Origin of the sequence: Oceanisphaera litoralis, from assembly GCF_016907015.1 — a bacterium.
Classification (GTDB): Bacteria; Pseudomonadota; Gammaproteobacteria; order Enterobacterales; family Aeromonadaceae; genus Oceanimonas; species Oceanimonas litoralis.
In genome coordinates this window covers 1-48,184 of record NZ_JAFBBE010000025.1, presented here as the reverse complement: position 1 = coordinate 48,184, position 48,184 = coordinate 1, and the positions used below count along the sequence as shown (strand labels likewise).

Below are 48,184 nucleotides of genomic sequence, written 5' to 3'. Positions count from 1 at the left end.
AACCCTTGTGACCGTTGGCGTGTTGCCCCGTGTCAGTGGATGCGCATTATAGGGAGCCGCCGATTTTGCGCAAGGGCTTTTTTGATAAAAACAGGTCACAAACGAACAACCGTTCAAAACCCAACCAATGCGCTGTTTATTTAACCTAACCGCACCCTTAATCAGCCTAATTTAATCCTGATCCCGTTATTTTTATCGCAACAACTATAATGTGCATATTAAATACTTATAAAGGTAACCATCATGCAAATACTCGATGCCGAAAAAGAGAGCAGAATCTGGCCCTTGTTCCGGCTTGGTTTCCGGGTCTTCTTTCTGGGTGGCGCGCTTTTTACCTGCCTGGCCATGCTGTTGTGGTTGCTCAGCCTGTCGGGCATGGCGGTATTACCGGGAGTTCGCAACCCCATCTGGTGGCATGCCCATGAAATGTTGTTCGGCTTTGCCCTGGCCATCGTCGCCGGCTTCGTGCTCACCGCCATGCAGAACTGGACCGGTATTGCCGGGGTGCGCGGCTGGCCACTGGCATTGGTCGCGGGGCTCTGGCTACTCCCCCGCCTCTTGATGCCATTGCGAGGAGAGCTTAATCCACTGGTGATCACACTTGACTTGCTGTGGCTGCCCCTGGTGGCGGCCATGCTGGCTCGGCCCGTGCTGCAAGTGAAGCAATGGCGTAATCTGTTCTTCGTGCCTTTATTGGTCTTGTTCACCCTGCTCAACGCGCTCAGCTACTACGCCGCCTTCAGTGGTAACTGGTTGTTGTCCGAGCGCGTCTTTATGACGACTGTGCTGGCACTAACCGGTTTGATTGCCGTGATGGGGGGCCGGGTGATTCCCTTCTTTACCGCCAGCGCTACCGGCACCGATAAGCCAGTGCCGCTCCCCTGGCTGGAAAAACTGAGCCTGGGTTCACTCTGGCTGGGGGTACCTGGCTGGCTGCTGTTGCCGCGCACCGACGGCGTTAATAGCGCACTGGCTTTGCTCCTGCTGGTCGCCGCGCTTGCCAATCTGGTTCGCCTGGCTCGCTGGAACAACAAACTGGCACTGAATATCCCCCTGCTGTGGGTGCTGCATCTGGGCTATCTCTTTATCCCACTGGGGTTACTGGCCCTGGCGGCGGCGCTGCTGAACTGGGGGATCGGCGTCTCTCTGGCCAGTCACTGGCTGACCACCGGGGTCCTGGGCACCGTTATATTGGGCATGGTTGCCCGGGTCTCGCTCGGCCACTCCGGCCGGCCACTGAAAATTGGCCGTTCCGTCGTTATCGCCTTTGCCTTGTTGATTCTGGCGGCACTGTTGCGCAGCCTGTTGCCCATGCTGGCCCCCGGCATGACTCTTACGGCTTACCACATCAGCGCCCTGGCCTGGATGTCGGCCTTTGGCCTCTTCAGCTGGGTGTACTGGCCGATATTGACCCGACCGAGAATCGACGGCCGCCCTGGTTAACCGGTGAGGAGGGAGGCGAAAAGGGTGAGGTGTAAAACCCTCACCCTTCACTCCTTACACCTCACTCCTTACCGCTGGAATTACTGATTCAGTATCAGCCCGTCGGTGTCGGCATCCAGCTCCAGCGGTTTACCGGGAAGCACCCGCCCGGAGAGCATGGCCTGCGCCAGCGGATTTTCCACTTTCTGCTGTATCGCCCGCTTCAGCGGACGGGCGCCAAACAGCGGATCGAAGCCCGCATGGGCCAGCTTTTCCAGCAACCGCTCGGTAATGGTCACCTCGAAACCCTTGCCCTCGAGCCGCTCTACCAGGCTCTGCAGCTGAATACGGGCAATGGACTTGATCTGCTCTGCTGCCAGCGGGTGGAACACCACTATATCGTCGATACGGTTGATGAACTCGGGCCTGAACTGATGGCTCAGCACGCCCAGCAGCATTTCCTTCATTTCATCATAATCCTTGTCGGTACTGTGCTCCTGGATCAGATCCGAACCGATATTCGAGGTCATGATCACCACCGTATTGCGGAAATCCACGGTGCGCCCCTGACCGTCGGTCAGGCGACCGTCATCCAGCACCTGCAGCAGTATGTTGAATACGTCCGGGTGCGCCTTTTCCACTTCATCCAGCAGGATCACCGAATAGGGTTTGCGTCGTACCGCCTCGGTCAGGTAACCGCCCTCTTCATAGCCTACATAACCCGGGGGTGCGCCCACCAGGCGGGAGACCGAGTGTTTCTCCATAAACTCCGACATATCGATGCGCACCATGGCATCACGACTGTCGAACAGAAAATCGGCCAGCGCCTTGCACAGCTCGGTTTTACCCACACCGGTCGGACCCATGAACAGGAAAGAGCCCACCGGCCGGTTGGGATCGGACAGACCGGCTCGGCTGCGGCGAATAGCGTTGGACACCGCCTCGACCGCCTCGTTCTGGCCTATCACCTGCTCGTGCAGGCTGTCTTCCATGCGCAGCAGCTTGTCTTTTTCCCCTTCCAGCATCTTGGCGACGGGAATACCGGTCCAGCGCGACAGCACATCGGCAATCTCTTCATCGGTCACCCGGTTTTTCAGCAGATGCTGTTCCTGCATGTCGGCCTGTGCCGCCAGATCCAGCTGTTTTTCCAGCTCGGGAATGCGACCGTACTGCAGCTCGGACATACGCCCCAGATCGCCGGCCCGTCGCGCCACGTCCAGATCCCGGCGCACCTGCTCCAGCTCGGCCTTGATATGCTGGGTTCCGGCCATGGCGGCTTTTTCCGAGATCCAGACTTCTTCCAGCTCGGCGTACTCAGCCTCTTTCTCGGTCAGTTCATCACGAATCAGCTGCAGCCGCTTGCGGCTGCCCTCGTCGTCTTCTTTCAACAGTGCCTGCTCTTCCAGCTTGAGCTGAATGATACGCCGCTCCAGTTTGTCCAACGGCTCCGGCTTGGAGTCGATCTGCAACCGAATGCTGGACGCCGCCTCATCGATCAGATCGATGGCCTTGTCCGGCAACTGGCGGTCGGCAATATAACGATGCGACAACACCGCCGCCGCCACTATGGCCGGATCGGTGATCTGCACATGGTGATGCAGCTCGTAGCGTTCTTTGAGGCCACGCAGAATGGCGATGGTGTCCTCCACCGTCGGCTCGTTGATCAATACCTTCTGAAAACGACGTTCGAGGGCGGCATCTTTTTCCACGTACTGACGATATTCATCGAGGGTGGTGGCGCCCACGCAGTGCAGCTCGCCCCGCGCCAGCGCGGGCTTGAGCATGTTGCCCGCATCCATGGCGCCGTCGGCCTTGCCGGCACCGACCATGGTGTGCAGCTCGTCGATAAAGAGGATCACCTGCCCCTCTTCCTTGGCCAGCTCGTTAAGCAACGCCTTGAGTCGTTCTTCGAATTCGCCGCGATACTTGGCACCGGCAATAAGCGCCCCCATGTCGAGTGACAACACCCGCTTGCTCTTGAGCCCTTCCGGTACCTCGCCGTTGATGATCCGCTGCGCCAGGCCTTCGGCGATGGCGGTTTTACCGACACCGGGTTCGCCAATCAGCACCGGATTGTTCTTGGTGCGCCGTTGCAGCACCTGAATGGTACGGCGAATTTCATCGTCCCGGCCGATCACCGGATCCAGCTTGCCCTGCTCGGCCCGCTCGGTCAGATCTATGGTGTATTTTTCCAGCGCCTGACGGTTTTCCTCGGCGTTGGGGTCGTCCACCTTCTGGCCGCCGCGTACCTGCTCTATGGCCCTGGTCATCTTGTCTTTGGTCAGGCCCAGCCGTTTGAGCGCCTCGCCCAGCTCGCCCTTGTCGTCCAGCGCCGCCAGCAAAAACAGCTCGGAGGAGATATAGGCATCCTTGCGCTGCTGCGCCAGCTTGTCGCACTGGTTGAGCAAGCGCGCCAGCACCGGCGACACCTGCACATCCATGTCGCCCCCGCTGACCTTGGGCAGCCGATCCAGTGATTTATCCAGCTCCAGCCGCAGCGCATTGCTGTCGACACCGGCGATGGTCAGCAAGGGACGCAGGGTGCCACCTTCCTGATTGAGCATGGCCACCAGCAGGTGAGCCGGTTCTATATAGGCATGATCACGCCCCAACGCCATCGACTGGGCATCTTGCAGGGCGAGCTGAAATTTACTGGTAAGACGATCTGAACGCATCAGGACTCTCCTCGAATACCCCCGCCACCGGGCGGGAACACAAGATTGATTACTGATACTAAAGATGGGGTTTTATGGTTGGATTTCAACCAGGCAGCGCATGTTTTGGCTAATCCAGCCAGATCAGAGTCGCCATGCGGCCGGTTTCCTTATCGCGTCGATAAGAGAAAAACTGCTGTGCGTCGGTATAGGTGCAGTGTTCACCGCCATAGATGTGCGTAACCCCCGCCGCCGCCAGCCGCAACCGGGCCAGGTGATAGAGGTTGGCCAGCCACTTGTCGTCATTCTTGTCGCCATGAGCCACGAAGGCATCCGCCGCCAGGGGAGAATGACCGACAAAGGCGTCTCTCACCTCACTGCCCACCTCGAAGGCCGTCGGGCCGATAGCCGGCCCCATCCAGGCCAGTACCTCGGTCGGATCCACCGCCATGGCCTGCAGGGTCGCTTCCAGCACGCCGGACGCCAGTCCGCGCCAGCCCGCGTGCGCCGCCGCCACCACGGTACCGGCCTGGTCGCAGAACAGCACCGGCAGGCAGTCGGCGGTCATCACGGTACACACCTGACCCGGAGTACGGCTTACCACCGCATCGGCGGTGAGCTTGTTGGTGTTATCGGGCAGGGTCAGTACCCGGGTGCCGTGCACCTGTTCCAGCCACACCGGCTCGTTCGGCAGGTTGAGACAGGCAGCCAGCCGCTCCCGGTTGGCCTGCACCCATCGGGGCTGGTCACCCACATGGGCGCCCAGGTTCAGGCTGTTGAACGGGGCCGGGCTAACCCCACCCGTTCGAGTGCTTTGAGCGGCACACACCCTGGCCGGCGCCGGCCAGTCGGGCAGGATCAGATCCATACCAGATCGTCCGGATGATCCTTGGTGTCGGCGCGCAACACCTCGATCAAGGCCACAAAGTCATCGGGAATGGGCGCATGCCATTCCATCATTTCACCGCTGATCGGGTGCTCCAGCCGCAGCATGACCGCATGCAGGGCCTGCCGCTTGAAGTTGCGCAAAAACGCCAGCAACTCGGGATTGGCGCTGCGCGGTGGCTTGAGGCGACCGCCGTAGACGGGATCCCCCACCAGCGGGTGCTTGAGGTGCGCCATGTGTACCCGGATCTGGTGGGTCCGGCCACTCTCCAGCCGCAGGCGCAGCCGGGTATGGGCACGAAATTTTTCCATCACTCTGTAGTGGGTGACCGCCGGCTTGCCGGACGGCACTACCGCCATCTGAATGCGCTGGGTGGGGTGACGACCGATATTGGCCTCCACTGTGCCGCCGGCCGTCATGTGACCGATGGCAACCGCCTCATATTCACGGGTGATTTCCCGTCCCTGCAGCGCGGTGACCAGATGCGTTTGCGCCGGTATCGTCTTGGCGACCACCATGAGGCCGGTCGTGTCTTTGTCGAGCCGATGCACTATGCCGGCACGAGGTACTTCGGCGATGCTCGGGCAATAGTGCAGCAGGGCATTGAGCAGGGTGCCGCCCGGTGTGCCCGCGCCCGGATGGACCACCAGGCCGGCCGGCTTGTTGATCACCATGATGTCATCATCTTCGTAGACGATGTTCAGCTCTATGTCTTCGGGCTCGAAGCGCACATCGTCTTCCAGCTCGGCGTGAATCACCACCTGTTGTCCCGACAGGACTTTTTCCCGTGGCTTGTTGGCTACCTGACCATCCAGCCGCACCTGATCCTGCTGAATCCAGGTTTTGATGCGGGTACGGGAATAATCGGGGAACATGTCTGCCAACGTCTGATCCAAACGCTGACCGTATTGATGATCGGCAACAACGCCGTTTAGTTCGATTTGCTGGCTCATAGAGACCACTGGTTACCAAATGATGTTTAATTGGGTATTCTAGCGGTTCTTGACGCTGAGCTTAATCAGTTTCCGCTTACTTGGTTCCCGAATCGCAAAAATGGACTCTTTACATGGCTAAACAACGAAGCGTATGGCTCACTTTGACTCTCGCCCTGGCGCTGACCGCCACCGGCTGTGCCAGCACCCAGAAAGACCTGGTGCCGGACGAGCCACCCGAAGTGCTCTATCAGGATGCACAGGAACGCTTGCAGGCCGGCAACTTTATCCGTGCCGCCGAGTTGCTGGAAGCCATGGATTCCCGTTATCCGTTTGGTGCCTACTCCAATCAGGTACAGCTTGACCTTATCTATGCCTACTACAAGCAGGATGACACCGCCCGGGCCCTGGCCAACATAGATCGCTTCATTCGCCTGAACCCCAACCACCCCAGCGTCGATTACGCCCAGTACATGCGGGGCCTGACCAACATGGCCACCGACCACAACTTTTTTCAGGAGCTGCTCAACATCGACCGGGCCGACCGGGATCCGGCCTATGCCCGCCAGGCCTTTGCCGATTTCCGTCAGCTGCTGCGCCAGTACCCGAACAGCGTGTACGCCGCCGATGCCCGGGCCCGTATGATTGCCCTGAAAAACCGGCTGGCCAAGTACGACCTGTCCGTGGCCCGGTTCTACATGAAGCGGGGCGCCTGGCTGGCCGCCGCCAACCGCGCCAAGTTCGTGGTGCAGTCCTATCCGGACACCGACACCCTGCAACCGGCACTGCAGATCATGACCCAGGCCTACAGCACTCTGGGGCTGACCGACATGGCCAACAACGCCAAGGCCGTATTGAAAGCCAACTTCCCCGCCGGTTAACCACCAGCCAGCCGCACAAAAAAGCCCGCGTATGCGGGCTTTTTTGTGTCTCGGTTTCGTTATTTTAGTGCCTTTCTCTCCGGTGGCATTTTCACGCTGCGTCAACTCTCGCCAGTTCAGGATACAAAATGCATTGCACTCCTATCAAAATGATTGCACCCACTCGAGCCTTGAGACTAAAATGGCTCCGCCTGAGCCACAGCGCTATCGCCATCAACAGGCAAACGAAGAACATCGATAAGCATCGAATAAAAATCAATAACAGGGATATAATTCAATGACGTTTAAAAAATCACAACTGGCCATGGCCGTCGCCGTGGCTATCAGCTTTTCAGCACAGGCGCAAATAAACAACAGTGGCTCCATCTACATTGATGGCAGTGTAAGTGTTGGCAGTGCCAATGCTGCCACTGAAGCCCGGAACTTTGTTGAGGAAGAATCCCCCATCAGTAAAGTCTTTGAAAAAGCCCCTTCCGGCACTTCTTCCGTTTATTTGGGTGATGGTGAGTCCCTGCTAGAAATCCGTGATGGCGAGCTGAATGCACTGGACATGGATCTGCAGAATATTGATCCCAACAAGGAAGAGTTTCTCAGCACCGGCAGTGAGAGCACCTTTGTTATTGATAACGTTACTTCTGCACAAACCTTGATCGAAACCAATGGTGCTCATATTGAGCATAACGGCAGCGCTGCTGCCATTGCCATCAGCAACAGCAACCTGACCGGCATAGATTTTGATATTGCTGAAGGTGATGAACCCATTCCGGAAAATCTGGTGAGTCATAAAGAGCTGATCACCAACAACGGTGGTGAAATTGTTGCCATGGGTCTTGGCAATGCGATCGATATCAGCAACAACAGCACTATCAATGGCCTCATTATCAACGAAGACTGGGGCAACGAAGCAGAAAACACCATGAAAGGTGGTTTCATTGTCGCTACCAAAGGCGCTGGTATCAGCCTGACCGACAGCATCCTGAACGGTGGTATTCAAAACGTGTCACGCCAGGATGCGGCCAAAATTGTCGGTGGCCGGGCCGCCATAGAACTGAACAACAGCACCCTTGATGGCTACATCGTCAACGAACATTCGGGGGAAAATCAGCCAATAGGCTCACAACCCATCATTCTTGGCAAGGATGTCGCTATTGCCTTCAACAACAGTCGGGTCAACGGTGGCATCAAGAACGAAGGTATCATCGTTGCCGAAGGCATAGTCTGGTATGACGAAACCACCGGTAACAACACCGATGAGCAGTTTGACACACTACTCGACAGCAAACTAAACGGCGTCACCCCATTCGATGCCCAAGGCAACGCCGCCATTCAGCTGAAAGACGGTACCGTATTTAATGGCAATATTGACAACAGCGGTATTATTGCTGGTGGTCATTACGGTATCAATATCGCAGACGATGTGACCGGCAATATCACCATCAACCAGCTGGCCGGTGAACTGAACGGCACCACTGCCCTGCGCATGAACAAAATTACTCGTACCAACTACACTGGCGGTAAAATCAACGGCAATGTAGAAAACCATGGCGGTACCTTCTATGTGGAAGGAAACCAGTCCATCGCCGGCGATTATATGCAGACTGAAGGTTCCACCCTGGCCATGGGCCTGCATAAAGAAACCAGCCTGTCCGCCAACAATATCGACCTGGCCGAAGGCAGCAAGGTGCTGATCGATCTGAGCAAGGGCGATCTCTATGTGCAGAATGGTGACAGAGTTGAACTTTTGAAAGGCAAAGTCAGCGATACAGGTGTCAACTATTCAGTTAAATCAGGCTTAGTTACTGTCGCCAGTACTGAACGTAATGACGCCGGCAACCTAGTGCTGGTTTTCGACCGTACTTCTTATGAAGACGCTATTGAAGATAGTATTAGTGGAAACACAGGTAGCAATACCGAGGGCGATACCGAGGCCAATACCGGTGGCAATACCGAGGCCAATAACGGTGGCAATACCGAGGCCAATAACGGTGGCAATACCGAGGCCAATAACGGTGGCAATACCGAGGCCAATACCGAGGTCAATACCGAGGTCAATACCGGTAGCTCTATAGTCGTAAGTGACTTAAGCAATGAGCAAATAAAGAATATTAGAATTATAGGTAAAGCTTTTGATGAGCTTCGTAAACTACCAAATAGCTCACCAGCAGTAGAAAAAATACTAAAGCTGGTCGATGAAATGGAAAGTCGTGAAGGTATTCTCGCAGCCGCAGCTCAGCTGCTGCCTGACGTTTCCGGTGCCAGCGTGGCCGGTGCCATGAACGCCAGCAGCCAGTCCGGCGCTCAGATATCGGTGCGGGCTCGTGGTTTGGCCTCAGGCGATGCCTTCGCCAACAGCGGCCTCTGGATTCAGGCGTTGGCTTCAGACGGCGAGCAGGACAACCGTCACGGTGACGGCTACAAGACAGACAGCCATGGCTTCGTGCTGGGTGCCGACACCGAGCTGAACAGCGGCCTGGTACTGGGTGCCGCCTACAGCTTCATCAACTCCGAGAGTGATACCGCCAACAGCAGCATCGACTCCGACTACCATATGGCCACCGCCTACGCGGCTCAGTCTCTGGGACAGGTACTGATCGATGGTCAGGCTTACTACGCCTGGGGTGACAACGATAGCCAGCGTAATATCGGTGCTCGCGCCAATTACGACAGCAATCTCGTTGGTGCCCGCGTAGGTGCCGGCTATCAGTTCGAACTGGGCCAGGCCACCCGCTTCGTACCCAGCCTGTCGCTGGAAGCGTCCCGCCTGTCGGTAGACGGCTATACCGAAACCGGTTCACCTGCCGCGCTCAGCATCGGCAAGCAGGACTTCAACCGTCTGGAACTGGGTCTGAGCACAGAGCTGAGCAAGGACTATCAGATTAACAGCATGATGGTTACTCCCAGTCTGACGCTGGGCGCCTTCCACGACTTTGAAGCCGAGGCTCAGGCCAGCACAGTCGCCTTCGCGGCTGCACCGGCCGAGACCTTTACCGTTACCGGCCGCGACCCCGAGAAAAACCGTTATGTGGCAGGCGTGGGTCTGGACATCATGAGCGGTGAAAACTTGACCGTCAGCGCCGAATACAACTACAACTGGAACGGTGACGGCTTCGATGCCAACGCCGGTGCCCTGAAGTTCCGCTGGGACTTCTAAGCGCCAGCATAACCGGTAATATCCGGAGCAAACAAAAGGCGAACCCTCGGGTTCGCCTTTTTTATGTGTCGCCGTTTTATGTGCCGCAGCGCCGCTGCAGCTCGGCAAAAACCGACCAGTCTAGGCGCCAGGGGCCATGATGCCGGGCAGACTTTACTTCCTCTATCCGCACGCACTCACTTTGCCCGGCAACCTCCTTTAGCTGCCGCCGAGTCAGCTCGGGCGGCACCACCACATCTTGACTGCCGGTGTAATGCAGCTGAGGCAGGCCGGACAGTTTCTGTAAAATAGCGCTGTTGTGGCCGTAGGCTTCATCCGCCAGCCGATGAAAACGGGTGAAGCTATCCGTATCCAGATTACCGGCCACCGTCACCAATCCCTTCACATCCGGCAGCCGTTCGGCCAGTTGCACGGCAATATTGGCGCCGCCGGAAAAGCCGATGAGGATGATATCGCGCCCCTCCCCTACCAGCTGGTGCAGCGCTACTGCCATATCATCTATTTCGGCAAAACGGCGTGTGGTCCAGACGCTGAAGTGACAACCTCTTGCCGCCGCGTTCACATACTGACAGGGCCGGCCCAGATACAACACGGAAGCATGCGGATCTGTTGCCGCCAGCCTGAGCGCTACCGGATCCTGAGGCGTCGGGTCGGATGAAGGTCTCCCACTGCTACGCCAGGCATGACCATCCCCTTCCAGATACAGATGCACCGGCTGGCCTGGCGACAACCGCCCCCATGCCGCAATCGGCAAACGAGCATCCACACTCATGGCGGTCAGGCCGCCTTGCCTGGCAAGCTGCTCGGCGTGTAAACGCCGTTCACTTCCCGATTGAGCAGTGCAAGCCGTCAGCAGGGCTACAACCAAGCAGGCTCCGACTTTGACGGTGGCTTTCATATCGATTCCAGATAGCGCAGCGAGCGGATGCCGAACCAGCACAAGGGCTCGCCGTCGATCAAGACCGCATCCGGCACTGCCACTCTGTCGGCCGGATGCACACAATATCGGGTGCGTCCCACTACATTAACACCGCACTCGATCAGGGTTTCGGTCCATGACGGCACCATGAACACCACTCTCATCAACCCGCTTCCTTGTTGTTAAAAATAATAAAGGGGAGACGTAAAGAACACGCCTCCCCCCTCATTGATCTCAGGACGGCTTACTGGCCGAAGTAGTTCTGCAGAAATTCGTCGAAGCCGATGGTGTCGGATCTTTCTATCTTGCGCTGACGCATCTCGGAGCGGGCACCTTCTTCATCGAAGTAGCTGTCTTCCCAGTAGCGCGGGCGGCTTTGCTGCAGTTGCTGATGGTGGCGCTTCGACAGCCCTAAGCCGAAGGGCAATATGTCCTGACCGCTGGCTTGCAGTTCGTCGAGTACCCGGGCCGACAGGGTCAGGCTCGGATCCTGAATCGCCGCCAGCTGTTGTGCATGGGCCTGGCCGTAGCAGCCTCGGCCACAGCAGGCATCCAGCAACGCCGCTACCTCTTTCAGCTCGCCGAAATAACGTTCGCCCAGGGCCTTGAGCGTCAGGGCCTCGCCGCCGAACACTTCCAGTTCCAGGCCGGGCTTGCGCCCTTCCAGCACCACCTTGTTGAAGTTGCGTCGGTTCAGCGCTATCTCGTCTTCCGCCAGCGGGGCCGACGGGGTCAGCAGACACCAGAGCAGGAAGGTATCGAGGAAGCGAATTTGCCCCTCATCTATGCCTACCGCCGTGAAGGGGTTCACATCGACCGAGCGCACTTCGATATATTCGATGCCGCGGGTGGCCAGGGCTTCCGACGGCTTTTCGCCGCTTTCGGCGGTGCGCTTGGGCCGGATCGGCGCATACAACTCGTTTTCGATCTGCAGCACATTGTCGTTGAGCTGGCGGTACTCTCCATCCACCTTGACGCCGATTTTCGCAAACTCGGCCGCATGGGTGCCGATGGCCCGACGCAGCGAGGACACGTATTCGTCCAGGCTGTTGAGGGAAATATTCAGATCGGCCTGGGCGTTGTTGGTATAGCCCAGATCCGACAAGCGCAACGAAGTGGCATAGGGCAGATAGAGGGTCCCCTTGCCGAGCCGCTCGAACGGCAGCTGATGATCGCGCCCGTCGAGGAAAGATCCGCACAGCGCCGGAGAGGCACCGAACAGATAGGGGATCAGCCAGCCGAAACGATAAAAATTGCGGATCAGCCCCAGGTACTTGTCGGAGACAAAGTCCTGCAGAAACTCGTTGTTGCCTTCCAACTTGTGCCATTCACTCCAGAAGCTGTCGGGCATGGAAAAATTGAAATGCACCCCGGAGATCACCTGCATCCGACTGCCGTAACGATGATGCAGCCCCTGCCGATAGAGGGTTTTCATCCGCCCGACGTTGGAGCTGCCGTACCGGGCCAGCGGAATATGATCGTCGCCCTTGAGCAGACAGGGCATGCTCAGCGGCCACAACTGCTCTTCACCCAGATGGCGCATGGTATAGCCGTGAATATCGCCCAGCTGCGCCAGCAGTATCTCTACCGAGTCCGACACCGGGGTGATGAACTCCATCAGAGACTCGGAAAAGTCGGTGGTGATGTTGGCGTGGGTCAGGGCCGAGCCCAGTACCTTGGGGTGGCCGGTCTGGGCCAGCAGCCCGTCCGGTGTGATACGCAGGCTTTCGCGCTCTATGCCACGACGAATGCCCTTGATGGCGGGCAGGCGGGTCGGAGCTTGCCAGGCCTGGAGTCGTTCGGCCAGTGTAGATGTTGTCTTGGTCATTATCGGTTACTCTGTGGCGCGGGATAACCGCTCGCCAGGGGCGAGCGGTTATCCCGCGAGAGGTCTGGCCTCGTTACTCAATGGTAAAGTCGTGTACCGGAAGATGGAGCTGCGCCAGCGATTTTTCAAGCTTTTGTTTGTCGCCGACCACCACCACCACCATGTCGTTGGGGTCCAGCCACTGCTCGGCAAGCTCGGTCAGCACCTTGCTGTCGATATCGGCCACTATCTGCTGCTGCTCGTCGAGGTAATCCGGCGACAGCTGCATCATCGCCAGCTGCAGCAGAAAGCCCGCCTTGTTGCCCAGCGTCTCGTAAGACAGGGCATCCTGCTGGGAATAGCTGCTGCGCAGATAGCTCAGCTCCTCCTGGCTCGGCCCCTGCTCCCGAAAACGGCTGAACTCCGCCAGAATGTTCTCGATGGCCGGCACGGTCGCATCACCACGGACATCGGTGGCCACCACGAACACCCCCGCATCCCGGTTGCCGGTAAAGTAGGAATTGGCCCCGTAGGTAAAGCCCTTGTCTTCACGCAGGTTCTGGTTGATACGGCTGTTGAAGTTGCCGCCCAGGTTGAAGTTCATCAGGTTGGCATGAAAGAAGGGGCCGGTGGCATCCAGCGGCAGGGCACGCCGACCGATGCGCAGCACCGACTGCACGGCGCCGGGTACATCCACTACATAAATGCCCGCCGCCGCCGGTTGCGGCAGCACACTCACCTCGGGCAGGGTCGGCGCCTCTCCCTGCCAGCGAGTCAAAAAGCCAAACGCTGCCCTGGCCTGAGCGGGATCCAGATCGCCGGCCACCAGCACGTGACCATTGGCCGGGTTGTAGTAACGTCGATAGTAATCGCGCACCTGCTGCAGCGTAATGGCGCTGATTTGCTCGGCCCGGCCCTCGTCCGGCAACCCCATGCGGGTATTGCCGTACATCAGCTGGCGAAACGCATGCTGGGCCAGCCAGGCGGGCCGGTGCCGGTTCTGGGCCATGGATTCCAGCAGCCGGGATTTGACCTGCTCGAAGTCCTGCTCACGCAGACCCGGATGAAACAGCAACTCTTCCACCAGGGCCAGGGTTTGCGGCAGCGTCTCGGTCATGCTGGTGATTTCAATCAGGTTGGTATAGAAACCGCTGCGCACGCTGATGCTGGCACCGAGCCGCTCCAGTGCTTCGCTGAAGGCCCCGGCCTTCAGCCGCTCCGAGCCCTGATTCATCATGGCCGCCGTCAGGGTCGCCAGCCCGGTGTCATCCGGGCTTTCGGCCCGCTGGCCGCCGGGTAGCGCCAGTATCACGGATACCGCCGGTATCTCGTCGTTGACCGTGCCCAGCAGCTGAATGTTGTCACCCAGGGTGTCTTGCCACAGCGGCGGCACCTTGATTTGCACCGGCTCCGCCGCCGGCGGCATCACACTTCGGTCGAAATTGTCTACGACCTTGCGATCCGGCAAGGACGCCGGTTCTGTATCGGCGGCCGGCAAGGTCCGCTCGGCCACCTCATGGTTGGGCTCGGCGGCCTGCCAGTCGTTTTTACCGGTCGGCACCACGCTCAGCGCCGCCACCGGTTTGTTCTGCAGATAACGGCGGTATACCGCCGTCACCTGCTCCGGCGTGGTCTCGGCCAGCTGACGCCAGGCGTTAATGGTGTAGAGGGGGTCATCTTTCAGCACCTGGCCCAGCGACAATTGCCGGGCCTTGCCCTTGGTGCTGTCGAGCCCGAGGATCAGCTCGGCACGCAGTTCGGTCACCGCTTTTTCAACGTCACCGCCGGCAATGCCGCGCTCGGCGACCTCGGCCACGATGCGGTCTATCTCCTGCTTGAGTGGCACCAGGGAGCCGTCTTTCGACGGGTTGCTGTAGGCCCAGACGCTCAGGGTACAGGCCAGCTCGGCGCAGTAATGGCTGGCCCCGGCGCTGACGGCCTGGCCGGTTTCCACCAGTTGCTGATACAGCAGCGAGCTTTTGCCCCCGCCCAGCACATTGGCCAGCACATCCAGCGCCGCCTCGTCCTGGTGGCCCAGGTAAACGGTGGGATAGGCCAAATACAGCATCGGCATGCGAATACGCGTGTCTACCAGGGTCTGGTAGCGACTCTGTTCCAGCTTGGCCGGCTGGGGCCTGGCCGAAGTGACCTCGGGGCCGGCGGGAATGGGGCCGAAGTACTTCTCCACCCAGGCCAGGGTCTGCTCGGTATCGAAGTCACCGGAAATCACCAGGGTGGCGTTATTGGGGCCGTACCAGCGTGTGAAAAACGCCTTGAGATGGCTGACGTCGACACGGTCCAGATCTTCCACATAGCCAATGGGCTGCCAGCTGTAGGGATGATCCCGCGGATAGAGCAGTTCACCCATGCGTTCCCCCACCAACCCATAGGGCTGATTGTCGATACGCTGGGCCCGTTCGTTCTTGACGGTATCACGTTGAATTTCGAATTTGTGCTGGCTCACCGCTTCCAGCAGAAACCCCATGCGATCCGCTTCCAGCCACAGCATCTTTTCCAGATGATTGGCGGGCACCGTCTCGAAGTAATTGGTTCTGTCCTGGTTGGTGGTACCGTTCATGGTGCCGCCGGCCTCGTTGACCAGGCGAAAGTGCTCCTGATCACCCACATGCTTGGAGCCCTGAAACATCATGTGCTCGAAGAAGTGGGCAAAGCCGGTCTGACCCGGCTCTTCCCGGGCCGAACCAACGTGGTAGGTCATTTCCACATGCACCAGCGGATCCGACTTGTCGGCATTCAGCAGCACCGTCAGGCCATTATCCAGCCGGTACATACGGTAGGGGATCACCAGGCCATCGTCGGCCTGCTCCACTTCCTGTACCAACACGGGGGCAGCCGGTGCCAGCAAGGGGCACAACAGCAACAACAGGGACCAATACTTCATGGGGTTTCCTTATAAATAATGCTGCATAACGGATGTGGTTCTGTCGTCATTCCTGCACGTCTTCTCTTGTCATTCCCGTACGTCTTCTCTGGTCATTCCCGTACGTCTTCTCTTGTCATTCCCGCGAAGGCGGGAATCCAGGATGGGTGGCGCAGAGCAGTCAGACTGCGGGTCGCCTGCAAAGGCAATGGACCCCCGCCTTCGCGAGGGTGACGATAAAGGCAAACTAGCCCCAAAATTCACATCAGTTATGGGATATTGCTTATCAATTCACTAGGCCGGTTATCCCTGCAGCAGTATCTTGCCGCGGGTATGACCGGTTTCAATCTGACGATGGGCCGCCGCGCCCTCGGCCAGCGGATACACCTGGCTCACTTCCACCCGCAGCCGTTGTTTGGCCAGTGCCTGAATCAACCACTCCAGATGCTGGGGGTCGTTGCGCTTGAGCATGCCGGTCACGGTCAGCCCCAGCGGCTCGGCGGCGGCCTTCACCTCATCGGCGGTAATGGTGGGCACTGTGACCACGCGGCCACCGGATTTAACATGAGACAGAAGTGCGCATCCGGAAGTTCCGCCCACCAGATCGAAGAACAGGTCTACCGGTGCCATGGCCGTCAAGGCGGCGTCATCGCGATAGTCGATCACCTCGTCGGCGCCCAGATCGTGCAAAAAGTCGTGATTGGCGGGCGAGCCCAGTGCCACCACGATCGCCCCCAGATCCTTGGCCAGCTGCACCGCCAGATGCCCCACCCCGCCGGCAGCGGCGGAAATCAGCACCCGTTCACCGGCCTTGAGGCCGCCATGCTCGGTCAACCCCTGCCAGGCGGTCAGCCCGGCCAGCGCCAGGCCGGCGGCCATGTCATCGCTGACCTCATCGGGCACCGGCAGCAGGCTGCTTGCCGGCACCACCAGCTTCTGGCTGTAGCCACCACCGCTCACCAGGCCAAACACCCGATCGCCGGCTTGATGAATGCTGACCTCTGAACCGACTTCCAGCACGGTACCCATGACTTCAAAACCCGGCGACCAGGGCAGTTTGTCCTTGATCGCCTGAGCGCCCCAGCCGAGACCGGCCCGGGTTTTGGCATCGATCGGATTCACTCCTGCATAGTGCATCTGCACCCGAATTTGATCGGCGGCCAGCGGTGGGCTGCTCGCCTCGACCAGTACCAGTTGACTCGCATCACCGAAGGCCTTGATCACCAATTGCTTCATGTCTCACTCCTTGTCCATTATTGATAAGCGATGACTCAGCCTGCAACATAGCACGGCTTCAGCTGACCCTGAATGATAATTGGCTCAATGGGGTTCTCATTGATACAGTTCACTGATGGCTGAATACCATATCACCCTGATTTCATTCACCGTAAGGCCTTTGCCATGACCCGATTGTTTTTGCTGCCACTGCTTCCGGCCCTGCTCTGGTACTTTTTCCTGCTCTACAACCAGATCCCCGTTAAACAGGGTGCCCGGGTGTTTTACTGGATTATCGGCCTGGGCTGGGGACTGGCCGCCTTTCTCAGCCTGATGATGATATTAACCCGTTAACCCCGTGAGGGGTGAGGCGTAAGGCGTGAGGGGCTATTACACATAAGCCCCAACCCTTTACCCCTCACCCCTTTCCCCCTCGCTCCTCACTCCTCACGGGTTTTACCAATAGTTTTCCATCAGGATCTGGCCGGGCTTGCGCCGCAGGTGTTTCTGCAGCCCCTTGTGTTTGAGTTCGGTCACGGTATCTCGCACCATTTGCGGATTACCGCACAGCAGTACCCGGCTGTGTTCCGGGGTTAGCCTCAGGCCCACCCTGTGCTCCAGGCTGCCATCGGCAATGGCGTGGGTAATGCGGCCCGGCTCGGTACCGGCTACCGTCTCCCGCGATACAAAGGGCACATAGTGAAAGCCGGGCCGGTCTTGCGTCAGCCCGGCGATTTGCTCCCGATAGCCCAGCTCTTCGCCCAGACGCACCCCGTGCACCAGCACGATATGGTCGAACTGCTGCCAGCAGCTGCCTTCCGCCAGCATGGATACAAACGGACCCACGCCGGTACCGGTGGCCATCAGCCACAAATCCCGGCCCGGCGGTACTTCATCCAGGGTCAGAAAGCCGGCCGCCGTACGCTGTACCAGCAGCTCATCCCCGACCTCGAGTCCGGCCAGATAAGGGGTGAGCTTGCCTTCGGGAATGGTCACCAGATAGAACTCGGCGTCCTGCCCCGGCGCATTGACGTAGGAATAGGCCCGGGCCACTTTTTTATCTTCGTCATGCCGGGCCAGCTTGGTGAACTGACCGGCCTTGAACGGCGCTACCTCGGCGTCCACCACCAGAGAAAACAGCGTATCCGACCATTGTTTGCGGGCCTTGACCCTGCCTGTGATCCAGTCTGCCATCCCGTGCTCTCCGTTAGGCTTTCTCCCACTGTAGCTTTATTGCAGGCAATAAAAAACCCGCGACAAGCGCGGGTTTTTTAACGAGCGGCCTGATTTAGGCAGCAACAACCTGGATTTTAACGGTTGCTTTAACGTCGGCGTGCAGCTGCACACCCACTTCAAACTCGCCTACATTACGCAGAACGCCGTCGTACAGGCGAACTTCGCTCTTGGCAACAGCAACACCGGCAGCGGTGATGGCGTCGGCCACGTCGCGGGCACCGATGGAGCCGAACAGCTTACCTTCGTCACCGGACTTGGATGCGATAACCACGTTTTCCAGACCAGACAGCTGATCGGCACGGGCTTGCGCAGCAGCCAGTTGCTCGGCCAGTTTGGCTTCCAGTTCGGCGCGGCGAGCTTCAAAAGTCGCTACGTTGTCTTTGGAGGCCAGAACGGCTTTGCCCTGGGGCAGCAGGTAGTTACGAGCATAACCGGATTTAACGGTTACCTGGTCGCCCAGGCCGCCCAGTTTGGCGATTTTATCAAGCAGAATAACTTGCATTACCTTTCCTCTATCTATATTGGCGAGTTAGGCCGCTGCTTACTTGTGCAGATCGGTGTAAGGCAGCAGGGCCAGGTAACGAGCGCGTTTGATCGCACGAGCCAGCTGGCGCTGAAACTTAGCGCTGGTGCCGGTGATGCGGCTCGGTACAATTTTACCGGACTCGGTAACATAGTTTTTCAGGGTTACGATGTCTTTGTAATCGATCTCGGTTACACCATCAGCGGTGAAACGGCAGAACTTACGACGACGGAAAAAACGTGCCATGATTCTATTCCTCAGCTAAAACGTGGATTACTCTGCAGCTTCTGCACGAGCGTCGTCACGACGGGGTTGACGCTCTTCTCTGACCTTGGCCATTTCAGAAGGCTCAGTGACCGCATGCTTGGTGCGCATAATCATGTTACGCAGCACGGCATCGTTGAAGCGGAAGTTAGTTTCCAGCTCATCGATAACAGTCTGGTCGGCTTCTACGTTCATCAGAACATAGTGGGCTTTGTGCAGCTTGTTGATCGGGTAAGCCAGCTGGCGACGGCCCCAGTCTTCCATGCGGTGAACTTGACCGCCAGAAGTGGTGATGGCGCCGGTGTAGCGCTCGATCATACCGGGAACCTGTTCACTCTGGTCAGGGTGAACCATAAATACGATTTCGTAATGACGCATGGATTGCTCCTTACGGGTTATAGCCTCTGCGTGGGCTCAGTCACACCATCGGAGGCAAGGAACTTGTAGCTAAAAACGACTGATTTTAAGGTCGCGTAGTGTAAGGGATAACCAATCGGGCGGCAAGAGAATATCTTTCGTGAGGAGTGACTTTACCCCTCACCCCTTACCCTTCACTCCTCACTGCGTTTACCGCAATCGCCGTTGCAGGCCGATGGCGACGATCACCACGGCGGCACCGAGGTAAACGTTGAGGTCCGGAAATTCCGCAAACAGCACCATGCCCATCAAGGTGACAAAGACAAGCCCAGAATATTCGCTGGCGGCAATCTTGCTGGCATCGGCCATGGCATAGGCCAGGATGCAGATACCCTGATAGATGATGCCGACCAGGCTGGCGCCAATCAGCAACAGCCACACCTCCGCCGCCACCGGCTGCCAGCCGGGCAAGGCCAGGGCAAAACTCACCGGTATGGCCAGCACCTGGGTCAGAAACAGCGTTGCCAGCACGGAGCGCCCCTGAGGCAGCCGACGCACCAGTACATTGCTGGCCGCCATGGAAAAGGCGGTCAGCAACGCCAGCCAGCCGGCCCAGTGCCACTCGGCCGGGTTCAACACGATCAGGATGCCGCCGAAGCCGAGCAGGCTGACCCCATAGGTGGCCAGCCGCACCTGCTCCTTGCTGATCAGCGCCGCCAGCGGCAGCGTCATCAGCGGCGAGGCATAAAACACCGCATTGGCGGTGGCCAGCGGCAGGTACATCAGGCTGATGAAGACACAGGCCGAGCCCATCAGCAGCAGATGGCCGCGCAGCAGATGGATCTTCCACTGACCCCAGCCCTTTTTCTCTCGCGGCAGTCGCCACCAGAACGGCAGCAGCAGCATGGCGGTCATCAGAAAGCGCAGCGCCACATACTGATAGGGGGTCGCCTCGGTCTGGCCCAGCAATTTGACCAGCACATCGCCGAAGGAGATCAGCAGGTTGCCCAGCACCAGCAGCAGTATTGCCAGCATCTGCCGGTCGGCCGTCAGACGGCCCACCATACTCTGCATATTCACGCCCTGCCCTTCATGCTCAACACCTCATCTCACCCGACCCCTGTTGGGATTCGCTTCGCTCATCGCCAACCTACGTCATCTGACACCTCACGCTTACTGCCCGCGCTGGCGCACCATTTCGAACAGGCAGACACCGGTGGCAACCGACACGTTCAGGCTGGATACGGATCCGGCCATGGGAATGCTGACCAGCTCGTCACAATGTTCACGGGTCAGGCGACGCATGCCCTTGCCTTCCGCGCCCATCACCAGCGCCAGGGCGCCGCTGAGCCTGGCCTGATAGAGGCTGTGATCCGCCTCACCGGCGGTGCCGACCACCCAGACGCCCTTGTCCTGCAACTGACGCAGGGTGCGCGACAGATTGGTCACCTGAAACAGCGGCACCACTTCGGCGGCGCCACAGGCTACCTTGCGCACCACGGGGCCCAGGCTGGCAGACTTGTCCTTGGGCACTATGACACCATGCACGCCGGCGGCATCGGCGGTACGCAGACAGGCCCCCAGATTGTGCGGGTCGGTCACCCCGTCCAGCACCAGCAGCAAGGGGCTGTCTTGGGTCGCGAGCAACTGGTCCAGATCCGTCTCGTTCAGCACCGGCTGGGCCTTGACCTTGGCCACTACACCCTGGTGCTGCCCGCCCTTGGCCTTGTTGTCCAGCGCCGCACGGCTGGCGGGCTGGGCCTTGACACCCACGGCCAGCAGGCGGGCCTGCAAGGCATTCAGGCGCTCGTCTTCACGGCCCTTGAGCAGCCACACTTCCAGCACCTGTTCCGGGTGGGTTTCCAGCAGGGCATCGAGGGCGTGAATGCCAAAAATCAGTTCATTGCTCATGGGTTATTCTCGAAAAATGGTGGTGATAAAATAGGGTAATAAAAACAGGAAGGGTCGGCATAAAGCCAACCCTCCTCGTTAACAAACCGACATCAGGCGTTAACGACGCTTTCTGCTGCCTTTGGGCTTGTTACCGCCCTGGCCTTCCGCCGGCTTGGCGTCGGGCTTGGCGCCGCTCTTCGGCTTGGCACGCTGGCGCGACTTCAGGTTCTTGGCGCCCTTGCCGGTTTTGGCACCGGCCGGCAGCGGTTCTTCCACGGTTTCGAAGTCGATCTTGCGATCGTCCAGATTTACCGCCATCACCTTGACCTTGATCTTGTCACCCAGACGATAACGGCGGCGGAAGTTCTCGCCGATCAGGGTCTGGCGCGCCGGATCAAACTGGTAGTAATCGTTCTGCAGGCTGGAAATGTGCACCAGACCGTCGATATGGATCTCGTCCAGCCGCACGAAGAAGCCGAAGCCGGTCACATTGGCGATGGTGCCACCAAATTCGCTGCCCACATGATCGAGCATGTATTCGCACTTGAGCCAGTCGGCCACGTCGCGGGTGGCGTCATCGGCACGACGCTCCGTGGTGGAGCAGTGATCGCCCATGGGGGCGACTTCATCATACTGGTAAGGCACGCCACCGGTTTTATGGCCGCCGTCGCCCTGCAGCTTGCTCAACTGGGCCTTGATGGCCCTGTGCAGCACCAGATCCGGATAACGACGAATCGGCGAGGTGAAGTGGGCATAAGACTTCAGCGCCAGACCGAAGTGGCCCATGTTGTCGGCCTGATAAATCGCCTGCTTCATGGAACGCAGCAGCATGGTCTGGATCAGCTCCGCATCGGGTCTGTCCTTGATCTGCTCGGCCAGCAGGGCGTAATCCGCCGGCTCCGGCTCCAGGCCGCCTTTCAGCTCCAGACCCAGCTCGGCGAGGAAACTGCGGAAACCGGTCAGCTTCTCTTCGCCCGGCTTGTCGTGCACCCGGAACAGGGCGTGAGCGTCCTGCTTTTCGATAAAGCGGGCGGCGGCCACGTTGGCCATGATCATGCATTCTTCGATGATCTTGTGGGCGTCGTTGCGCACCACCGGCACTATGCGCTCGATCTTGCGCTGGGGGTTGAACACGAAGCGGGTTTCCTCGCTTTCGAATTCTACCGCGCCACGCTGATGGCGCGCTTCCTTCATGGCCTGATACAGCTGGTTCAGGTTTTCCAGGTGCGGCACCAGCGGCGCATAACGCTCGCGCAGGGTTTCGTCTCCTTCGAGCATGGCCGCCACCTTGTTGTAGGTAAGACGGGCATGAGAGTTCATCACCGCTTCATAGAACTTGAAGCCGGACAGCTTGCCGGAGGCAGAAATGGTCATTTCCGCCACCATGCACAGCCGATCCACCTGCGGGTTGAGCGAGCAGAGGCCGTTGGACAGCACCTCGGGCAGCATGGGGATCACCTGCTCGGGGAAGTAGACCGAGTTACCGCGCAGATAGCCTTCGTTGTCCAGTGCCGTACCCGGGCGCACATAATAGGACACATCGGCGATGGCGACCCACAGCCGCCAGCCGCCGGAGCTCTTGGGCTGACAATAGACGGCGTCATCGAAGTCGCGGGCGTCTTCGCCGTCGATGGTCACCAGCGGTAAATCTCGCAGATCCTTGCGGCCCAGCTTGGCTTCTTCCGGCACCTGCTCGGTGAGCTTGGCAATCTCGTGCTTCACTTCTTCCGGCCACACATGGGGAATGCCGTGGGTGCGCAGGGCAATGTCGATTTCCATGCCCGGATCCATGGTTTCACCCAGCACCTCGATCACTTTACCCACACCGGTCATGCGCTTGGTGGGGCGCTGGCTGATGGCAATCACCACCACCTGGCCCATGCGAGCCCCCATGGTCTCGCCCTGGGGGATCAGAATGTCCTGGGCGATACGGCTGTCGTCCGGCACCACGTAGCTGACGCCGTTTTCCACGAAATAGCGGCCCACCACTTCCAGATCCCGGGATTCCAGCAAACGCACCACCCGCGCCTCGCGCCGGCCACGCGAGTCGAATCGCAGCGGCTGCACCAGGGCATGGTCGCCGTGCATCAGGGCGTCCATCTCCCGCTGAGAGAGGAAAAGGTCGTCGCCGCCATCTTCCGGGCGCAAGAAGCCGAAGCCTTCCCGGTGACCGATAACCCGGCCCTTGATCAGGTTCAGCTTGTCGGGCAGGGCGTAACACTTGTTACGGGTAAACACCAGCTGGCCGTCCCGCTCCATGGCGCGCAGACGGCGACGCAGGGCTTCGGCCTGCTCTTCGCCTTCCAGTGCCAGTTCGGCAAAGACGTCATCCCGGGAGACAGGACCCTGCTTGGTTTTAATGAGTTCGAGAATGAATTCCCGGCTGGGAATGGGGTTTTCGTATTTTTCGGCTTCCCGCTTCAGGAAGGGATCTTGTTGTTCTGACATAAAGTGGTCCATTTGAGCACTGTAATAAGGAAAGTATATCTACAGGATAAGAATAACGAGTGACAAAGCGCCCGGTTAAGCCAGTGCTGCTTGAACCGGGCGCCGTTGTCACGAGGGGAAGCCGTTGGTCATTACAGAGATTTCAGCATCTCTTCCGGCAACGCCAGCGTCTGGTTGCTGTTCACACCGATACCGCGCTCTATGATGTTGCGCGCTATGGCCTTGGCCTCGTCCAGCGAGTGCATCACATAGGTGCCGCACTGGTATTCGTTCAGCTCGGGGATCTGCGACTGGTCTTCGACCTTGAGCACATCTTCCATCGCCGCCTGCCAGGCCGCCGCCACGCGCTGCTCGTCCGGCGCGCCCACCAGGCTCATGTAGAAACCGGTACGACAGCCCATGGGTGACAGATCGATGATTTCAACGCCGTCACCATTGAGATGATTACGCATAAAGCCGGCGAACAGGTGCTCCAGGGTATGGATGCCCTTCTCGGACAGAATTTCCTGGTTCGGCAGGCAGAAACGCAGATCGAACACGGTAATGGTGTCGTTATGGGGCGTGGCCATGGTTTTGGCTACCCGCACCGCCGGTGCTTCCATACGGGTATGGTCGACGGTAAAACTGTCCAGCAGTGGCATATGTTATTCCTTGATTCTAGGTTAATTGGCAATTGTGACAAAAAAGCCGGTCTGTTGAAACTAGGGATTAGTGATTGGGGAATAGGGATTGGGGAAGATCACACCACTCCCTGTTCCCTGCTCCCTAATCCCTGCTCCCCGCTTTTACACCGCTTCTTCGTTCTGTTCGCCGGTGCGAATGCGGATCACCTGGCCCACATCGAACACGAAGATCTTGCCGTCGCCGATCTTGCCGGTGCGGGCGGTGTTTTCGATGGCTTCGATACAGGATTCCACCAGATCGTCCTGCACCACCAGCTCCAGCTTGACCTTGGGCAAAAAATCCACCATATACTCGGCACCGCGATACAGCTCGGTGTGGCCTTTCTGACGACCAAATCCCTTTACTTCCGATACCGTCATGCCGGTAATGCCGCGCTCGGCCAGGGCTTCACGCACGTCATCCAGCTTGAAGGGTTTGATGATGGCTTCGATTTTTTTCATCGGTGGCTCCTTACCAATTTATTTTGCCAAAACCCGAGGTAATGGGGTAACGCCGGTCCTTGCCGAAGTTACGCGGGGTGATCCGCGGCCCCACCGCACTCTGACGGCGCTTGTATTCGTTGATATCCACAAGCCGGATCACCCGGCGTACATCGGCTTCATCGAAACCGGCCGCCAGCAAATCATCCAGCGACTGGTCCTGCTCCACATAGGCTTCGAGCATGGCATCCAGCACATCATACGGGGGCAGGCTGTCCTGGTCGAGCTGATCCGGTGCCAACTCGGCCGAGGGCGGCCGGTCGATGACCCGCTGGGGAATGACATAACCCAGGGTGTTGCGATAACGGGACAGCTCGAACACCAGGGTCTTGGGCACATCCTTGATGGGGGCAAAGCCGCCGACCATGTCGCCGTACAGGGTGCAGTAGCCCACCGCCACTTCGCTCTTGTTGCCGGTGGTCAGCACCAATCGGCGGCGCTTGTTGGACAGCGCCATCAGCAGCACGCCCCGGGAGCGGGCCTGCAGGTTTTCTTCGGTGGTGTCTTTTTCGGTGCCCTCGAACATGGGCGCCAGCTGGCCCATGAAGGCGTCGAACATGGGCTCGATGGACACGATATCGAACTCGATATCCAGCAGCTCCGCCTCCTCTTTGGCGTCTTCCACGCTGATGGAGGCGGTATAGCGAAACGGCATCATCACCGCCTGCACCCTGTCCTTGCCCAGGGCATCGACGGCGATGGCCAGGGTCAGCGCCGAGTCGATACCGCCGGAGAGCCCCAGCACGGCGCCGTTGAAGCCGTTCTTGTTGACATAATCGCGGGTGGCCAGCACCAGCGCCTGATACACCTCGGCCAGCGGCTGGAGCGGCGGCTGAACGTCGCCCGGCACGGGCGCACCCTGCTCGAAGCGCACCAGCGCCAGCTCGCTGTCGAACGCTTTCAGGCTCTGGGTGAGCGTGCCTTCGGCATTGAACACCTTGGAGCGACCGTCGAACACCAGCTCGTCCTGGCCGCCCACCTGGTTCAGATACACCAGCGGCAAGGCATTGTCGCGGCTGCGCTGGGCCAGCAGATCCTTGCGGATCCAGGCCTTGCCCCTGTGATAGGGCGAGGCGTTGAGGCTGAGCAGCAGTTCGGCTCCCGCCGCCCTGGCCGCCGCCGCCGGGCCGGCTTCCCACACGTCTTCGCAGATCAGCAGGCCCAGCTGGTGGCCCTTGAACTCGACCACGCAGCTCTCGTCACCGGCGCCGAAATAGCGTTTTTCGTCGAACACGCCGTAATTGGGCAGCAACTGCTTGAAATAACGACCCTGCAACTTGCCCTCATAAAAGAAGGAGGCGGCATTATAAAGCTGGCCGCCTTGCCGCCAGGGGTGGCCGACCACCAGGGCAATATTGGCGCTGGCCGCGGCCAGCTGTTCGAGGGCCGCATCGACCCGCAGGTAGAGATCGTCACGAAACAATAAGTCTTCCGGCGGGTAGCCGGTAATGGCCAGCTCGGGAAACAGCACCAGCTCGGCGCCCTCTTGCTCGGCGTCGGCAGCGGCGGCCAGCATCAGTTGGGTATTGGCTTCGATGGCGCCGACGGTCAGATTCAACTGCGCCAGCGCCAGGGTAAGGTGTGAGGACATGGGGTAGTCTGTCGTTAAAATGCAATAACAGCATAGTAATGAAAGACAGGGGCCTTGTCAGGCCCCTGTTGCGCTGCCTTAGTTGCAGGTGCCGGGAAGGGTAACACCTTCTGGCTTGTCAACCACCACCAGCAGGCAGCCACCTGGAATACTTTCCTTGATCGATCCCTTAGGGAGGGGAACCTGCCAATCATTGTCGCCATCTGGCGATACCGCTTCGTAGCCCGTGTCGGGTAGATCCGCCATCAAGATAGGATCGCCACTCTTGCTTACAGAACAGCTATAGCTGATCCCCTGGTTATTCTTTGCTCCTTTACCGGTTGATTTTGAGGTCTGACTGCATATTTCTCCTTTATACAAGACCTTAATATTCATTTTCTGCGCTTCATCACATACTATCTCGACTTTCTTATTATCATAAGTAATACACTTAATCGCTCCCGTCACACTGATAGAGCCAGGGTCCGCAGCTACTACCTTGACATTCAGTGTGGAACTTCGAGTATCGGTATCATTCGGAGACAATGCCTGAAAAGCGGTTATGCCGCTATTACTGCGCCTGATAGTGGCAGTAATATCCGCATTACCTTCCACTAGCCCATTTACCACTCCCCGGCTATAGACGCCATAATATTTCTCGCTGGTATCTACTATGGTTTGAACCTCTTCATTGCTCACCGGTGCAACCTCTTCCTTACTGCTACTCCATTCGGCAAACAAGGTAAGGTTCACTTCATAAAATGGCACATATCTTAGCAAGTTGTCGGGCGTTGCATCTGCGTTACCCCCCATAACGCCATCCAGCAGCTGCTGACGATATTCAGGAGACACAATATCCACATAAATCCCCCTTGCCACCAACTGCCTTAAGCCAGGCTGAATTTTATCTACATTCGTTGACTTAGGTTCAATATTGTTATCGGCAAGGTATTGAGAAAACTGGCGGGGGGAGTAATTGCTTTCAGCAGCCACATCCATATTACTTCCGGCCTTTACCTGAATGCGAATATACTCGGTGACCACTTCCTCGACATAGTCCTGGTAGGCCTGTTGCAGCGTTGAACCCGATAAAAAGCTGGCATCGAAGATATTCATAACGACCAAATTCCAGTCACTGGCTACAGTGTACTTGCCCTTAACACGAACCATGCGACAGGCTTCCACATAACTGCTACCGGTAACAATCACAGGAAGTCCAAGGGAGGAATAATGTCCATGAGGCCGTTTAAAAGCATCATACCAATGGCTGAATTCATTCTCGGGACCATCAAAGTGATTGGCGCAACAACTGTCGCAGAGCGGATCCTGATTACTTGCCGCCTCGCCTTTTTTCTTGCTTACTTTTTCTCCCCTATCCCAGTATGACAGCCCTTTCAGAATCATCCGTTTGGCCGGTAGGGATGCATCGCCATTCGCCACCAGATTGCAGTAACAGGAAATCGTGGCCAGATCCTGCCGTTGCATAGCGCGTTTACCAGTGCCGTCATAAGTATCCGTATCGAAACTGACCCGAACCGTCTTATCGCTGTTACCTTGACCTGTGACGGTGGGCAGTGCCCGGTTGCTTTCCTGAGTCAGACCATCTCCCAGCTCAATGGGTATGACTATCGGTGCACTACCCTCTATGTGTGTGACTTCGGGGGTGTCCAGAACCTGGCCCCCCCCCTCATCAGAACCAAATGGACCACTACTGACGGAGAAATAGGGAGACAGTACCGAGCTGATAGCAATGCCGGGGGTGTTACCGGCATCGTCCCAGTCCACACTCACCACGACTTCCTTTTTATCCGAAGACATACCGGTCGACAGCGGTGTCACCCAGGCCGAACCATCCCAGCCGTAATCATTAACTGTCCAGCTAACGGTATAATCGGTGCCGTTAACCTTAGTGGTACTGCTGGCATCGCTAATACTGCTGTACTCGGCCCGATTCTGAACTCCTCGGAACTCATCCAGCTTGGACTCCGCCAGCCGTAATGCGATCTCTCGATTACGACCGTCCCTGCTATATTCCAGATAGGTTTTATTCAGCTGCAGCAACGAGCCCGCGGTAACCGCCACCACAATAAAGGCAATCATTACTTCTATTAATCCAAATCCTGACTGTGCTTTCATCTAGCCTCCTGCTACCAGTCTTTCCAGCTACCGGGAATATACCCCAAAGACTTCATCCCCCCGTTATTGCTGCCGCTACCATCTTTGCAACCGAACATAGTGCAGGTAACGCCTGGGTCATAAATAATATCGAAGGTGCCAGTGAAGTTTTTGACACCATCATGATTAATCAGGATTGCACCATTCAAGCTTGCTCCACCTGCTAGCGTCACATCATAATCTGGAGCATTTTCAGGATCAGAATCATAAGAAAAGATAAAACCATACACCTTGGTTCCACCATTAATGGTCAGATCACCATTTTTAATAATAATAAACAAGGGAGCCGCAGCACTACCAACGGCCGCGACACCAGAACCCAATTTACAACTTGCCTGATTTTCAACAATATATAAACCAGCACCGCCATTTATTAACTCAGGATCATTGCAATCACTCACAATAGCAGTCGCCTTTTTCTCGACATTGGCCCAACCTTCTTCGGTGTCCGGTTGCCCGAAAATATACTCAACCAGATCATCAGGAAAGTCTGCATCTCCGGTGATAATATCCGTACCTTCATCCTTGCTGTCACTGACTACATCTTTATCACAACCTCCACTGGCGCCTTCCTGACCACAGGTTTTCGCACTCCCCTCTAATGAGGAATCACCCTTAGCCCAAACCGACACCGCCAGGCCAGGGCCGGCGCCATCGGGATTGGAAACGACATTAAAGTTACCTTTCATCACTAGCTCACCGGCCACCAGTATGGGAGCCGCTGGCCCCGAACTCTTGGGATTGAAAATACCGCTTTCGGCCACCTGCACGCTGATGGTGGTGGCGGCGCCGTTATCCAGGGTGGCGGTGGAGACAATTTCCCTGACCCCCTGAACCGCAGTGGAGTTAATGCTGGCCTGGTAGCTGGCAGTGGCAGCCGAGGCATTAACGCTGCCGGACACCGCCGTGGCCAATGGCTTGACCTTGAGCTCGGCAATGGCCTCGGCCACGCCTTTTTCGGCGGCGGCAAAGGCCACCCGGTACTCGATTTCATTGAGCGCGATACGCTTTTCCGACACCAGCACCTTGCCGATAAATACCGACACCGATATCAGAATCGACACCAGCAGCAGGGTGATGGTGAGAGTGGTAAATCCGTTTACCCTGTTCATGGTCTAGTACCCGTCGTTGCGTAGTTTCACCTGGCGCTGCAGGCTCATGGACAGCGCCGGCCTGGTGGCATGAGAAGCGGAAATCGCCAGATCGATGGCACGCATGCCGGTCGCACCGCTGCCGGACACCAGCGCAAAGCTCAGGCTGTCTATCTGTACTTCCGTTTCCGAGACCAGTTTGCTGCCGCCACTGCAGTCACCACTGCCAAGCGCGCCGCTGCCCGGCTCCGTGTAGCTGGTACTGACCTTAAGTAGCTTGTTGGCCGTATCATAGCCGTATACCCGCACCACAGACCCCGCCCCGGAGGCCGGGTCCGGATCCCAGTATTTGATACGGATACAGCCGGGCGCCGTGGCGCCCGAAGCGGTATAGAGATCCGCCGTCGTTGAAAATTGATACTTGGTCGACTTGGCCGAAGAAGAAGGCGTACCCGATGCCATGTCTTGGGCCGCACTGGGGTGATAACCCGCCCGCTGAATATCCCGCGCCAGCATATCGGTAATCACCTGCACATCCTGATTGAGGCGAGACAGCATCAGGGTGGTATTGCCCGACACGATCACAGAGGTAAACAGGGAGATGGCTCCAGCCACCACCACCAGGCCCGCCACCATGGAGACCATCAGCTCCACTATCGAAAAACCGCGGCATTTCTTCAACTGCATGTGGGCACCCCCATCAGTTGATCATCGGAGCAGGTGCGAATAATGCTGTTATTCCAGGTTTTGATCTTCATCTCCTGACTGCCGTTGGAAAGCGTCACATTACCGGAGGTCAGGGTGTTTCTTCTGGGTTTGAAGGTCAGCTGAGTATAAGGAGACGAGGTAAGGGTGATGGAGGGGTAGTCGGCTGACTTGCTTTCTTCAATCAACGCTCCACTACAGCCTGCAGAGTTTCTAATCTGATAACTCCAGTTGCTGGTGCCCGAGCCAGTGAAACAGACGGTAATATCCTTGTTGCGCTTGATCGCCTCGCTGCGCGCCAGTTGCAAATCCGCATAAATGGCCATGCCGGCGCTGCGCACCGTATATTGCTGGCGCAGGGTCTGAAAGCTGGGCACGGCAATGGACAGCAATACCGCCAGCACCACCAGGCCGATTAACAGTTCGATAAGAGTCAGCCCCGCCTGACGCTTGTTCATTGGCTTCCTCCCTGAAGACAAAATCCCGCGACAAAGCTGCCGACAGTGGTTAATCTTGGCCGATATCCAACGTTTAGACAAGGAATATCTGGATGCAAAAGAGTACCGGTTTTACCCTGATAGAATTGATGATAGTGGTGGCCATAGTGGCGATTCTGGCCACGGTGGCCTATCCCTCCTTTACCGGCTACCTGTTGAAAAGCAAGCGGATAGAAGCCATACAAAGCCTGTACAGCATGCAATTGAAGCAGGAAGACTGGCGTATCTCTCATCCCGCCTACACCAGTTCGGCGGCGGACTTGATCAGCCCGACCAGCAACGCCCATTACAGCTACAGTGCCACCGTGTCCGGCAGCAGCTATACGGTGACCGCCACCGCCAAAGGCAGTCAGTTGAACGACAAGGAAGGCGCCACCAGCTGCAGTCCCCTGACCCTGGGCAGAGATAACAGCAAGACCCCGGCCGCCTGCTGGCAGTAAGGGTCTCATACCAATCTGATTCATCATCTGTTCAGATTGACCCAGCCTCGTTGTCACTACAATTCGAAGATCGGCTTCAGGCTGCCCCTCCCCCTTGGCAGCGGACTAACAGATGCAACTCCAAGTTCTCGCCAGGGGGAGGCTGGGAGAGGGTGTCATCAGCAACAGCCGTAAGTAACCCCTCCCCAGCCCTCCCCTTGCCTTACACCCCGCTGTCATTCCGAGGCACAGAGGTAAAGGGGGAGGGAGCAGATCGGCTTCAGGCTGCCCCTCCCCCTTGGCAGCGGACTAACAGATGCAACTCCGGGTTCTCGCCAGGGGGAGGCTGGGAGGGGGTGTCACCAGGAACGCCGTACAGTAACCCCTCCCCAGCCCTCCCCTTGCCTTGCACCCCGCTGTCATTCCGGCGCACCGAGGTAAAGGGGAGGGAGCAGAGCGGCGCCAGTACTTCCCGCAGACAAGAAGGCCTCCGCTAGCGGAGGCCTGGTCAGTCAATCAAGTGCTCTGGTCAGGGCTGGGTCAGCTCGGGTACCGTGTCAGGTTACCTGTTTGACCTTCAGCTCGGCGGGCACTTCAAACACGATGTTTTCTTCCCGCCCCGGGTGCTCGGTCACGGTGTGGCCGCCCAGCGACTGCAAATGGCTGATCACTTCCTGCACCAGCACTTCGGGTGCCGAGGCGCCGGCGGTCACGCCGATGCTCGTCGCCCCTTCCAGCCAGGCCGGCACTATCATCTCGACACAGTCGATAAGATAAGCTTTGGTGCCGATTTTCTCGGCCAGCTCGCGCAGCCGGTTGGAGTTGGAGGAATTCCTGGAGCCCACCACCAGCATCACGTCCACCTTGGCCGCCAGCTCGCGCACCGCATCCTGCCGGTTCTGGGTGGCGTAACAGATGTCGTCCTTGCGCGGCCCCTCTATGGTGGGGAAACGGGCGCGCAGGGCATCAATCACATCCGAGGTTTCATCCACGCTGAGGGTGGTCTGGGTGACGAAGGTCAGGTTGTCGGGGTTGTTTACCTGCAGCCTGGCCACGTCTTGCGGGTTTTCCACCAGATACATGCCGCCCTCGGCGCTTTCGTACTGGCCCATGGTGCCTTCCACTTCCGGATGACCCGCATGACCGATAAGAATGGTCTCTATGCCCTTCTTGCTGGCCCTGTGCACTTCCATATGCACCTTGGTCACCAGCGGACAGGTGGCGTCAAACACCTTGAGCCCGCGGCGCTTGGCTTCTTCCCGTACTGCCTTGGACACACCGTGGGCGGAGAAGATGACGATGTTGTCGTCCGGCACCTGATCCAGCTCTTCCACAAACACGGCGCCCGCGTTCTTGAGCCTGTTGACCACATAGCGATTGTGCACCACTTCGTGACGCACATAGATGGGCGCCTCGAATTTTTCCAGCGCGCTCTGCACTATGCTGATGGCCCGGTCGACCCCGGCACAAAAGCCGCGCGGGTTGGCGAGTAAGATGTTCATATCAGGCTCCTTATTTATCAACGGCCTGTTGCTCAACGGCAAGGATCTCTACTTCAAAGGTCACACTGTGGCCAGCCAGCGGATGATTGAAATCCACGGTCACCGAGTCGCCGGCCACGCCGCGCACTATGCCGGGGATCTCGGCGCCGTTGGGTTGGGTAAAGGACAGGATGGCGCCCTCATCCAGCTCCATGTCGGCGGCGAAGCGGCTGCGCTCCATATGATGGATATTGTCCGGATTGACCGGCCCGAAGGCATCATCCGGCCCCAGTTCAAAGCGGTGACTGGAGCCCTCGCTCAGGCCCAGCAGACAGGCCTCGAAACTCGGGGTCAGGCTGCCGTCGCCCATCTTCAGCTTGGCGGGTTTGCCGTGCAGCTGGGTGCTGTCGGCCACCGAGCCGTCTTCCAGCTTGATGGTGAAGTGAAACAGTACTTCGCTCTGCGGGCCTATCTGTTTGCTCATTGAGGGCTGTCCTTCTTGAAACTGTCGATAATGATCATGGCGGCACCGACAAAGATAAAGCTGTCGGCCAGGTTGAACGCCGGCCAGTGCCAGTTGCCGACATAAAAGTCGAGAAAATCCACCACATGGCCAAGCATCAGCCGGTCGATCACGTTGCCGATGGCCCCGCCGATGATCAGGGCATAGGCCACCGGCAACCAGCGGGCGGCCCTGGGCAGCTTGTGCATCCAGACACTGAGCAGCACGGTCACCGCAAAGGCCAGACCGGCAAAGAACCAGCGCTGCCAACCGCCCTGGTCGGCCAGAAAACTGAAGGCCGCCCCCGGGTTATAAACATGCACCAGGTTGAAGAAGGGGGTGATCTCCACCCCCGGGTAGCCATAGGCCAGGTTGGACACGGTGAGCCACTTGGTCAGCTGATCCAGCGCTATGGTCACCAGCGCCAACCACCACCAGCGCAGGCCGGTTTGCCGCAGTGTCGCCATCAGGCAAACCGGCGAACTTCGCCGTCTCCGGCCACGTTGGACACACAGCGGCCACAAATACCCTCATGGCCCTCGTGGCTGTTTACATCAGCCACATGGTGCCAGCAGCGGGCGCATTTTTCGGCATCGCTCTTGGCCACTTTTACCTTGAGTCCGGCCACCTCGGTATCGGCGGCGTCACCGGCCTCGCTCAGCGGCCGTACCGTTACGCCGGAGGTCAGCATCACGAAGCGCAGCTCGTCACCCAGTTGCTGGAGCTTGGCCGCCAGCGCCTCTTCCACATAGAGGGTGATTTCCGCTTCCAGCGCGGCACCAATCACCTTGTCTTTACGGGCGGTTTCCAGAGCCTTGTTCACCGCCTGACGCATCTTGAGCAGCTCGGCCCAGTAGCCGTCGTTCAACTGCTCGTCGCCGGCCAGCCCGAACAGGCCGTCGTAGAACTCTTCGGTAAACACGAATGGTGACCGCTCGCCGGGCAGCAGATTCCAGATTTCGTCGGCGGTAAAGCTCATGATCGGCGCCATCCAGCGTACCAGGGCTTCCACTATATGGTAGAGCGCGGTCTGGCAGGAACGACGGGCCAGACTGTCGGCCTTGGCGGTGTACTGCCGGTCCTTGATCACATCCAAGTAGAAGGAGCCCATTTCCACCGAGCAGAACTGCATCAGCTTCTGGGTCACCAGGTGGAAGTTGTACTCGTCAAATGCCTGGGTGATGTCCTGCTGAATGGCCTGAGCACGGCCCACGGCCCAGCGGTCGATCAACACCATGTCGTCCGGCGCTACCATGTCGGTGGCGGGGTTGAAGCCGTTCAGGTTGGCCAGCAGGAAACGGGCCGTGTTACGAATGCGGCGATAGGCATCGGCGCTGCGCTTGAGGATCTCGTCGGACACCGTCATCTCGCCGGAATAATCGGTGCTGGTGACCCAGAGACGCAGAATATCGGCACCCAGCTTGTTCATGACCTGCTGCGGGCTGACCACGTTGCCGATGGACTTGGACATCTTGCGGCCATTGCCGTCCACGGTAAAGCCGTGGGTCAGCACCTGGCGGTAAGGGGCGTGGCCCTTCATGGCGGTGGAGAGCATCAGCGAGGACATGAACCAGCCGCGATGCTGGTCCGAGCCTTCCAGATACATGTCGGCCGGGTGGCCCTTGAACTCGGCACGCACGTCCACCACGGAAGCGTGGGTCGAGCCGGAATCGAACCAGACATCCAGGGTATCCAGCACTTTTTCGTACTGGTCGGCGTCATCGCCCAGCAGTTCGGCCGGATCCAGATCCCACCAAGCCTGAATGCCGGTTTTTTCTACCCGCCTGGCCACTTCTTCCATCAGCTCGGTGGCGCGGGGATGCAGGGCCTGGGTGTCCTTGTGCACGAACAGGGCGATGGGCACGCCCCAGGTGCGCTGACGGGAGATACACCAGTCCGGCCGGTTTTCTACCATGGCCTGGATGCGGTTCTGGCCCCACTCGGGCACCCATTGCACCTTCTTGATCTCGGCCAATGCCTGGGCGCGCAGCCCGGCCTGATCCATGCTGATAAACCACTGGGGGGTGGCCCGGAAGATAATGGGCGTCTTGTGGCGCCAGCAGTGCGGATAGGAGTGCATGATGGCCTGATGGTGCAACAGGGCGCCACGTGCTTTCAGCACTTCTACCACGGCGTCGTTGGCCTTGAACACATGCTGACCGGCAAACAGTTCGGTGTCGGGCAGGTAAACCCCGTTGCCACCCACCGGGTTGGCCACTTCCAGACCGTATTGCTGGCCCACCACGAAATCTTCCTGACCGTGGCCGGGGGCGGTATGCACGGCGCCGGTACCGGATTCGGTGGTGACGTGCTCGCCCAGTATGGCGGGCACATCGAAGTCGTAGAAGGGATGGCGGAAGCGCTTCAGTTCAAGATCGGCGCCCTGGCAATAGCCCAGGTTGTGGTAATGCTGGATGCCGGCTCTGTCCATCACGTCCTTGACCAGATCGGCGGCCAGGATCAACCGCTCGGGATGCTCGCCTTCCACCTGCACCAGGGCGTAGCTCAGCTCCGCATGCAGCGCCACGGCGCGGTTGGCGGGCAGGGTCCAGGGGGTGGTGGTCCAGATGGCCACCGACAGCGGACCCCGGCCGGTATGGCCGTCGGCACAGTCGAAGCTGGCCGCCACGGCCGCTTCATCCACCGCGGTAAAGCGCACGTCGATGGCCGGCGAGCGCTTGTCTTCGTATTCCACTTCTGCTTCGGCCAGCGCAGAGCCACAATCGGTACACCAGTGCACCGGCTTGGCGCCCTTGTGCAGGTGGCCGTTGTCGATGATCTTGCCGAGGGCACGGATGATGTTGGCTTCGGTATCGAAGTTCATGGTGAGGTAGGGATTTTCCCAGTCACCCAGCACGCCCAGACGGATGAAGTCGGTTTTTTGCGCTTCAATCTGCTCCTTGGCGTAGGCCCGGCAGGCTTCGCGGAATTCGGCGGCAGACACCTTGACGCCGGGCTTGCCGACCTTGCCTTCCACTTTCAGTTCTATGGGCAGACCGTGGCAGTCCCAGCCCGGAATGTAGGGAGAGTCGTAACCCAGCAGTCCCTTGGACTTGATGATCACGTCTTTCAGGATCTTGTTGACCGAGTGACCGATATGAATGCTGCCGTTGGCGTAGGGAGGGCCGTCGTGCAGAATAAACGGCTGCTTGCCGGCCTTGGCCTGACGCACGGCGCCGTACAAGTCCTGCTCAATCCAGCGTTTCAGCATCTCCGGCTCGCGTTGCGCCAGGTTGCCGCGCATGGGAAACTCCGTTTCGGGCAAATTCAGGGTATTTTTATAGTCGGTCATGAATCCTACATTCCGTTCGGTTCTGATGCCGCCGGCCCGAACCATTGTCGGGCCTCGGCGGCATCGCGTTGAATTTGCTCCTTCAGCAGCGCAAAGGAAGCGAATTTTTGCTCGTTCCGCAGTTTATGGCGGAGCTCTACTTCCACCTGTTTGCCGTACAGATCGCCGGCAAAATCAAACAGATGGACTTCCAACAGGGCGCGGGTACCGCTGACGGTGGGCTTGTCACCGATATTGGCGACCCCGGGGTAACGGTGGCCGTTCAGCCACAACTCCACCACATAGACGCCGGACACCGGTATTACCTGCCGCTTGAGCGCCACATTGGCGGTGGGAAAGCCGATGGTCCGCCCCAGCTTGGCGCCATGGGCCACTCGTCCGCACAGGCTGAAGGGGCGCCCCAGCATGGTGGCCGCATCATCCAGCCGGTCTGCCGCCAGCGCCTCGCGGATCAGGGTGCTGCTGACCCGCCGGCTGTTCATGCGCCAGCTCTGGGTGCTGACCACCTCGAAGTCGAAGGCCCGGCCGGCCCGGGTCAGCAGCTCGAAATCTCCGCCCCGGTTCCGGCCGAAACGAAAATCGTCGCCCACCACCAGAAAGCGCACCCCCAGCTTGTCCACCAGCAGGCCACGGATAAACTCATCCGGAGACTGGGCGGCAAAGTCGGCATTGAAGCGCACGCACAGCAGGCGATCGATGCCGAGCCGTGCCAGTTGCTGGTATTTTTCCCGCAGCCGGGTCAGTCGGGGTGGCGCCTCGCCACCGGTAAACAGTTCCTGCGGCTGTGGCTCGAATACCATGACACAGGCCGGTACCTTGAGCCGGCGGGCCTGCTCGACAAGACGACGCAATACGGCCTGGTGCCCCAGATGCACCCCATCAAAATTACCGATGGTCAGCACACAGCCGCGATGCCATGGTTTGATGTTGTGTATGCCGCGAATAAGCTCCATAGACTCCGATACCGGCCTCTGTAAATCGGCGGATTATACCTCAGCCGGCCCTCAGGATCAGCCTTTGCTATGCGGTTTTAAAGTGCTTTATCCGTACGCCGCTCAGCAGCAGCAGGGCACCGTAACACAAGGCACCGGCACCGATATAGCCCAGCAGGTGCAAACTGCTGCTCAGCAGGCTCCACTCGGCCCACTGCGCCAGCGGCGGTGACAGCCACCATAACAGCGCCGCCATGCCGCAGCCAGCCACTGCCACCTTGAGCGCAAAGCCCAGGGTCTCGCGACCGGGATGATAGATATCACGCTGGCTCAGCCCCCAGGCCAGCAAGCCGGCATTGAGCATGCCCGACAGGGCCGTGGCCAGTGCCAGCCCCACATAGCCGAGCGGAAAAATCAGAATGGCGTTGAACACCATGTTGGCCACCATGGCGATAATGCCGAAGCGCACCGGGGTTTTGGTGTCCTGCCGGGCATAGTAGCCCGGCGCCAGCACCTTGATTAGCATGAAGGCCTGCAGCCCCAGTCCGTAGGCCACCAGACTCTTGCCGGCCGCCGTGACTTCCGTCACACCGAACTCGCCGCGCATGAACAGCACCCGCAGCATGGGTTCGCTGAGCACTATCAATCCCAGCATGGCGGGAAAGCCCATCAGGAGCACCATGCGCACGCCCCAGTCCATGGTGGCGGCAAAGCCGTCTTTTGACTCATCCACATGACGACTCGACAGCGCCGGCAGTATCACGGTGGCGATGGCGATACCGAACAGGCCGAGCGGGAATTCCAGCAGCCGGTCGGAATAATACAGGTAGCTGATGGAGCCGGTGGCCAGAAACGACGCCAGCATGGTATCGAACAGCAGGTTCACCTGGCTGACCGAGACCCCGAACAGGGCCGGTATCATCAGGGTGCGAACCCTCACCACCCCGGGGTGGTGCCAGGCCCAGCGCGGCCGTACCAGCAGATGCAGCCTGGCCAGAAAGGGAAACTGAAACAGAAACTGGATCAAACCGCCGGCAAAGACGCCGATGGCCAGCCCCAGTTCCGGCTGCGCCATGTTCGGTGACAGCCAGAGTGCCGCCGCAATCAGGGCCAGGTTGAGAAACACCGGGGTGAAGGAAGACACCGCAAACTTGCCGAAGGTATTGAGTATGGCCCCGGCCATGGCGGTGAAGCTGATAAACCACAGGTAGGGAAAGGTCACCTTCAGCAGCAGGGAGGCCAGCTCGAATTTGTAGGCCTCGGGCCCGTCGTTGACCCATTCCATGAACCAGCCCATACCGAACAGCGCCGTGACCACCCCGGAGCCAATCATCCCGGCCAGGGTGACCAGGGTGACGATGCCTCCCAGGGTGCCGGATACCGCCGCCAGCAGATCCTGGGTGTCCTTGAAGCTGCGGGTCTGCCTGTATTCGGTCATCACCGGCACAAAGGCCTGATTGAAGGCGCCCTCGGCAAAGAGCCGGCGCAGAAAGTTGGGAATCCGGTTGGCAAAAAAGAAGACGTCGGCCGCGGCTCCCGCCCCCAACAGGTTGGCGATCACCACATCGCGTACCAGCCCCAACACCCGGGATACCAGTGTCATGGCGGACACAATCAGGCCTGATCGCAAAAGCGCCTTGCTCAAAATGAAAACCTCGCGGTAAGAAAATTGCTGAATGCAGGGGAATGCTGCTAGAATCCGGCCGACAGTTTAACCCCCAGCCCTGTATCTGACCACAGGGCGGTGTTTATTTGCACAAATCAATTGACAATCTGCGGTGAAAAAGGCATATTCCTCGGCCTTTTATTAACACTCGCTAAGACAGTTTCAGGAGTTTTACCTTGGCTAATATCAAGTCTGCTAAGAAACGCGCGATTCAAGCAGAGAAACGCCGTAAGCACAACGCCAGCCGCCGTTCCATGGTTCGCACCTACGTGAAAAAAGTAGTTGCAGCCATCGCCAGCGGTGACAAAGCGAACGCACAGAAAGCTTTCGACGTCGCTCAGCCTCTGCTGGATCGTATGGCCACCAAAGGTCTGATCCACAAGAACAAAGCTGCTCGTCACAAGAGCCGCCTGAACGCCAAGATCAAGGCTCTGTAATTCAGAGACTTAATCCGCAGCGTCAAAAAAACCGGCTTAATGCCGGTTTTTTATTGTCTGGAGTTCACCCCTCACTCTTCTCTCTTCACTCCTCCCGGCAGTACAGCTTGTGCAGCAGGGCGATCACTTCCCGCACTTCCTCGCTTTTCAGCGAATAATACACCGTCTGCGCCTCTTTGCGTGTGCGCACCAGGCCATCGTTACGCAACAGCGCCAGATGTTGCGACAGCGCCGACTGACTCAGCCCCAGGTGCTGGTTCATTTCTCCGACCGACAGCTCCTTGTCGAGTAAATGACACAAAATAAACAGTCTTCGTTCGTTGGCCAACGCCTTCAGCAGCCTGACTGCCTGGGCCGCGTTGGCTGCCATTGCTTCCATATTCAATGCCATCGTGATGTCCATTTTCCAGTGTCTGTTTTAACTGAATTCACCATCGAAGGTGACGGGCGGTGTCACCGCAGAAAAATCGTCCAGCCCGGAGAACAACGAGCTGAAGTCACTTTCACATAATCGCTTTACCGCCGGATGCTGGATCATCCGCTCGGCAAAAATGACGTAGTACTCTTCTTTCAGCTCTTCGACCCGACCGAGCTCAATCACCGGCTGATATTGCAAAATGGCGTCCCGATAGATGGCCGGCGCCACGAAAATACCCTGGTTGAAAAAGCCGAACGCCTTCATCAGCGCCGCATCGTCGAATTCACCCAAGATCTGCGGCGTGAGGCCCTGCACCTCCAGCCAGTGCCGCAGTTGCCGTCCCATGGCGGTACGCCGCCCCGGGATCAACAGCCGCCGCTCTTCCAGACACTCGGGAAAGGGCTTGGTCGGTAACGGCTCCCGGCAGTAGAAGCCGATATCGCACTCTCCCAGCTTCTTGGACAGCAGCCCCGCATGCTGGGCCGAGTCGACCGGGCAGTCCGACAGTATCATGTCCAGCTTGTGCTCGCTCAGCTGCTCGAGCAGCATTTCGTGGGTCGACTCGTAGCAGCGCAGGTGGATGGAGCCATCATTGGGGATCACCGACAGCAGGACCCGGCTCGCCAGTCGTTTGGACAAGGCATCGGCGATGCCGACGTCGAAAATCAGGTGATCTTCCTTGCGGTAATGCACTATATCCAGCATCTCGTAAGACAGACTGAACATGCGATCCGCATACTTGAACACCAGCTGGCCCAGCTCGCTGGCCTCCAGCTGGCGCCCCTTGCGCTTGAACAGCTTGCCACCGAGGCGCTGCTCCAGCTGACGGATCTGCCCGGTAACGGTCTGGGGGGTCAGAAACAGCGCTTCGGCCGCCTTGGTGACCGAGCCTTTCTTCTGCGTCATCCAGAAGTAATACAGGTGGTTGTAGTTAAGGTGTGACAAGGTGCCGTCTCCGGGATTCAATGCTCCATCATAAAGAAACCGGCCGGGTTTTTACACCCGACCGGCATGATGAAAACGGGAGCGGCCTTTACACCAGTTGAGTGTGCGCCGACACCTTGCGCCGCTCGGGAGCCTTTTTCGGCAACACCCGCCGCAGCATCACATAACCGGCAATAGCCGCCAGGGTCGAGCCCATCAGAATGCCCAGGCGCGACAGGTTGGCAAGCTGGGCCTGATCCGCAAAGGCCAGTGAGGAAATGAAGATCGACATGGTAAAGCCGATACCACACAACACCGAGACCGCAAAGATCTGACGGAAACACACGCCCGCCGGCAACCGGGCATAACCCAGACGCACCGACAACCAGCTGACCAGAAAAATCCCCATGGGCTTGCCCACCAGCAGCCCGACCATCACCCCCAGAGGCAGCGCCGACGTCAAATCGGTCAGCGACAGTCCTTCCAGCGATACCCCGGCGTTCACAAAGGCAAACAGCGGCAGTATCACGAAGGCACACCAGGGGCTAAGAAAGTGTTCAAGTTGCTTGGAGGGGGAGAAACGGTGGCCGTAAAGGGGGATCAGAAAGCCCAGGATCACGCCGGCCAGGGTGGCATGTACCCCCGACTTGAGCACGGCAACCCAGATGATCCAGCCCAGCAGCAGGTAGGGCATCAAATTGCATACCCGGGCCCGATTCAGCCATACCAGACCGACAATACCCAGCGCCCCTACCGCCATGGCCGTGAAATCCACACCCTGGTTGTAGAACAGGGCGATGATGATGATGGCGCCCAGATCGTCGATAATCGCCAGCGCCAGCAGAAACACCTTGAGGGTCAGCGGCACCCGTTTGCCGAGCAGGGCCATGACCCCCAGCGCAAAGGCAATGTCGGTGGCGGCAGGAATAGCCCAGCCGCTATGGTTGGCAGGCTCCCCCTGGTTCAGCAGCATGAACCAGAGGGCAGGAAAAATCATGCCGCCAAGGGCGGCCAGGGCCGGAAACATGGCCTGTTCGCGGGTCGAAAGCGCACCTTCCACCATTTCGCGTTTGACCTCGAGGCCCACCAGCAGGAAGAACACCGCCATCATGCCATCGTTAACCCACAGCAACAGTGGCTTGTCGAGATCGAGATTGCCGATGCGCAGCTGAATGGGCATCTCGAGGAAGTGCTGATAGATGCCGGAAAGGCCGGTGTTGGCCATCAGCATGGCAATCAGGGCAGCAATGATCAGCAGTATTCCACCGGCCGACTCCATGGCCAGAAAGCGTTTAAGCACTTGCGACATAATCGAGCTCCTTCTCAAAGAATAGCCCGAGTGTAATCAGCTTGTTACAGGGGTAATAATCGGTTGTTTCTGATCGACACCTCGGAAAAAGCGAAATTAAGTACGAAATAGCTCAAAAATACCGATGAAAATAAAATGTTAATCTATAGTGTAGCTTTATTTACAAACAAAAATCTGTCAAATGGCGACCGGTGCCTTGATATGCGGGTACGGATGATAGTCTTCCAGAATAAAATCCTCGTAGGCATACTCAAACAGTGAATCCGGACGGCGGGCCAGTCGCATTGTGGGCAATGCTCTGGGCTCGCGGCCCAGTTGCAGCCGAGCCTGCTCCAGGTGATTGCGGTAAAGATGCACATCACCACCGGTCCAGACAAAATCGCCCACGTCGAGTCCCGCCTGTTGGGCCAGCATATGGGTCAGCAGCGCGTAGCTGGCAATATTGAAGGGCAGGCCGAGGAACACATCACAGCTGCGCTGATAGAGCTGGCAAGACAGCTTGCCCTCAGCCACATAAAACTGGAACAGGGCGTGGCAGGGCGCCAGCGCCATTTGATCCAGCTCGCCCACGTTCCAGGCCGAGACGATGATGCGACGGCTGTCCGGATTGGTCTTGATGGTGTTCAGCGCCTGGCTTATCTGATCGATGGTGCGACCGTCCGCTCCCTGCCAGCTGCGCCACTGATGGCCGTATACCGGGCCCAGATCGCCCTTGTCGTCGGCCCACTCGTCCCAGATCCGCACCCCGTGCTGCTTCAGATAGCCGATGTTGGTGTCACCGTTCAGAAACCACAGCAGTTCGTGAATAATCGATTTCAGATGACACTTCTTGGTGGTGATCAGCGGAAAGCCCTCACTCAGATCGAAGCGCATCTGGTGGCCGAATACCGACAGGGTGCCGGTACCGGTTCTGTCTTCCTTGACGGCGCCCTTGTCCAGGATGTGTTGCATCAGCTCCAGATAGGCTTTCATGCTGTTTTTTCTCCATTACCAAACCATTGGGGACGACGACAGGCCGCCCATAACATCAGTGCACCGGCCAGCATCATCGGCATCGACAACAGCTGCCCCATGCTGAACAAATCAAGGTAAAGCCCAAGCTGGGCATCCGGCTCCCGTACAAATTCCACCAGGAAGCGGAACAGGCCGTAGCACAGCAGGAAGAGGCCGGAAATCACGCCACGAGGCGGACGCGCGCGCCAGGCCAGATTCAGGATGATCAGCAAGACCACCCCTTCGAGGGCAAACTGGTACAGCTGGGAAGGGTGACGCGGCAGCATGCCTGCCGCCGGAAAAATAATGCCCCAGGGCACCTCCGTGACCCGGCCCCACAGCTCGCCGTTAATGAAGTTGCCGATGCGACCGGCCCCCAGCCCGAAGGGGATCAGCGGTGCGATAAAATCGGCTACCGCAAAAAAGGTTTTGTTCTGCTTGCGAGCAAACAGCCAAAGCGCCGTGATCACCCCGATCAGGCCGCCGTGAAACGACATGCCACCGGTCCAGATCTTGACGAGGTAAAGCGGGTCGGCGAGAAAGGTATCGAACTGATAGAAAAACACGTAACCGAGGCGGCCACCGAGGATCACCCCGAGAAAACCGTAGAAGAGCACGTCGGAGACCTGATCCCGGGTCCAGTCCGAGCCCGGTCGCGCCGCACGGCGATTGGCCATCCACCAGGCGAAGACAAAGCCCAGCAGATACATAAGGCCATACCAGTGCACCGCCAGGGGACCGATTTGTATGGCGATGGGATCGAATCCGGGAAACACCCAGTGACCTTGAGACATGCACTTACCCCGTCAGCAACAAAAGCAGCTATTGTGCTATTGAAACGACGGTACTGCAATTTAAGAGAGGTAAAGATTTGCAGGAGCTGGACTCAGCGTCCGCCGCGCAGCAGTCCGCCCAGGCCCCGTTGTTCCAGATAACGGCCGAACAGCCCCTTGAACACCCCGGTATGCCGATGGTTGAGGGCTTCCTGCAGCAGCTTCTGCAGCTCGTCACAGCGTGACTGACGCACTATATATTTGACGCGCATGAGGTTGCTGTTGTTCATGCTGAACCGCCGATAGCCCATGGCCAGCAACACCAGCACCCCGATGGGGTCACCGGCCAGCTCACCACAGATGGACACCGGCTTGGCGTAATGACGAGCCGCGTCGATGATCTGCTGCAAGGCACGCAAGACCGCCGGATGCAGGGCATCGTAAATATCGGCCACCCGGCCGTTGTTTCTGTCTACCGCCAGCAGATACTGGGTCAGATCGTTGGTACCTACCGACCAGAAGTCCACCAGCGGGGCCATGTCCTGTAGCTGGTAGAGCAGGGCCGGCACTTCTATCATCACCCCCAGGCTGGGGTAACGGATGATACCCTGCTGATCGGCGGTTTCGGCCGACACCTCACGCCAGGCCCGATCCAGCATTCTGCGCGCGACCCGTATCTCGTCGAGACTGGTCACCATGGGCAGCATGATGGACAGGTTGTCCAGCCCCTGGCTGGCACGCAGCATGGCCTTCAGCTGCACCAGAAAGATTTCGGGATGATCCAGGGTAAGCCGAATACCTCGCCAGCCAAGAAAGGGGTTTTCTTCCACGATGGGGAAGTAAGGCAATTGCTTGTCACCGCCCACATCCAGGGTACGCATGCACACCGGCTTGCCGACGTAACTGCTCATGACCCGGCGATAGCTGATGACCTGCTCCTGCTCGGAGGGAAAGCGGTCGCGCATCATGAAGGGAATTTCGGTACGGAACAGCCCCACCCCATCGGCGGTGTCGTTCATGGCGATATCGCTATCCGCGCTCAGACCCGCGTTCAGCAGCAAGGACACGGACACGCCGTCCAGCGTCACTGAGCTTTCGTTGCGCACCGTGTCGAAGAGCTCGTCCATCTGCTCTTCTTCGGCCATCAGGCGGCGATATTCGCGCAGCACCGAAGGCACCGGTTCCACCAGCAAGTCACCGTTGTAGCCATCGACGATCAGGGTACGGTCTTCCAGCAACTCGAACGAATGATCGATGCCCATCACCGCCGGAATGCCCATGGCCCGGGCCAGAATGGCGGCGTGAGAGTTGATGGAGCCCTTGGCGGAAACGATACCCTTGAGCTTGCTGCGGGGGATTTCCGCAATCAGGGTGGCGCTGATTTCGTCCGCCACCAGAATGATCGGCTCGTCCAGCGTCAGCAGGCCATCATCTTCGTGGATCAGCCGGGTCAGCAACCGCTGGCCCAGATCACGAATATCCGCCGCCCGCTCGCGCAGGTAGGGATCCGACATCACCGAAAACTGGGCTATCTGTTTTTCACAGACCCGCTTGACCGCACTGCCGGCAATCCAGCCTCGCTCAATCTGCTCCCGGATCAGGCCGATAAACACCGGATCCTTGAGGATATACTGATACACCTCGAACACCGCCACCGACTCGCTGGCCTGAGACTCCTTGAAACGCAGCGCCATGCCGTTCAGTTCGTCTTCCACCTGCACCAGCACCTTGTCGAGTCGCTCGTGCTGCACGACGGCATCATCCGCCTTGCGCTCCTTCACCTGGCTCAGTTCGACCCGGGGCCGCCACACCCAGGCACGTCCAATGGCGACGCCGGGAGAGCCCGCCAGGCCACGCAGCATGCCATGCCAGTTCGGCGAGCGCAGATTACCCTTGGCCTCGGCATGGGCGATAACGGTGGCCAGCTGGGAGGCCAGGGTCACCAGAAACGACTCTTCCCCCTCTTCGAACAGCCGTACCTGCCTCTGCTGCACCACCAGTACGCCCAGGGTTTTACGCTGATGAATGATGGGGGCACCGAGGAAGGACTTGAAGGCGTCTTCGCGCGCTTCGGGCAGATACTTGAATTTGGGATGCTGCTGGGCATCGGCCAGGTTGATCAGTTCTTCCTTTTCCCCGATCAGGCCGACGATGCCCTCGCCCAACGGAATGCGCACGTGACCCACGGCCTTGGCGGCCAGGCCATCGGTGGCCGCCAGCAGGTAATTCTGCTCAGGCTCCTGGCGCAGATAAATGGAGCAGCAGTCCACCTGCATGGCATGACGAGTCTGGCGAACCAGCTCGTTCATGGCACCATTAAGGTCGGAACTGGCCGTTACCTGCTGAACGATTTCCCGCAATTCCTTTAACACTGCCGCCTACTCCTTTGTCGATGCGTTACCGATGTCGCTTGCGAGCGTCTCGGCGGCCTTGCTCTGCCATCACGATGGGAGCAAACTCCCTCAGTACCCGTCGATAGACTTCCCGCTTGAAAGAAACCACCTGTCGCACCGGGTACCAGTAACTGACCCAGCGCCAGTCATCGAACTCCGGATGTCCATGACAGCCAAATTCGATGTGCGATTCATGATCCGATTCCAACCGCAACAGAAACCACTTCTGTTTTTGACCGATGCAGACGGGATTGCTGTCCCATCGCACCAGACGCTTGGGTAACTTGTACTTCAGCCAGTGGCGGGTGACCGCCAGCAAGGTGACATTTTCGGGTCTGAGCCCGATTTCTTCATACAGTTCCCGATACATGGACTGTTCCGGCGTTTCGCCGTCGTCCACCCCGCCCTGGGGGAACTGCCAGGAATGTTGCCCGTAGCGTCTGGCCCATAACACCTGGCCTTTGCGATTGCAGATCACTATGCCTACATTGGGACGAAAACCGTCGCCATCTATCACGCAATCACCAGACTAAAAAAATAACATAAGGACGATTGTTCCATATTCCCCTATTCCCGGCAAATGATGCTGTCAGCACGAGCTTGATGAGCAATGTTGAATAACTTGTCTTTTTGTCAATAGTTATAAACAGAAAAAGGATCGTCAGGGGATCGCTTTCCCCCAATTTATGTGGATAAGCTTGTGATAAAGGCTGTATAGCTTGAGATCCTCCCTTCCCCGCCCTGTGAACAACAGGGTGATCAAAACATAAGATGAGATAAAAAACACTAAAAAATCATAAGGATAATATCAAAAAAAAGGATCGTGCTGGATCTTTTAACAGCCCGACTCAAAATGACTGCCGTGTTAGTAAGTCTCACTGCTCAAAGATCAACCAGAGGAAACTTATCCACAAAACCGAGGTAAACAAAGCGTTAACGGCAAGAAAAAAAAGCTGATTTTTGGCGGTTTGGCTGCCGTAAAATCAACATTCGGCCCTGGCGCGCAGTTATCCAGATTTTCTGTGGATAAGGCTGTGCAACAGCATGTTTATACTCGGGTAAAACCGGTATATCATGCAGCCGCCAAAAAGAGCAATAACAACCTTCTGATAAATCATTTAAAATCATTTGGTTACAATATTTACCGACCCATTGGTCGGCATTTTTTCCACCCCTGGAGGGCGGTTATATTTTGAACAAACCCATTTCCCGCCCTGCATCGATCCCGGCCCTGCAGCTGAGCGCCGAACAACTGGCCGGCCTGTCGCTGAGAGAACTGGCCCAGTCACTTGATATTCCGGTGCCTGCCGATCTGCGACGAGACAAGGGCTGGGTGGGCCAACTGCTCGAACTGGCGCTGGGCGCCAGCGCAGGCTCCAAGCCGGAGCAGGACTTTCCCGAGCTGGGGGTCGAGCTGAAAACCATCCCCATCGACAGTCGTGGCAAGCCACTGGAAACCACCTTTGTCAGCGTGGCACCGCTGACGAACATCGGCGGCCTGCGCTGGGAAGATTCCAACGTACGCAACAAGTTATCCCGGGTCTTGTGGATACCGGTGCTCGGGGAACGCAGCCTGGCACCCGGTGACAGGATCATCGGCCAGCCGCTGCTGTGGAGCCCGAGCGAGCAGGAAGAACAGTGGTTACGTCAGGACTGGGAAGAAATCATGGAGCTGATCAGCCTGGGGAAGGTACAGAACATCAGTGCCCGTCATGGCCAGGTGCTGCAGCTCAGGCCCAAGGCGGCCAACAGCCGGGCACTGACCGAGGCGGTCGGTCGCCAGGGACAGCCCATCATGACGCTGCCGCGCGGCTTCTATCTTAAAACCAACTTTACCGCGGCGCTGCTGGCCCGGCATTTCATGCTGTAATACCAATCCAATTGGCTATGTATGCGTTAACTGTGTCTGTGCCAATAAGATGCTGTTTTCATTCGGGTTAGTGTGAGTTTCAAAGAATCGCCGCCAAGCCAGATA

The 48,184-nt window shown here is 58.2% G+C and carries 42 protein-coding genes; 7 read left to right on the top strand and 35 right to left on the bottom strand.

The window, feature by feature from the left end; translation table 11 throughout:
• The first annotated feature begins 240 nt into the window (after positions 1-240).
• A complete protein-coding gene (locus HNR62_RS14190) occupies positions 241-1,443 on the top strand; it encodes an NnrS family protein (protein WP_204796737.1) in 1,203 nt (400 codons plus the stop codon).
• A gap of 80 nt (positions 1,444-1,523) precedes the next feature.
• On the opposite strand, the gene clpB is transcribed toward HNR62_RS14190, so the two are convergent.
• The 3 genes from clpB to rluD form a co-directional block, all read right to left on the bottom strand.
• Positions 1,524-4,097 carry an ATP-dependent chaperone ClpB gene (gene clpB, locus HNR62_RS14185; RefSeq protein ID WP_204796734.1) on the bottom strand — a complete coding sequence of 858 codons (2,574 nt, stop codon included), beginning with the start codon at positions 4,095-4,097 and terminating at the stop codon, positions 1,524-1,526.
• A 109-nt stretch (positions 4,098-4,206) separates the two neighbouring features.
• Positions 4,207-4,944, bottom strand: coding sequence for a peptidoglycan editing factor PgeF (pgeF, locus tag HNR62_RS14180; protein WP_204796733.1), 738 nt, complete (start codon positions 4,942-4,944; stop codon positions 4,207-4,209).
• Positions 4,935-5,915, bottom strand: a complete 981-nt coding sequence (rluD, locus tag HNR62_RS14175; protein ID WP_204796732.1) for a 23S rRNA pseudouridine(1911/1915/1917) synthase RluD — start codon at positions 5,913-5,915, stop codon at positions 4,935-4,937. Before rluD ends, pgeF begins: the two co-directional genes overlap by 10 nt.
• 113 nt (positions 5,916-6,028) lie before the next feature.
• Here rluD and HNR62_RS14170 point away from each other — a divergent pair, with 113 nt between their 5' ends.
• Both HNR62_RS14170 and HNR62_RS14165 read left to right on the top strand, forming a co-directional pair.
• Positions 6,029-6,775, top strand: a complete 747-nt coding sequence (locus HNR62_RS14170; RefSeq protein WP_204796731.1) for an outer membrane protein assembly factor BamD — start codon at positions 6,029-6,031, stop codon at positions 6,773-6,775.
• Between the two features lie 277 nt (positions 6,776-7,052).
• Positions 7,053-9,926 carry an autotransporter family protein gene (locus tag HNR62_RS14165; RefSeq protein ID WP_204796730.1) on the top strand — a complete coding sequence of 958 codons (2,874 nt, stop codon included), beginning with the start codon at positions 7,053-7,055 and terminating at the stop codon, positions 9,924-9,926.
• Positions 9,927-10,002: 76 nt separating this feature from the next.
• Here HNR62_RS14165 and HNR62_RS14160 read toward each other — a convergent pair whose 3' ends face one another.
• The 5 genes from HNR62_RS14160 to HNR62_RS14140 all read right to left on the bottom strand — a co-directional run bounded on the left by HNR62_RS14160 (position 10,003) and on the right by HNR62_RS14140 (position 16,769).
• Entirely contained in the window at positions 10,003-10,698 is a 696-nt protein-coding gene (locus tag HNR62_RS14160) for an alpha/beta hydrolase (protein ID WP_204796729.1), read from the bottom strand.
• Between the two features lie 122 nt (positions 10,699-10,820).
• Entirely contained in the window at positions 10,821-11,009 is a 189-nt protein-coding gene (locus HNR62_RS14155) for a hypothetical protein (RefSeq protein ID WP_204796728.1), read from the bottom strand.
• An 80-nt stretch (positions 11,010-11,089) separates the two neighbouring features.
• On the bottom strand, positions 11,090-12,673 hold the full coding sequence (gene gshA, locus HNR62_RS14150; protein WP_204796727.1) for a glutamate--cysteine ligase: 1,584 nt from the start codon (positions 12,671-12,673) through the stop codon (positions 11,090-11,092).
• Positions 12,674-12,746: 73 nt separating this feature from the next.
• Positions 12,747-15,554 (bottom strand): M16 family metallopeptidase, encoded by a 2,808-nt coding sequence (locus HNR62_RS14145; RefSeq protein ID WP_204796726.1) that lies wholly within the window; start codon positions 15,552-15,554, stop codon positions 12,747-12,749.
• 282 nt (positions 15,555-15,836) lie between these two features.
• Positions 15,837-16,769: an NADP-dependent oxidoreductase gene (locus tag HNR62_RS14140; RefSeq protein WP_204796725.1), complete on the bottom strand. Its 933-nt coding sequence runs from the start codon at positions 16,767-16,769 to the stop codon at positions 15,837-15,839.
• A gap of 165 nt (positions 16,770-16,934) precedes the next feature.
• On the opposite strand from HNR62_RS14140, the gene HNR62_RS14135 reads away from it, so the two are divergent.
• Positions 16,935-17,102: a hypothetical protein gene (locus HNR62_RS14135; RefSeq protein WP_204796724.1), complete on the top strand. Its 168-nt coding sequence runs from the start codon at positions 16,935-16,937 to the stop codon at positions 17,100-17,102.
• Positions 17,103-17,204: 102 nt separating this feature from the next.
• Here the strand turns inward: HNR62_RS14135 and HNR62_RS14130 are convergent, their stop codons facing one another.
• From HNR62_RS14130 to HNR62_RS14065, 14 genes are all read right to left on the bottom strand, one after another.
• Positions 17,205-17,942: a ferredoxin--NADP reductase gene (locus tag HNR62_RS14130; protein ID WP_204796723.1), complete on the bottom strand. Its 738-nt coding sequence runs from the start codon at positions 17,940-17,942 to the stop codon at positions 17,205-17,207.
• A gap of 94 nt (positions 17,943-18,036) precedes the next feature.
• Positions 18,037-18,486 carry a 50S ribosomal protein L9 gene (rplI, locus tag HNR62_RS14125; RefSeq protein ID WP_204796722.1) on the bottom strand — a complete coding sequence of 150 codons (450 nt, stop codon included), beginning with the start codon at positions 18,484-18,486 and terminating at the stop codon, positions 18,037-18,039.
• Positions 18,487-18,525: 39 nt separating this feature from the next.
• Entirely contained in the window at positions 18,526-18,753 is a 228-nt protein-coding gene (gene rpsR, locus HNR62_RS14120; RefSeq protein WP_204796721.1) for a 30S ribosomal protein S18, read from the bottom strand.
• 27 nt (positions 18,754-18,780) lie between these two features.
• Positions 18,781-19,149, bottom strand: coding sequence for a 30S ribosomal protein S6 (gene rpsF / locus HNR62_RS14115; RefSeq protein ID WP_204796720.1), 369 nt, complete (start codon positions 19,147-19,149; stop codon positions 18,781-18,783).
• A gap of 189 nt (positions 19,150-19,338) precedes the next feature.
• The gene (locus HNR62_RS14110) at positions 19,339-20,202 is read right to left on the bottom strand and encodes a DMT family transporter (protein ID WP_204796736.1); all 864 of its coding nucleotides are present in this window, start codon (positions 20,200-20,202) and stop codon (positions 19,339-19,341) included.
• A gap of 99 nt (positions 20,203-20,301) precedes the next feature.
• Complete coding sequence (gene rlmB / locus HNR62_RS14105; RefSeq protein WP_204796719.1) at positions 20,302-21,039, bottom strand: 23S rRNA (guanosine(2251)-2'-O)-methyltransferase RlmB; 738 nt, start codon at positions 21,037-21,039, stop codon at positions 20,302-20,304.
• A 99-nt stretch (positions 21,040-21,138) separates the two neighbouring features.
• Entirely contained in the window at positions 21,139-23,469 is a 2,331-nt protein-coding gene (gene rnr / locus HNR62_RS14100; protein WP_204796718.1) for a ribonuclease R, read from the bottom strand.
• A gap of 131 nt (positions 23,470-23,600) precedes the next feature.
• Positions 23,601-24,110 (bottom strand): S-ribosylhomocysteine lyase, encoded by a 510-nt coding sequence (luxS, locus tag HNR62_RS14095; protein ID WP_204796717.1) that lies wholly within the window; start codon positions 24,108-24,110, stop codon positions 23,601-23,603.
• A 144-nt stretch (positions 24,111-24,254) separates the two neighbouring features.
• Positions 24,255-24,593: a nitrogen regulatory protein P-II gene (glnB, locus tag HNR62_RS14090; protein WP_204796716.1), complete on the bottom strand. Its 339-nt coding sequence runs from the start codon at positions 24,591-24,593 to the stop codon at positions 24,255-24,257.
• A gap of 10 nt (positions 24,594-24,603) precedes the next feature.
• Positions 24,604-26,223: an NAD+ synthase gene (locus HNR62_RS14085; protein WP_204796715.1), complete on the bottom strand. Its 1,620-nt coding sequence runs from the start codon at positions 26,221-26,223 to the stop codon at positions 24,604-24,606.
• 78 nt (positions 26,224-26,301) lie between these two features.
• A complete protein-coding gene (locus HNR62_RS14080) occupies positions 26,302-28,338 on the bottom strand; it encodes a type IV pilus modification PilV family protein (protein WP_204796714.1) in 2,037 nt (678 codons plus the stop codon).
• Positions 28,339-28,349: 11 nt separating this feature from the next.
• Positions 28,350-29,489, bottom strand: a complete 1,140-nt coding sequence (locus tag HNR62_RS14075) for a PilX N-terminal domain-containing pilus assembly protein (protein ID WP_204796713.1) — start codon at positions 29,487-29,489, stop codon at positions 28,350-28,352.
• A 3-nt stretch (positions 29,490-29,492) separates the two neighbouring features.
• A complete protein-coding gene (locus tag HNR62_RS14070) occupies positions 29,493-30,155 on the bottom strand; it encodes a PilW family protein (protein ID WP_204796712.1) in 663 nt (220 codons plus the stop codon).
• A complete protein-coding gene (locus HNR62_RS14065; protein ID WP_204796711.1) occupies positions 30,146-30,631 on the bottom strand; it encodes a GspH/FimT family pseudopilin in 486 nt (161 codons plus the stop codon). The genes HNR62_RS14070 and HNR62_RS14065 overlap by 10 nt, the downstream gene beginning before the upstream one ends.
• Positions 30,632-30,723: 92 nt before the next feature.
• Between HNR62_RS14065 and HNR62_RS14060 the strand changes: the two genes are divergently transcribed.
• Positions 30,724-31,110 (top strand): type IV pilin protein, encoded by a 387-nt coding sequence (locus tag HNR62_RS14060; protein ID WP_204796710.1) that lies wholly within the window; start codon positions 30,724-30,726, stop codon positions 31,108-31,110.
• 536 nt (positions 31,111-31,646) lie between these two features.
• On the opposite strand, the gene ispH is transcribed toward HNR62_RS14060, so the two are convergent.
• The 6 genes from ispH to murJ all read right to left on the bottom strand — a co-directional run bounded on the left by ispH (position 31,647) and on the right by murJ (position 38,941).
• Positions 31,647-32,591, bottom strand: coding sequence for a 4-hydroxy-3-methylbut-2-enyl diphosphate reductase (gene ispH, locus HNR62_RS14055; RefSeq protein ID WP_204796709.1), 945 nt, complete (start codon positions 32,589-32,591; stop codon positions 31,647-31,649).
• A gap of 10 nt (positions 32,592-32,601) precedes the next feature.
• A complete protein-coding gene (gene fkpB, locus HNR62_RS14050; protein ID WP_204796708.1) occupies positions 32,602-33,054 on the bottom strand; it encodes an FKBP-type peptidyl-prolyl cis-trans isomerase in 453 nt (150 codons plus the stop codon).
• Complete coding sequence (gene lspA / locus HNR62_RS14045) at positions 33,051-33,542, bottom strand: signal peptidase II (protein ID WP_420827166.1); 492 nt, start codon at positions 33,540-33,542, stop codon at positions 33,051-33,053. The genes fkpB and lspA overlap by 4 nt, the downstream gene beginning before the upstream one ends.
• Positions 33,539-36,364 carry an isoleucine--tRNA ligase gene (gene ileS / locus HNR62_RS14040; protein ID WP_204796706.1) on the bottom strand — a complete coding sequence of 942 codons (2,826 nt, stop codon included), beginning with the start codon at positions 36,362-36,364 and terminating at the stop codon, positions 33,539-33,541. Before ileS ends, lspA begins: the two co-directional genes overlap by 4 nt.
• 5 nt (positions 36,365-36,369) lie before the next feature.
• Entirely contained in the window at positions 36,370-37,317 is a 948-nt protein-coding gene (ribF, locus tag HNR62_RS14035; RefSeq protein WP_204796705.1) for a bifunctional riboflavin kinase/FAD synthetase, read from the bottom strand.
• Between the two features lie 67 nt (positions 37,318-37,384).
• Positions 37,385-38,941: a murein biosynthesis integral membrane protein MurJ gene (gene murJ / locus HNR62_RS14030; protein ID WP_204796704.1), complete on the bottom strand. Its 1,557-nt coding sequence runs from the start codon at positions 38,939-38,941 to the stop codon at positions 37,385-37,387.
• 197 nt (positions 38,942-39,138) lie between these two features.
• On the opposite strand from murJ, the gene rpsT reads away from it, so the two are divergent.
• Positions 39,139-39,399 carry a 30S ribosomal protein S20 gene (rpsT, locus tag HNR62_RS14025; RefSeq protein ID WP_104485672.1) on the top strand — a complete coding sequence of 87 codons (261 nt, stop codon included), beginning with the start codon at positions 39,139-39,141 and terminating at the stop codon, positions 39,397-39,399.
• Between the two features lie 85 nt (positions 39,400-39,484).
• Here the strand turns inward: rpsT and HNR62_RS14020 are convergent, their stop codons facing one another.
• From HNR62_RS14020 to rppH, 7 genes are all read right to left on the bottom strand, one after another.
• On the bottom strand, positions 39,485-39,790 hold the full coding sequence (locus HNR62_RS14020; RefSeq protein ID WP_420827164.1) for an ArsR/SmtB family transcription factor: 306 nt from the start codon (positions 39,788-39,790) through the stop codon (positions 39,485-39,487).
• A gap of 27 nt (positions 39,791-39,817) precedes the next feature.
• Entirely contained in the window at positions 39,818-40,762 is a 945-nt protein-coding gene (nhaR, locus tag HNR62_RS14015; RefSeq protein WP_204796703.1) for a transcriptional activator NhaR, read from the bottom strand.
• An 88-nt stretch (positions 40,763-40,850) separates the two neighbouring features.
• Positions 40,851-42,050, bottom strand: coding sequence for a Na+/H+ antiporter NhaA (gene nhaA, locus HNR62_RS14010; protein ID WP_204796702.1), 1,200 nt, complete (start codon positions 42,048-42,050; stop codon positions 40,851-40,853).
• 177 nt (positions 42,051-42,227) lie between these two features.
• On the bottom strand, positions 42,228-43,022 hold the full coding sequence (thyA, locus tag HNR62_RS14005) for a thymidylate synthase (RefSeq protein ID WP_204796701.1): 795 nt from the start codon (positions 43,020-43,022) through the stop codon (positions 42,228-42,230).
• On the bottom strand, positions 43,019-43,837 hold the full coding sequence (gene lgt / locus HNR62_RS14000; protein WP_204796700.1) for a prolipoprotein diacylglyceryl transferase: 819 nt from the start codon (positions 43,835-43,837) through the stop codon (positions 43,019-43,021). Before lgt ends, thyA begins: the two co-directional genes overlap by 4 nt.
• 92 nt (positions 43,838-43,929) lie before the next feature.
• Entirely contained in the window at positions 43,930-46,188 is a 2,259-nt protein-coding gene (ptsP, locus tag HNR62_RS13995; RefSeq protein WP_204796699.1) for a phosphoenolpyruvate--protein phosphotransferase, read from the bottom strand.
• 25 nt (positions 46,189-46,213) lie between these two features.
• The gene (rppH, locus tag HNR62_RS13990) at positions 46,214-46,726 is read right to left on the bottom strand and encodes an RNA pyrophosphohydrolase (RefSeq protein ID WP_204796698.1); all 513 of its coding nucleotides are present in this window, start codon (positions 46,724-46,726) and stop codon (positions 46,214-46,216) included.
• 687 nt (positions 46,727-47,413) lie between these two features.
• Between rppH and mutH the strand changes: the two genes are divergently transcribed.
• Complete coding sequence (mutH, locus tag HNR62_RS13985) at positions 47,414-48,079, top strand: DNA mismatch repair endonuclease MutH (RefSeq protein WP_420827165.1); 666 nt, start codon at positions 47,414-47,416, stop codon at positions 48,077-48,079.
• Positions 48,080-48,184: the final 105 nt, after the last annotated feature.

What these genes read in the sequence shown, in the direction of transcription:
- clpB (WP_204796734.1), bottom strand. Translation starts at nt 4,097, where the DNA reads ATGCGTTCAGATCGTCTTACCAGTAAATTTCAGCTCGCCCTGCAAGAT.
- pgeF (WP_204796733.1), bottom strand. Translation starts at nt 4,944, where the DNA reads ATGGATCTGATCCTGCCCGACTGGCCGGCGCCGGCCAGGGTGTGTGCC.
- rluD (WP_204796732.1), bottom strand. Translation starts at nt 5,915, where the DNA reads ATGAGCCAGCAAATCGAACTAAACGGCGTTGTTGCCGATCATCAATAC.
- HNR62_RS14170 (WP_204796731.1), top strand. Translation starts at nt 6,029, where the DNA reads ATGGCTAAACAACGAAGCGTATGGCTCACTTTGACTCTCGCCCTGGCG.
- HNR62_RS14165 (WP_204796730.1), top strand. Translation starts at nt 7,053, where the DNA reads ATGACGTTTAAAAAATCACAACTGGCCATGGCCGTCGCCGTGGCTATC.
- HNR62_RS14160 (WP_204796729.1), bottom strand. Translation starts at nt 10,698, where the DNA reads ATGAGTGTGGATGCTCGTTTGCCGATTGCGGCATGGGGGCGGTTGTCG.
- HNR62_RS14155 (WP_204796728.1), bottom strand. Translation starts at nt 11,009, where the DNA reads ATGAGAGTGGTGTTCATGGTGCCGTCATGGACCGAAACCCTGATCGAG.
- gshA (WP_204796727.1), bottom strand. Translation starts at nt 12,673, where the DNA reads ATGACCAAGACAACATCTACACTGGCCGAACGACTCCAGGCCTGGCAA.
- HNR62_RS14145 (WP_204796726.1), bottom strand. Translation starts at nt 15,554, where the DNA reads ATGAAGTATTGGTCCCTGTTGTTGCTGTTGTGCCCCTTGCTGGCACCG.
- HNR62_RS14140 (WP_204796725.1), bottom strand. Translation starts at nt 16,769, where the DNA reads ATGAAGCAATTGGTGATCAAGGCCTTCGGTGATGCGAGTCAACTGGTA.
- HNR62_RS14135 (WP_204796724.1), top strand. Translation starts at nt 16,935, where the DNA reads ATGACCCGATTGTTTTTGCTGCCACTGCTTCCGGCCCTGCTCTGGTAC.
- HNR62_RS14130 (WP_204796723.1), bottom strand. Translation starts at nt 17,942, where the DNA reads ATGGCAGACTGGATCACAGGCAGGGTCAAGGCCCGCAAACAATGGTCG.
- rplI (WP_204796722.1), bottom strand. Translation starts at nt 18,486, where the DNA reads ATGCAAGTTATTCTGCTTGATAAAATCGCCAAACTGGGCGGCCTGGGC.
- rpsR (WP_204796721.1), bottom strand. Translation starts at nt 18,753, where the DNA reads ATGGCACGTTTTTTCCGTCGTCGTAAGTTCTGCCGTTTCACCGCTGAT.
- rpsF (WP_204796720.1), bottom strand. Translation starts at nt 19,149, where the DNA reads ATGCGTCATTACGAAATCGTATTTATGGTTCACCCTGACCAGAGTGAA.
- HNR62_RS14110 (WP_204796736.1), bottom strand. Translation starts at nt 20,202, where the DNA reads ATGCAGAGTATGGTGGGCCGTCTGACGGCCGACCGGCAGATGCTGGCA.
- rlmB (WP_204796719.1), bottom strand. Translation starts at nt 21,039, where the DNA reads ATGAGCAATGAACTGATTTTTGGCATTCACGCCCTCGATGCCCTGCTG.
- rnr (WP_204796718.1), bottom strand. Translation starts at nt 23,469, where the DNA reads ATGTCAGAACAACAAGATCCCTTCCTGAAGCGGGAAGCCGAAAAATAC.
- luxS (WP_204796717.1), bottom strand. Translation starts at nt 24,110, where the DNA reads ATGCCACTGCTGGACAGTTTTACCGTCGACCATACCCGTATGGAAGCA.
- glnB (WP_204796716.1), bottom strand. Translation starts at nt 24,593, where the DNA reads ATGAAAAAAATCGAAGCCATCATCAAACCCTTCAAGCTGGATGACGTG.
- HNR62_RS14085 (WP_204796715.1), bottom strand. Translation starts at nt 26,223, where the DNA reads ATGTCCTCACACCTTACCCTGGCGCTGGCGCAGTTGAATCTGACCGTC.
- HNR62_RS14080 (WP_204796714.1), bottom strand. Translation starts at nt 28,338, where the DNA reads ATGAAAGCACAGTCAGGATTTGGATTAATAGAAGTAATGATTGCCTTT.
- HNR62_RS14075 (WP_204796713.1), bottom strand. Translation starts at nt 29,489, where the DNA reads ATGAACAGGGTAAACGGATTTACCACTCTCACCATCACCCTGCTGCTG.
- HNR62_RS14070 (WP_204796712.1), bottom strand. Translation starts at nt 30,155, where the DNA reads ATGCAGTTGAAGAAATGCCGCGGTTTTTCGATAGTGGAGCTGATGGTC.
- HNR62_RS14065 (WP_204796711.1), bottom strand. Translation starts at nt 30,631, where the DNA reads ATGAACAAGCGTCAGGCGGGGCTGACTCTTATCGAACTGTTAATCGGC.
- HNR62_RS14060 (WP_204796710.1), top strand. Translation starts at nt 30,724, where the DNA reads ATGCAAAAGAGTACCGGTTTTACCCTGATAGAATTGATGATAGTGGTG.
- ispH (WP_204796709.1), bottom strand. Translation starts at nt 32,591, where the DNA reads ATGAACATCTTACTCGCCAACCCGCGCGGCTTTTGTGCCGGGGTCGAC.
- fkpB (WP_204796708.1), bottom strand. Translation starts at nt 33,054, where the DNA reads ATGAGCAAACAGATAGGCCCGCAGAGCGAAGTACTGTTTCACTTCACC.
- ileS (WP_204796706.1), bottom strand. Translation starts at nt 36,364, where the DNA reads ATGACCGACTATAAAAATACCCTGAATTTGCCCGAAACGGAGTTTCCC.
- ribF (WP_204796705.1), bottom strand. Translation starts at nt 37,317, where the DNA reads ATGGAGCTTATTCGCGGCATACACAACATCAAACCATGGCATCGCGGC.
- HNR62_RS14020 (WP_420827164.1), bottom strand. Translation starts at nt 39,790, where the DNA reads ATGGCATTGAATATGGAAGCAATGGCAGCCAACGCGGCCCAGGCAGTC.
- nhaA (WP_204796702.1), bottom strand. Translation starts at nt 42,050, where the DNA reads ATGTCGCAAGTGCTTAAACGCTTTCTGGCCATGGAGTCGGCCGGTGGA.
- thyA (WP_204796701.1), bottom strand. Translation starts at nt 43,022, where the DNA reads ATGAAAGCCTATCTGGAGCTGATGCAACACATCCTGGACAAGGGCGCC.
- lgt (WP_204796700.1), bottom strand. Translation starts at nt 43,837, where the DNA reads ATGTCTCAAGGTCACTGGGTGTTTCCCGGATTCGATCCCATCGCCATA.